This window comes from Marinobacter sp. 3-2 (assembly GCF_003751355.1).
GTDB lineage: Bacteria > Pseudomonadota > Gammaproteobacteria > Pseudomonadales > Oleiphilaceae > Marinobacter > Marinobacter adhaerens.
The window spans coordinates 1-55,286 of record NZ_RJUQ01000020.1 but is presented as its reverse complement, the minus strand read 5'-3'; the positions used below and the strand labels follow the sequence as shown (position 1 = coordinate 55,286).

61 protein-coding genes (1 of these 61 running past the window's edge) are annotated in these 55,286 nt (G+C 57.4%); 19 read left to right on the top strand and 42 right to left on the bottom strand.

Annotated features, from left to right (window positions below; translation table 11 throughout):
• The 12 genes from EDB94_RS19985 to EDB94_RS19930 form a co-directional block, all read right to left on the bottom strand.
• Positions 1-807, bottom strand: the 5' portion of a protein-coding gene (locus EDB94_RS19985; RefSeq protein WP_108019400.1) for a branched-chain amino acid ABC transporter permease. It extends 189 nt beyond the left edge of the window; the window shows 807 of its 996 coding nt (coding positions 1-807); its start codon is at positions 805-807; the stop codon falls past the left edge of the window.
• Positions 808-809: 2 nt separating this feature from the next.
• The gene (locus EDB94_RS19980) at positions 810-1,697 is read right to left on the bottom strand and encodes a branched-chain amino acid ABC transporter permease (protein ID WP_041645051.1); all 888 of its coding nucleotides are present in this window, start codon (positions 1,695-1,697) and stop codon (positions 810-812) included.
• A 106-nt stretch (positions 1,698-1,803) separates the two neighbouring features.
• The gene (locus EDB94_RS19975) at positions 1,804-3,015 is read right to left on the bottom strand and encodes an ABC transporter substrate-binding protein (protein WP_008175914.1); all 1,212 of its coding nucleotides are present in this window, start codon (positions 3,013-3,015) and stop codon (positions 1,804-1,806) included.
• 72 nt (positions 3,016-3,087) lie between these two features.
• On the bottom strand, positions 3,088-3,810 hold the full coding sequence (locus tag EDB94_RS19970) for an ABC transporter ATP-binding protein (protein ID WP_008175916.1): 723 nt from the start codon (positions 3,808-3,810) through the stop codon (positions 3,088-3,090).
• The gene (locus EDB94_RS19965) at positions 3,807-4,610 is read right to left on the bottom strand and encodes an ABC transporter ATP-binding protein (protein ID WP_008175919.1); all 804 of its coding nucleotides are present in this window, start codon (positions 4,608-4,610) and stop codon (positions 3,807-3,809) included. The genes EDB94_RS19970 and EDB94_RS19965 overlap by 4 nt, the downstream gene beginning before the upstream one ends.
• Before the next feature lie 78 nt (positions 4,611-4,688).
• On the bottom strand, positions 4,689-5,492 hold the full coding sequence (locus EDB94_RS19960; RefSeq protein WP_008175921.1) for an alpha/beta fold hydrolase: 804 nt from the start codon (positions 5,490-5,492) through the stop codon (positions 4,689-4,691).
• Between the two features lie 4 nt (positions 5,493-5,496).
• Complete coding sequence (locus tag EDB94_RS19955) at positions 5,497-5,913, bottom strand: PaaI family thioesterase (protein WP_008175922.1); 417 nt, start codon at positions 5,911-5,913, stop codon at positions 5,497-5,499.
• Positions 5,910-7,559: an AMP-binding protein gene (locus EDB94_RS19950; RefSeq protein WP_108019402.1), complete on the bottom strand. Its 1,650-nt coding sequence runs from the start codon at positions 7,557-7,559 to the stop codon at positions 5,910-5,912. Before EDB94_RS19950 ends, EDB94_RS19955 begins: the two co-directional genes overlap by 4 nt.
• A gap of 172 nt (positions 7,560-7,731) precedes the next feature.
• A complete protein-coding gene (locus EDB94_RS19945) occupies positions 7,732-8,793 on the bottom strand; it encodes a proline racemase family protein (RefSeq protein ID WP_108019404.1) in 1,062 nt (353 codons plus the stop codon).
• Positions 8,793-9,935, bottom strand: a complete 1,143-nt coding sequence (locus tag EDB94_RS19940; protein ID WP_108019406.1) for a zinc-binding dehydrogenase — start codon at positions 9,933-9,935, stop codon at positions 8,793-8,795. Before EDB94_RS19940 ends, EDB94_RS19945 begins: the two co-directional genes overlap by 1 nt.
• Before the next feature lie 100 nt (positions 9,936-10,035).
• Positions 10,036-11,139 (bottom strand): AI-2E family transporter, encoded by a 1,104-nt coding sequence (locus tag EDB94_RS19935; protein ID WP_108019408.1) that lies wholly within the window; start codon positions 11,137-11,139, stop codon positions 10,036-10,038.
• A gap of 142 nt (positions 11,140-11,281) precedes the next feature.
• Positions 11,282-11,980, bottom strand: coding sequence for a DUF3592 domain-containing protein (locus EDB94_RS19930; RefSeq protein ID WP_260312642.1), 699 nt, complete (start codon positions 11,978-11,980; stop codon positions 11,282-11,284).
• Between the two features lie 211 nt (positions 11,981-12,191).
• On the opposite strand from EDB94_RS19930, the gene EDB94_RS19925 reads away from it, so the two are divergent.
• Complete coding sequence (locus EDB94_RS19925; RefSeq protein ID WP_108019413.1) at positions 12,192-13,043, top strand: SUMF1/EgtB/PvdO family nonheme iron enzyme; 852 nt, start codon at positions 12,192-12,194, stop codon at positions 13,041-13,043.
• Here the strand turns inward: EDB94_RS19925 and EDB94_RS19920 are convergent.
• The 9 genes from EDB94_RS19920 to EDB94_RS19880 form a co-directional block, all read right to left on the bottom strand.
• On the bottom strand, positions 13,040-15,721 hold the full coding sequence (locus EDB94_RS19920; RefSeq protein WP_108019415.1) for a LysM domain-containing protein: 2,682 nt from the start codon (positions 15,719-15,721) through the stop codon (positions 13,040-13,042). The two genes, EDB94_RS19925 and EDB94_RS19920, sit on opposite strands and share 4 nt — an antisense overlap.
• Entirely contained in the window at positions 15,708-16,568 is an 861-nt protein-coding gene (locus tag EDB94_RS19915; protein WP_181259077.1) for a DUF4123 domain-containing protein, read from the bottom strand. Before EDB94_RS19915 ends, EDB94_RS19920 begins: the two co-directional genes overlap by 14 nt.
• Positions 16,537-18,651 carry a type VI secretion system Vgr family protein gene (locus tag EDB94_RS19910; RefSeq protein ID WP_181259078.1) on the bottom strand — a complete coding sequence of 705 codons (2,115 nt, stop codon included), beginning with the start codon at positions 18,649-18,651 and terminating at the stop codon, positions 16,537-16,539. The genes EDB94_RS19915 and EDB94_RS19910 overlap by 32 nt, the downstream gene beginning before the upstream one ends.
• Before the next feature lie 132 nt (positions 18,652-18,783).
• On the bottom strand, positions 18,784-19,101 hold the full coding sequence (locus EDB94_RS19905; RefSeq protein ID WP_062785395.1) for a hypothetical protein: 318 nt from the start codon (positions 19,099-19,101) through the stop codon (positions 18,784-18,786).
• 18 nt (positions 19,102-19,119) lie between these two features.
• A complete protein-coding gene (mmsB, locus tag EDB94_RS19900) occupies positions 19,120-20,007 on the bottom strand; it encodes a 3-hydroxyisobutyrate dehydrogenase (protein ID WP_053114702.1) in 888 nt (295 codons plus the stop codon).
• 27 nt (positions 20,008-20,034) lie between these two features.
• Positions 20,035-21,105 carry an enoyl-CoA hydratase/isomerase family protein gene (locus EDB94_RS19895; RefSeq protein ID WP_062785397.1) on the bottom strand — a complete coding sequence of 357 codons (1,071 nt, stop codon included), beginning with the start codon at positions 21,103-21,105 and terminating at the stop codon, positions 20,035-20,037.
• 33 nt (positions 21,106-21,138) lie between these two features.
• A complete protein-coding gene (locus EDB94_RS19890) occupies positions 21,139-21,918 on the bottom strand; it encodes an enoyl-CoA hydratase (RefSeq protein ID WP_008175944.1) in 780 nt (259 codons plus the stop codon).
• Positions 21,919-21,980: 62 nt separating this feature from the next.
• On the bottom strand, positions 21,981-23,147 hold the full coding sequence (locus EDB94_RS19885) for an acyl-CoA dehydrogenase family protein (RefSeq protein ID WP_014576391.1): 1,167 nt from the start codon (positions 23,145-23,147) through the stop codon (positions 21,981-21,983).
• A 93-nt stretch (positions 23,148-23,240) separates the two neighbouring features.
• On the bottom strand, positions 23,241-24,734 hold the full coding sequence (locus tag EDB94_RS19880) for a CoA-acylating methylmalonate-semialdehyde dehydrogenase (protein WP_008175948.1): 1,494 nt from the start codon (positions 24,732-24,734) through the stop codon (positions 23,241-23,243).
• Between the two features lie 162 nt (positions 24,735-24,896).
• On the opposite strand from EDB94_RS19880, the gene EDB94_RS19875 reads away from it, so the two are divergent.
• The 3 genes from EDB94_RS19875 to EDB94_RS19865 all read left to right on the top strand — a co-directional run bounded on the left by EDB94_RS19875 (position 24,897) and on the right by EDB94_RS19865 (position 27,252).
• Complete coding sequence (locus EDB94_RS19875; protein ID WP_008175950.1) at positions 24,897-25,772, top strand: AraC family transcriptional regulator; 876 nt, start codon at positions 24,897-24,899, stop codon at positions 25,770-25,772.
• Between the two features lie 103 nt (positions 25,773-25,875).
• Positions 25,876-26,304, top strand: a complete 429-nt coding sequence (locus EDB94_RS19870; RefSeq protein WP_008175952.1) for an SRPBCC family protein — start codon at positions 25,876-25,878, stop codon at positions 26,302-26,304.
• A gap of 147 nt (positions 26,305-26,451) precedes the next feature.
• Positions 26,452-27,252 carry an MBL fold metallo-hydrolase gene (locus EDB94_RS19865; protein ID WP_008175954.1) on the top strand — a complete coding sequence of 267 codons (801 nt, stop codon included), beginning with the start codon at positions 26,452-26,454 and terminating at the stop codon, positions 27,250-27,252.
• Between the two features lie 86 nt (positions 27,253-27,338).
• Here the strand turns inward: EDB94_RS19865 and EDB94_RS19860 are convergent, their stop codons facing one another.
• The gene (locus tag EDB94_RS19860) at positions 27,339-27,791 is read right to left on the bottom strand and encodes a hypothetical protein (protein ID WP_260312640.1); all 453 of its coding nucleotides are present in this window, start codon (positions 27,789-27,791) and stop codon (positions 27,339-27,341) included.
• A 173-nt stretch (positions 27,792-27,964) separates the two neighbouring features.
• Positions 27,965-28,582 carry a tetratricopeptide repeat protein gene (locus EDB94_RS19855; protein ID WP_260312637.1) on the bottom strand — a complete coding sequence of 206 codons (618 nt, stop codon included), beginning with the start codon at positions 28,580-28,582 and terminating at the stop codon, positions 27,965-27,967.
• A gap of 204 nt (positions 28,583-28,786) precedes the next feature.
• Between EDB94_RS19855 and EDB94_RS19850 the strand changes: the two genes are divergently transcribed.
• Together EDB94_RS19850 and EDB94_RS19845 are read left to right on the top strand one after the other, a co-directional pair.
• A complete protein-coding gene (locus EDB94_RS19850; RefSeq protein ID WP_008175958.1) occupies positions 28,787-29,512 on the top strand; it encodes a YebC/PmpR family DNA-binding transcriptional regulator in 726 nt (241 codons plus the stop codon).
• Between the two features lie 37 nt (positions 29,513-29,549).
• A complete protein-coding gene (locus EDB94_RS19845) occupies positions 29,550-30,296 on the top strand; it encodes a glutamine amidotransferase (RefSeq protein ID WP_088557836.1) in 747 nt (248 codons plus the stop codon).
• Between the two features lie 21 nt (positions 30,297-30,317).
• Here the strand turns inward: EDB94_RS19845 and EDB94_RS19840 are convergent, their stop codons facing one another.
• Genes EDB94_RS19840 through EDB94_RS19830 form a run of 3 tightly spaced genes read right to left on the bottom strand, consistent with a single transcriptional unit; the run spans position 30,318 to position 33,086 of the window.
• A complete protein-coding gene (locus EDB94_RS19840) occupies positions 30,318-30,668 on the bottom strand; it encodes an FHA domain-containing protein (RefSeq protein WP_008175962.1) in 351 nt (116 codons plus the stop codon).
• A 10-nt stretch (positions 30,669-30,678) separates the two neighbouring features.
• Positions 30,679-31,434: a protein phosphatase 2C domain-containing protein gene (locus EDB94_RS19835; protein ID WP_108019419.1), complete on the bottom strand. Its 756-nt coding sequence runs from the start codon at positions 31,432-31,434 to the stop codon at positions 30,679-30,681.
• Positions 31,434-33,086, bottom strand: a complete 1,653-nt coding sequence (locus EDB94_RS19830) for a serine/threonine-protein kinase (RefSeq protein WP_108019421.1) — start codon at positions 33,084-33,086, stop codon at positions 31,434-31,436. The genes EDB94_RS19835 and EDB94_RS19830 overlap by 1 nt, the downstream gene beginning before the upstream one ends.
• 159 nt (positions 33,087-33,245) lie before the next feature.
• On the opposite strand from EDB94_RS19830, the gene EDB94_RS19825 reads away from it, so the two are divergent.
• From EDB94_RS19825 to EDB94_RS19810, 4 genes are all read left to right on the top strand, one after another.
• Positions 33,246-34,694, top strand: a complete 1,449-nt coding sequence (locus tag EDB94_RS19825; protein ID WP_108019423.1) for a phospholipase D family protein — start codon at positions 33,246-33,248, stop codon at positions 34,692-34,694.
• 19 nt (positions 34,695-34,713) lie between these two features.
• Positions 34,714-35,778, top strand: a complete 1,065-nt coding sequence (locus EDB94_RS19820; protein ID WP_108019425.1) for a carboxysome shell carbonic anhydrase domain-containg protein — start codon at positions 34,714-34,716, stop codon at positions 35,776-35,778.
• 106 nt (positions 35,779-35,884) lie between these two features.
• Positions 35,885-36,286, top strand: a complete 402-nt coding sequence (locus tag EDB94_RS19815) for a PA2779 family protein (protein ID WP_041645035.1) — start codon at positions 35,885-35,887, stop codon at positions 36,284-36,286.
• 59 nt (positions 36,287-36,345) lie between these two features.
• Positions 36,346-37,296, top strand: coding sequence for a PA2778 family cysteine peptidase (locus tag EDB94_RS19810; protein ID WP_108019427.1), 951 nt, complete (start codon positions 36,346-36,348; stop codon positions 37,294-37,296).
• Here EDB94_RS19810 and EDB94_RS19805 read toward each other — a convergent pair.
• The 3 genes from EDB94_RS19805 to EDB94_RS19795 form a co-directional block, all read right to left on the bottom strand.
• A complete protein-coding gene (locus tag EDB94_RS19805; protein ID WP_260312646.1) occupies positions 37,293-37,832 on the bottom strand; it encodes a class I SAM-dependent methyltransferase in 540 nt (179 codons plus the stop codon). The two genes, EDB94_RS19810 and EDB94_RS19805, sit on opposite strands and share 4 nt — an antisense overlap.
• Positions 37,833-37,935: 103 nt before the next feature.
• On the bottom strand, positions 37,936-38,922 hold the full coding sequence (locus EDB94_RS19800; RefSeq protein ID WP_008175978.1) for a GTP-binding protein: 987 nt from the start codon (positions 38,920-38,922) through the stop codon (positions 37,936-37,938).
• Between the two features lie 48 nt (positions 38,923-38,970).
• Entirely contained in the window at positions 38,971-39,366 is a 396-nt protein-coding gene (locus tag EDB94_RS19795; RefSeq protein ID WP_014576375.1) for a hypothetical protein, read from the bottom strand.
• A 134-nt stretch (positions 39,367-39,500) separates the two neighbouring features.
• Between EDB94_RS19795 and rluF the strand changes: the two genes are divergently transcribed.
• Positions 39,501-40,439, top strand: a complete 939-nt coding sequence (gene rluF / locus EDB94_RS19790; RefSeq protein WP_108019431.1) for a 23S rRNA pseudouridine(2604) synthase RluF — start codon at positions 39,501-39,503, stop codon at positions 40,437-40,439.
• A 27-nt stretch (positions 40,440-40,466) separates the two neighbouring features.
• On the opposite strand, the gene EDB94_RS19785 is transcribed toward rluF, so the two are convergent.
• The 8 genes from EDB94_RS19785 to EDB94_RS19750 form a co-directional block, all read right to left on the bottom strand.
• Positions 40,467-40,811 (bottom strand): YdbL family protein, encoded by a 345-nt coding sequence (locus EDB94_RS19785; protein WP_108019433.1) that lies wholly within the window; start codon positions 40,809-40,811, stop codon positions 40,467-40,469.
• 29 nt (positions 40,812-40,840) lie between these two features.
• Positions 40,841-41,023, bottom strand: coding sequence for a YnbE family lipoprotein (locus tag EDB94_RS19780; RefSeq protein ID WP_108019467.1), 183 nt, complete (start codon positions 41,021-41,023; stop codon positions 40,841-40,843).
• A 38-nt stretch (positions 41,024-41,061) separates the two neighbouring features.
• On the bottom strand, positions 41,062-42,582 hold the full coding sequence (locus EDB94_RS19775) for a YdbH domain-containing protein (RefSeq protein WP_260312636.1): 1,521 nt from the start codon (positions 42,580-42,582) through the stop codon (positions 41,062-41,064).
• Positions 42,583-42,605: 23 nt separating this feature from the next.
• Positions 42,606-44,174 carry a bifunctional GNAT family N-acetyltransferase/carbon-nitrogen hydrolase family protein gene (locus tag EDB94_RS19770; protein ID WP_108019437.1) on the bottom strand — a complete coding sequence of 523 codons (1,569 nt, stop codon included), beginning with the start codon at positions 44,172-44,174 and terminating at the stop codon, positions 42,606-42,608.
• 72 nt (positions 44,175-44,246) lie between these two features.
• Positions 44,247-44,789 (bottom strand): RNA 2',3'-cyclic phosphodiesterase, encoded by a 543-nt coding sequence (thpR, locus tag EDB94_RS19765; protein ID WP_108019439.1) that lies wholly within the window; start codon positions 44,787-44,789, stop codon positions 44,247-44,249.
• 4 nt (positions 44,790-44,793) lie between these two features.
• Positions 44,794-45,552 (bottom strand): SDR family oxidoreductase, encoded by a 759-nt coding sequence (locus EDB94_RS19760; protein WP_108019442.1) that lies wholly within the window; start codon positions 45,550-45,552, stop codon positions 44,794-44,796.
• A gap of 29 nt (positions 45,553-45,581) precedes the next feature.
• On the bottom strand, positions 45,582-46,274 hold the full coding sequence (locus EDB94_RS19755) for an SDR family oxidoreductase (RefSeq protein WP_108019444.1): 693 nt from the start codon (positions 46,272-46,274) through the stop codon (positions 45,582-45,584).
• A gap of 66 nt (positions 46,275-46,340) precedes the next feature.
• On the bottom strand, positions 46,341-46,667 hold the full coding sequence (locus EDB94_RS19750; RefSeq protein WP_014576365.1) for a DUF2007 domain-containing protein: 327 nt from the start codon (positions 46,665-46,667) through the stop codon (positions 46,341-46,343).
• A 106-nt stretch (positions 46,668-46,773) separates the two neighbouring features.
• Between EDB94_RS19750 and EDB94_RS19745 the strand changes: the two genes are divergently transcribed.
• On the top strand, positions 46,774-47,844 hold the full coding sequence (locus tag EDB94_RS19745; RefSeq protein WP_104270217.1) for an alpha/beta hydrolase: 1,071 nt from the start codon (positions 46,774-46,776) through the stop codon (positions 47,842-47,844).
• On the opposite strand, the gene arfB is transcribed toward EDB94_RS19745, so the two are convergent.
• Positions 47,841-48,254, bottom strand: coding sequence for an alternative ribosome rescue aminoacyl-tRNA hydrolase ArfB (arfB, locus tag EDB94_RS19740; protein ID WP_108019446.1), 414 nt, complete (start codon positions 48,252-48,254; stop codon positions 47,841-47,843). The genes EDB94_RS19745 and arfB overlap by 4 nt on opposite strands.
• Positions 48,255-48,326: 72 nt before the next feature.
• On the opposite strand from arfB, the gene EDB94_RS19735 reads away from it, so the two are divergent.
• From EDB94_RS19735 to EDB94_RS19725, 3 genes are all read left to right on the top strand, one after another.
• Positions 48,327-48,995, top strand: coding sequence for an SOS response-associated peptidase (locus EDB94_RS19735; RefSeq protein WP_008175999.1), 669 nt, complete (start codon positions 48,327-48,329; stop codon positions 48,993-48,995).
• A gap of 86 nt (positions 48,996-49,081) precedes the next feature.
• Positions 49,082-49,651, top strand: a complete 570-nt coding sequence (locus tag EDB94_RS19730) for a DJ-1/PfpI family protein (RefSeq protein WP_108019448.1) — start codon at positions 49,082-49,084, stop codon at positions 49,649-49,651.
• 50 nt (positions 49,652-49,701) lie between these two features.
• A complete protein-coding gene (locus EDB94_RS19725; protein WP_108019469.1) occupies positions 49,702-50,082 on the top strand; it encodes a ribbon-helix-helix domain-containing protein in 381 nt (126 codons plus the stop codon).
• Between the two features lie 14 nt (positions 50,083-50,096).
• Here the strand turns inward: EDB94_RS19725 and EDB94_RS19720 are convergent, their stop codons facing one another.
• Complete coding sequence (locus EDB94_RS19720) at positions 50,097-51,125, bottom strand: Acg family FMN-binding oxidoreductase (protein ID WP_108019450.1); 1,029 nt, start codon at positions 51,123-51,125, stop codon at positions 50,097-50,099.
• Between the two features lie 174 nt (positions 51,126-51,299).
• Here EDB94_RS19720 and EDB94_RS19715 point away from each other — a divergent pair, with 174 nt between their 5' ends.
• Positions 51,300-51,800, top strand: a complete 501-nt coding sequence (locus EDB94_RS19715) for a C40 family peptidase (RefSeq protein ID WP_108019452.1) — start codon at positions 51,300-51,302, stop codon at positions 51,798-51,800.
• A gap of 20 nt (positions 51,801-51,820) precedes the next feature.
• On the opposite strand, the gene EDB94_RS19710 is transcribed toward EDB94_RS19715, so the two are convergent.
• Together EDB94_RS19710 and EDB94_RS19705 are read right to left on the bottom strand one after the other, a co-directional pair.
• Positions 51,821-52,294: a DUF4442 domain-containing protein gene (locus EDB94_RS19710; RefSeq protein WP_108019453.1), complete on the bottom strand. Its 474-nt coding sequence runs from the start codon at positions 52,292-52,294 to the stop codon at positions 51,821-51,823.
• A gap of 99 nt (positions 52,295-52,393) precedes the next feature.
• Positions 52,394-52,999, bottom strand: a complete 606-nt coding sequence (locus EDB94_RS19705; protein ID WP_108019455.1) for a LysE/ArgO family amino acid transporter — start codon at positions 52,997-52,999, stop codon at positions 52,394-52,396.
• 88 nt (positions 53,000-53,087) lie between these two features.
• Between EDB94_RS19705 and EDB94_RS19700 the strand changes: the two genes are divergently transcribed.
• From EDB94_RS19700 to EDB94_RS19690, 3 genes are read left to right on the top strand one after another with little or no spacing between them, the layout of a single operon-like run.
• The gene (locus tag EDB94_RS19700; protein WP_108019457.1) at positions 53,088-53,969 is read left to right on the top strand and encodes a LysR family transcriptional regulator ArgP; all 882 of its coding nucleotides are present in this window, start codon (positions 53,088-53,090) and stop codon (positions 53,967-53,969) included.
• A 21-nt stretch (positions 53,970-53,990) separates the two neighbouring features.
• On the top strand, positions 53,991-54,344 hold the full coding sequence (locus tag EDB94_RS19695; RefSeq protein WP_062785440.1) for a gamma-glutamylcyclotransferase: 354 nt from the start codon (positions 53,991-53,993) through the stop codon (positions 54,342-54,344).
• Between the two features lie 37 nt (positions 54,345-54,381).
• Positions 54,382-54,801, top strand: coding sequence for a DUF2721 domain-containing protein (locus EDB94_RS19690; RefSeq protein WP_008176008.1), 420 nt, complete (start codon positions 54,382-54,384; stop codon positions 54,799-54,801).
• On the opposite strand, the gene EDB94_RS19685 is transcribed toward EDB94_RS19690, so the two are convergent.
• Positions 54,792-55,286: CPBP family intramembrane glutamic endopeptidase (locus tag EDB94_RS19685; protein WP_260312635.1), on the bottom strand; the 495-nt coding region annotated here is incomplete at its 5' end. The genes EDB94_RS19690 and EDB94_RS19685 overlap by 10 nt on opposite strands.

The window sequence follows — 55,286 nt, the reverse complement described above, 5'->3', positions numbered from 1 at the left end:
ACCACCAACCAGAGTCATTAGGATGACCTCGCCCGACATATGCCAGTGGGCATCGTTGAGGGAGGCAAGCTGGAACACCACAGACTTCATGGAACCGGCCAGACCGGCCAGGGCCGCCGAGATAACGAACGCAAGCACCTTGTAGCGATCCACGTTGTAGCCCAGGGAGACGGCACGGGGTTCGTTCTGCTTGATCGCCTTCAGCACCTGGCCGAACGGACTACCGACGATACGCTGTACCAACAGGTAGCAGGCGATGAACACCGCCAGGACGAAGTAATACATGTTCAGGTTGTCTTCAAGATTGATGAAGCCCAACAACTCGCCACGGGGAATGCCGTGCATACCGTCTTCACCACCCGTGAATTCAGACTGGACGAAGAAGAAGAACACAAGCTGGGCAAGCGCGAGGGTTACCATCGCGAAATAGATACCCTGGCGACGAATCGACAGCAACGCAAAGCCAGTACCAAGCACTGTGGCCGCCAGCGTACCGGCGATGATGCCCATCTCGGTGCTTAGCCCGCTGTAATTACTGAGCAGGTAACCGGTGGTGTAGCCCCCTGTGGCCAGGAAGGCTGCGTGGCCAAATGACAACAGGCCGGTGAAGCCGAACAGAAGGTTGAACGCCACCGCAAACAGCGCGAAGCACAGGATCTTCATGAGGAAGACCGGATAGATCATGAACGGTGCCGCCAGCAGCAGGAGCAGCAGGACACCGTTCAGAATCATCTTTTTGCGATCCTGAGCGGCCTGTTCCTGAACGATAGCCTTGTGAATGTCGGCGGAATTGACTGGCTGATTCATGGTTATGCCTCCTTACCGAACAAGCCACTGGGCCGGAACATAAGAACCAGAACCATGACCAGGAAGATGATCGCCGAGGATGCCGGCGGGTAGAAGGTTTTGGTGAGCCCTTCAATCACGCCCATCAGAATACCGGTGATGATGGCGCCGCCGATGGAGCCCATACCGCCGATAACCACCACGGCGAAGACCGTAATCAGTGTGGCCGACCCCATGACCGGTGTCACCGAGTAGATGGGCGCGGCCAGAACACCTGCAAAGGCTGCCAGCGCAACACCAAACCCGTAGGTGAGGCTGATCAGAAGCGGCACGTTAATGCCAAAACCCTGCATCAATTGAGAGTCTTCCGTGCCGGCCCGCAGGTAGGCGCCCAGCTTGGTTTTCTCAATCACGAACCAGGTTGCAAAGCAGACGACCAGTGCCGCTACGATGACCCAGGCCCGGTAGTACGGCATGAACATGAAGCCGAGGTTTACGCCACCCTTGAACATGTCCGGCATGGTATAGCGAAGCCCGGAAACCCCGAACCAGTTCACCAGTACACCCGAGATGATCAGCGCGACGCCGAACGTCAGCAGCAGACTGTAGATGTGATCCTGCCCCGCAATGCGACGCAGCAGAAAATATTCAATGGCGACACCGAAGGCACCAACCAGAAGTGGCGCCAGCAATAAGGCGACCCAGTAATTCACGCCCAGATAGTCGAACATCAGGACGGTGGTCATGGCGCCGAGCATATACATGGCGCCATGGGCAAAATTGATGATCTTCAGCAGACCGAAGATGACCGCGAGCCCAAGGCTCAGAAGGGCGTAAAAGGCGCCGTTGATTATTCCGATCAGGAGCTGGCCGGATAGCACAGCTAAAGGGACGCCGAAAATCATGGACATTGGGCTAACTCCAGAAGCAGCACAGGGATTGTTTTTTGGCTTTATTCTTTTCCGTTTTCATGGGTTCGCCCTGCCCTGTTGCAGGACGAACCCATAACGGTCGCTTTTAGTTATTGACCAGCTTGCACTTGCTCTCGGAGAGCGGACGGTAGGACTCTTCGGCCGGGATGGTCCGCAGAATCTTGTACAGATCCCACTCGTTTTTGGACTCGGCCGGGGTCTTCACTTCCGCCAGGTACATATCGTGCACCATGCGGCCGTCAACGCGGATCTTGCCGTTCTTGGCAAACATGTCGTTGATCGGAGTGTCCATCATCTGCTTGCGCACAGTCTGGGCATCGTCAGAACCGGTGGCCTCTACGGCTTTCAGGTACTGCATGGCGCTGGAGTAGATGCCAGCGTGAACCATGGTCGGACGCACGCCGGTTTCTTCCATGAAGCGATCAGACCACTCACGGGTTTCATCGTTCATGTCCCAGTACCAACCGGTGGTGAGCTGGATACCCTGGGCCGTCTGAGCGCCAAGCGCATGCACGTCAGTCAGGAACAGCAGCAGTGCCGCCAGAGTCTGGCCGGACTGGGTTACGCCGAACTCACTGGCGGTGGTGATGGCGTTGGTGGTGTCGGCGCCGGCGTTTGCCAGACCGATAACATCAGCACCGGATGCCTGAGCCTGCAGGATGAACGATGAGAAGTCCTGAGTGGGGAACGGATGACGCACTGAACCGATGATTTCACCACCGTTGGCTTCGACCACGCGAGTCACGTCGCCTTCCAGGGCATGACCGAAAGCGTAATCGGCAGTCAGCATGTACCAGGTTTTGCCACCTTCTTTAACGACCGCACTGGCGGTGCCGTTGGCCAGCGGATAGGTGTCGTAAACGTAGTGGATGTGGTTCGGGGTACAGTGCTCGTTGGTGATACTGGAAGCCGCTGAACCGGAAATGATACCGAGGCGATCGTGCTCTTCCAGAATCTTGCTCACGGCGATGGAAACAGAGGAAGCCACCATACCGGCTACGAGATCGACATCCTCGTTCTCAACCCAGCGACGTACGGTGCTGGATGAGGTATCCGGGCTGTTACGGTCATCGGCGCTTACCACTTCAATCTTGGCGCCATTTACCTGGCCACCAAAATCGGCAATCGCCATTTCCAGGGCTTTCAGCCCGTTGGGGCCTGCCAGGTCACGGTAGGTGCCGGACATGTCCGCCAGATAACCGATCTTGACCGTGTCGTTGGAAATGGCCGCCTGGGCTCCGCCTACCATCATGGCTGATGCAACGGCTGATGTCAGAAGCTTTTTCATCATTGTCATTGTTGTATCTCCGCTACTGTCTTGCGTTGGTTCGGGTTGTTGTTACTTTTCTTGCTCTCGTCCTATCCGGGATCAGACCCCCAAATAGCCATCCAGCACCGACTGTTTTGCACTCAGTTCGTTGGCGCTGACTTCTTCCACAATCTGACCGTGCTCAACAACGTAATGACGGTCGGCTAACGGTGCTGCGAAGTGGAAATTCTGTTCAACCAGGACAATGGTCAGGCCCTTGTTTTTCAGGGCAATCAGGACCTCTCCCAGCTTTTCTACAATAACCGGGGCCAGGCCCTCTGTGATCTCGTCCAGCAACAGCATGTTGGCGCCGGTGCGCAGAATACGCGCCATGGCCAGCATCTGCTGTTCGCCGCCGGACAGCTTGGTGCCCTGGCTGAAGCGACGTTCATAAAGGTTGGGGAACATGTTGTAGATTTCTTCCAGGCTCATGCCGCCGCTACGCACAACTGGCGGTAGTGTCAGGTTTTCCTGGACACTGAGTGAGGAAAAAATGCCCCGATGTTCGGGGCAATACCCGACACCCAACCTGGCAATATGATGAGGTGCACAGGACATTGTCTCCTCACCATTGATCATAATGGAGCCGGTGCGCCGGCCAACCATATTCATGATGGCTTTGAGCGTTGTGCTACGGCCCGCGCCATTGCGACCCAACAAAGTCACCAGTTCCCCGCGGTTCACCACCATGTCGATGCCGTGGAGGATGTGAGATTCGCCGTAAAAGGCGTGCAATCCGGACAGTCGCAGCTGTTCGTACTCGCGGTCGGATTTCGTGGTCATTGCGCTGCCTCCGCCTGATCGTTGTCGGCGGTGGTGCCGCGCTCGCCGCTACCATCACTGCCCATATACACCTCGCGAACCCGTGGATCGCCGGAAACAGTCGCGTAATCGCCTTCGGTCAGAACAGCGCCCTGAGCCAGTACGGTGATGCGATCACAGAGTTTGCTGACCACGCTGAGGTTGTGCTCAACCATCAGGACAGTTCGTCCCTCGGCAGCCTTGCGTACCAGTTCCACAACGCGATCAACGTCTTCCGAACCCATGCCCTGGGTTGGCTCGTCCAGCAACAAAAGTTGGGGCTCCATGGCAAGCGTGGTGGCCAGTTCCAACGCCCGTTTGCGCCCGTACGCCAACTCAACCGTGGTGGTGTTGGCGAATTCAGCCAGGCCCACGGCGTCCAGGAGCTCCATGCAACGCTGATTGAGCTTGTGCAGGGAGTTACCGGATTTCCAGAAACTGAAGGAGGTGCCCTCGAACGTCTGCAAGGCTACCCGGATGTTCTCCAGCGCGGTCATGTGTGGGAATACGGCTGAGATCTGAAACGAGCGAACAATGCCCTGGCGGGCAATGGCGGCGGACTTCATGGTGGTGATGTCCTGATCCTTGAACAGGATCTGGCCCCGGGTCGGGATCAGGAATTTGGTGAGCAGATTGAAGACCGTGGTCTTGCCAGCACCATTGGGGCCGATCAGGGCGTGAATGTGGCCTTTCTGGACCTTCAGGTTCACGTCGTCGACCGCAACAAAGCCCTTGAATTCTTTGACAAGGTTACGGGTCTCCAGAACGTACTGTTCACTCATGAGCCAATCTACCTTTGTTATTGTTGTGCGTTTTATCTGACTACCAGATTAGATTGACGTATACGTAAACGTCAACACTTAATTGCAGTTTTTAAGTACACTCTCGCTACGCAAAAAGTCGTATAGGAGTTCTACTACCTGGTCCTGCTTTTCCAGGTGTGGCGAGTGCCCCGCATCCTCGAGAAGAACGCCGCGGGCCTTTGGTCCGATGCCGGCAACGATATCCGTGACCTGCTCCGGCACTCCGTATTCGTCGTTTTCTCCCTGAATGATAATAGCCGGACATTCAATTGCCGCCAGCCAGCGACTGAAATCCATCGCCGCCTGAAACCCTTCGTCACGCCAGACTGTCTGCCAGGCGTTGAAAAGATCGTCAGTCCGGTTGCCGTGATAGCGCGCCAAACGATCCCGGATATCCGTCTCCCGGTAACGTACGGCCATTTCCTCGATACCAGCGAGGGTCAGGTGATCGGCATAGATGTGCGCCGCCATGGTCGCCAGCGCCTTTACACGGCCCCCCATGGTGCCGGCAGTCACGAGGGCAATGGAACCACCGTCGCTGTGCCCTATCAGCACCACATCCCTGATTTCGAGCTTGTCCAGGAGACGGGGCAACCACTGTTCGCCAGCTGTCTCGAGGTAATCGTGTGGGCGCGGGAGCTCTTCATCGGAAGAATGGCCATAGCCCTGACGATTGTAGATCAGCGCGTCGCAGCCGGTTGCTTTCGCGAGCTTTTCCGGAAACTTACGCCACAAGGCGATGCTGCCCAGGGACTCGTGGAGAAAAACCAGCACCGGCCCTTTCGGTTCCGCGTGCTGGATTCGCCTGACTTCCAGCTCAATACCGTCGCCTATCGGCACCATCATGTCACGAATCTGCATGGGATTACCGGTTTGGCGGAATTGAATAGGTCATGGTGGAGTGAGCAACCGGCTCTTCGGCACCTTCCGAGTAAACGAACACTTCGCCCACGCCCATGGTACGGCCGACTTTCAGCATGGTGGCACGGGCCCAGATGGGCTGATGCGCCACCGGCTTGCGCAGAAAATTAATGTTCAGATTGGTGGTCACCGCCAGGGGAACCAGGCCAATCTTGCTCAACAGCGCCGCATAAAGGGTGACATCCGCCAGCCCCATCATGGCCGGCCCGGAGACGGTGCCCCCGGGCCTGAGATGCGCCTCATCCACTTCCAGTTTCATTTCTGCCCAGCCATCCCCGAGCTTCTGCAGGGTGCCGTAGGCCTCCCCCTGCGGAAACTGCTCGTCAAGGAAGGCCTGCAGCTCTTCGAACGTAATGATCATGCGCCGATTTCTTCCTTGGCCTGATTACGCAGGACAAACCGCTGGATCTTGCCGCTGGGAGTCTTCGGCAGCTCATCGACAAACTCAATCTCCCGGGGGAAGGCGTGGGTCGAGAGCCTGCGACGCACCAACTCCTGCAGTTCGTCTTTCAGGGCCTGTTCGTCTCCAAGAGCGTAATCGCCCTTGATCACCACATAAGCCTTGATGATGGAACCGCGCTTTTCGTCCGGCTTGCCGACAACGCCGGACTCCGCCACAGCGGCGTGCTCGAGCAGTGTGCTCTCGACGTCTGCCGGTCCCACCCGATAGCCGGCCGTGGTGATGATGTCATCATCCCGACCACTGAAAGAGAAGTTGCCATTGCCGTGGTTGATGACCATGTCGCCGGTGAGGTAGTAGCCGTTAACGAACGGGTCCTTTTCACCCCAGGTGTAACCGTCGAAATGGAAAAGCGGGGACGCTTTTACGTCAACCGCCAGCTGACCAACTTCACCCTCGCCTACAACCTCGTTTTTCTCGTTCAGCGCGACCACCTTGTGGCCAGGAGAGGCATAGCCCATGGAGCCTTCACGGACCGGATGCGCCAGACCGTGGAAGTTGCAGCAGGTCATGCCAGTCTCGGTCTGGCCGTAATGATCTTTAACCGGGCAGTAGTGACGGTTGCGAATCCAGTTCACCACTTCCGGGTTCAGAGGCTCGCCGGCACTGCTGGCAACCCGAAGGCCCAGGTTCTCGCCTTCCGGCAGCACGTGATCGTTTGCCTTGAGCAAACGGTAAGCCGTAGGCGCCGCAGCCAGGTTGGTGATCTTGTACTTGCGGATCATGTCGTAGGTGGATTCCGGGGTAAAACCACCCGGGTTGAAGTGCGTGGCGTGGCCCATCAGCAGCGGCCCAACCACGGCATAGTAAAGACCGTAGGCCCAACCGGGATCGGCCACGTTCCAGAACCTGTCACCATCCTGCAGATCAATGGCGTATTTCATGTAAACGTAGAACGCCAGCAGCGCTTTGGCCGGTACCGCAACCCCCTTGGACTTACCCACGGTGCCAGAAGTGAACATCTGCAGGAACGGATCGTCGCCCTTGATCATGACAGGCTCAAAATCGCTCGACTGGGCCGCCAGGGTCTCTTCGAAGCCAGGGATGTCCGCGCCAATCTCACTGGCGTTCACACCCACAACCGGCGGGCAGACTTTGACGTCGTTCAGCTTGGGATAGTTCTCCGGGTTGGTCACCACCAGCTTGGTGCTGGCCCGCTCAAACCGGTACTCAATGGCCCCGGAACCAAAGGCCGTGAACAGCGGCTGATACACGGCACCAGCACGCAGGGTTCCGGCGATAACGATCAGCAGCTCCGGAGTGCGCGGCAGGAGTGCAGCCACACGGTCGCCCTTTCCGATGCCCTGGGATTTCAGATAATTGGCAAAACGCGCAGAGGCCTCTTTCAGCTCGGCGAAAGTCAAAGTGCCGTCACCGCCATCTTCGGTTTCGTAGTAAAGCGCAACCCGACTCGGGTCATCTGCCCATTTGTCGCAGATTTCGTGACAGACATTGAGCCCGCTATCCAGACGTCCATCCAGGATGTCCGCTTCCAGAGCAGCAGGATCGAAGTTGTTGTAAACGTCGGTATATTCCGGAAGGCTCATTCTCAACTCCTGTTGTTTTTATCATTGAAAGCACGGGTCAAGGTTTAGCACAGGCTTCACTTTACGTAAAGGTAAACTTTAGACCAAAAAGGAAGAAATCTGTGTGGCTTTATGAGCAGGAAAAGCGGGTGCGACAGGCCTGCCGCACCCTTGAAGGGATCAAACACAAAAATCAGGATTTCGGCGTAATCTTCCCGGGATGGCGGCTTGAAAGTATGTGGTGCAGGGAGCCGCACTCCACCATGGGATCATCGCAATTGACCACGATGTCGGAGCGGGCAATGACATAACCCTTGCCGGTGATGCTGTTTTTGATCACTTGGTACTCACCCTCTTCCTCAACAGAAGTGAATTCACCGATAAAACCCGTCTCTCTGAGGGAAACGGTTTCCAGCTTGTCGCCCGGCTTGATACTGCCTTCGTAATTCATCAACGCCAGACGGGCGGAAGTGCCGGTGCCCGTTGTGCTCCGACAGATCACACCGGGATGCACATAGGTTGCCGAGCGGGACCGGTAATAGCCCTCTGCCACATGCTCCACAGGGCCCATGAAGTGCAGGAACGGCAGTGGCCCTACGTCGCCAAGCGTATAATGGGAAAAGCCCCGCTCTGCCTGAATCGCCTCGACAATGGCGTGGGCGGTTTCAGCGAGTTTGCGTTCTTCGTCCAGGGTCAGATCGAAGCCCATGCTGGCTGAATCCACCAGCGCATAAAAGCCGCCGCTGTATGCAACACTGTAGGTAATCTCGCCCAGCGAAGGCACGTCGATGGTGGCCTTGTAGGTGTGGATATAGCTGGGCAGACCTTCACAGGTGATGGCTTCTACCACTCCGTCGTGCACCGTCGCCTCAATCTGGACCAGTCCGGCGGGCGACTCCAGTATAAAACTCTGCTGGCCTTCCTGTTTGGGCACAATGCCCGCTTCCAGCACCGCAGTAGCCGTGCAGATAGTGTTGGAGCCCGAGTAGATAGGGTAGCCCATGACTTCCATGATGATGTAACCGGCGGCAGCTCGCGGATCCGTGGGCGGCACCAACAGATCCACAGACATTTCCGGTATCCCGTAGGGCTCTTCCAGCAAAAGCCGGCGTAGACCGTCGGCGTCATCCCGCAGGTACTCCATCTGCGCTCGCACGGTATCGCCGGGCAACAGATCAATACCACCGGTCACGATCCGGCTGACATCACCGCCGGCATGGGTATCCATCAACTGAATGGTCAGTTCCGGTTTCATCAAGCGCTCTCCAGTGACCAGGGTTGGCCGTGTTCTTCCCATTGTGAGTCGGGAACGATCACGATCTTGCCGAGATAATTACTACCCCGGTTCACAAAATATTCTTCTGCCCGGTGCAGATCAGAGAGCCGAAACGCACCGTGCAGAACCGGTTTCAGTTGCCCTCCCCGGATCCAGGCCATAAGTTGTTCCGCCTCTTCTCGGGTGCCATGAGATACCCCGAAAATCTGTACCTGATAGAGGTAGATCCGGGTCCACAGGATTTCGCTGATGTTGCCGCCACTGGCCCCGGCAATACTCAGGCGCGGGTAGGTGCTGCGGGCGTTCATATCGAAGATCATGGTGTCGATGAACACATCGGTCATCTCTCCGCCCACCAGGTCCATCACCGCATCAATGGGCTTGCCTCCGGTTTCCGCTTTCACCCGATCTACAAAGCTGTCCATATCGGAGCGATCCAGCACCGCCTCGGCGCCCAGTTCCAACAGCGCTGCCGCTTTGTCCTGTTTACTGAGAGCATAGGGAATAGCCCCCATAATTCGGCAAAGCTGGATCAGGGCCGTGCCAACGCCCCCGCTGGCGCCGGTCACCAGGACCCGCTCTCCGGCCTTGATGTTGGCCGAGGTAAGCATGTGCATGGCGGTCTGGTAGGAACACATGCCCATGGACGCCACTTCGGCATCCGCCAGTTCGGCATTGGGTATGTGATGGAACTGGTCAGCCGGCAGCGCTACGTATTCCGCGTAACCGCCGTCGGCACCGTGGCCGTAGTAATCGGGCGTGAGATTGATGTCTCGGCGGTCATTGGCGTAGATGTTGAAATCCAGAAGCCCCCGTTCTCCAATGCGGGACTCATCCACACCGTCACCAACAGCTACAACGCGCCCGGCGATGTCTGCCCCCTGAATCCGCGGAAAAACCAGCGTGGGCTTGCCGCCCATCTGGAAGGATGTCATTTCGCCTTTTTTGGTGGGATACAGCCCTTCCCGTGCCTTGCGGTCGGTGTTGTTCTTCGCCGTTGCCGTAACCTGAACAAGCACCTGACCGGCTCCGGGCGCAGGAACAGGCACGTCCTGGTACTCCAGTTTATCGACATCACCGTGACCGGTAAGAACCATGGCTTTCATGGTGTTCGGGATCATGGGCTGACGATCCTCCCTGTTTGCTGAATTTCGGGTATTCAAAGAGGATAGGTGAGTTTACCGGGCGTGTCAGTGCGTGTTGCGGGTATCCATTATCAGACTACCGGGCAATCACTTTATAGACAGGACGCAGCTTGGGAATCTGCTTGAGTACCACCTGGATGACCGTCATCAGAGGCACCGCCAGTAGCACGCCCACCGGCCCCCAGAGCCAGCCCCAGAAGAAGATCGAGACGAAGATGATCACCGGATTGATCGCCATCCGAAAGCCGTGAATCCAGGGTTCGATAAAGAACCCGACCAGCGTGGTCAAACCCAGGAAGCCCAGCGGCGCAATGGCCATCATCCAGAACTCATCAAGGCTAATGGCAGAGACAATCGTCAGCATGGAGATAGAGAGAATAACCCCCAGATAGGGAATGAACCGGGCAAGCCCGGCGACCAGTCCCCACACAGCCGGATCCGGCAGCCCGACGGCCCAGCAGATCAGGCCCGTTGTGGTGCCGACGGCCAGATTACTCAGGCCGAGAACGCCCAGGTACTGGGCAATCTGATGCTGAGAATCGTGGGTAATCCGAAGCACGGTTTTCCGCTGATCAATGGGCAACTGACGGACAAAGTTCTTGATCAGACGATCACCGCTCACCAACAGGAAATAGGTCAATGCCAGCGCCAAAGCCAGGCCAGCGATGCCGTTCCGGGCTTTGGCCATCAACTGGTTGCGCCATGAATCCGTCTGCAGAACAACCGTCGTTGGCTGTTGCCTTTCTGACTCCGAGAGCTCCTCAACGGACTTTTCAACCTGTTCCGCAGACTCGGAGACTCTGGCGATCTGGCGACTGATTTCGCTCTCGCCCACCAGCAGCCTCGATATCCCCTGGGGCACTTCCTCAACCCACTTGAGGGCAGGCGTCGCGACGGCCAGTGTAATGCCGACGATGCCGGCGAGCACCAGGAGCACAAACACCAGGGAGCTGATCATCCTGGGAACCCGCCACTTAACGTATGCCTTCTTGACCAGGGGCGAGAGCAACAGGCTCGTCATCACCGCAAGAATAATGGGCAGGACAATCTGATGAGCAACGTACAGGGTGTACAGGATTCCCAAGCCGAACAAGCCGTATATCGGCGTGGCAAGATCCGATGAAATCAGTAGGCGCTTGTTCTCACCCGGCGGTTCCTTATTTGTGGATTGGTCTTCCATGATGAAGCCTGTATACCGTGAAAAAAAGCTGGCCCGGTAAATCCAGGCCAGCGTTAAAAACGGTCAGTCTACCTTCACCATGGCGCGAGCGCACCCGGGAGAGGGTTACGCGGGGTTCACTTGAGTCGTATTCAGCGCCCGATCAGCTCGCCATCTTTGGCAAAAAGGAGGTGTCCACCCAATACCGCTTGGGGTTTGTGGGATTGATGTAAACGGGAATGGACTCGCTCTGGATATGGTCCGAAGGATCAAACCAGAGGTTGCCGCTCCTGAAGACATGGATATCGGAGGTGACCGGATTCTGCCACTGGCAAACGATCTGATAGGGGCTCTTACCGTTCATGACGATCATCTGGTTCTTTTCGACACCCTGGAAGATACCCTGAACCCGTTGCCCGGTTTTGCGAAGTTTGGCAGCCCCACTGTTCCTAATAGCCGGCACAACAAACATACCGGCTCCAACCATAAAGAAAACACCGCCCAAACCCCCTACGATCAGGGTTACTCCCCACAGCGAAAAGAATCCATCGATTCTTGCAGACTCAGCATTGCCGGGCATGAACAACACACGAACCGTCTCTCCGCGACTGTAACTCGGAGGGTTGCTGCCGCTGGATGAGAGGAACTCTGTGAGCCTGCCTTTTTCGTCTTCAAAACGGACGAGAGGATAGTAGGCATTGGAATCACTGGATCGTGATCGAATCAGGTCGGTTACAACGCCCGGCTTGGCTGTCGCGGTTTCAAGAAAGGTTGAAGTGCTCTGGAAAGAGAAAAAGACGCCGACAAGCATGCCGACACCCACGAGTGAAAAAATCACCCGCAGCGTATTGAAGGTTTTCATATCAGTTCCCTTGAAGATTGCTTCCTTGCCCGAAAACACCCTGTTTTCGGAGCTCGGAATTATACTCGATTCAACAAGGCTTGAAAGTCACAAGATGAGACGCGGTTCCTCCAATCCATACAAACTATCTCTATGGTAATTCTGTTGCTCCAAGCAAGTTGATAGAATATTCCCAACACATGGAGTGTTAACCCCATTGCACGGAGCAAGCATGCGTTACCTCGTTTTTTCTTCTCTTGTTGTCACTTCTGCCCTTTCCGGTTGTAGCCTTTATTACGAGTCCCAGGCAAAAGACATGATTCAGCGTCAGATGGACGCCATGGTTTTTGTGGAAGGTGGGGAGTTTATGATGGGGAATCCTGGGGGGTGGGACGGAAGCAAGGACAGCTGGCCGCCGCATAAAGTAGTTCTGGACGATTTCTATATTCAGAAGTATGAGGTCACTCAGGGGGACTTTGAGCTGTTTATGGCGGTGACGGGGTATGAACACTCGAACAGTTCCTACGAAAGCCTTAGAGATCATTCTCCGGATCGCTTTCAATCAAGCTTCCCGGCAGTAGTGTCATGGAAAGATGCGTCGGATTTTTGCGAATGGCTTGGATCTCAGACTGGCAAAGCCGTTGAACTCCCGACGGAAGCACAGTGGGAATATGCAGCCCGAAGCGGTGGCAAACCGTTTCGCTATGCTACTGAGAACGGAGACGCGAAAGAAGGTGTAACAATGGCAGCACGCCCATCACAGTACAGACGACAGAATAAATCACTTCCACAGCCGCCAGGGAGCTACCCTCCAAACCTGCTTGGCCTGTACGACATGTCAGGGAATGCTGCGGAATGGGTGAGAGATTATTATCACGCCGATTATTATGAGCGCTCCCCCGTAAATAACCCTAAGGGACCCGAGAGCCCAATCATAGAAAGCTGGAGCAACGAGCCCTTCAGGGTTCTTCGAGGTGGTGACTTCAAAGATTTTTCAGGCAACACAACCGTCACAAGGCGCAAAGCTATACAACGAGTAACCAATGAAACCACCGGTTTTCGTTGTTCTCTCGCCGATAATTAAACTATCGAATCAAGCCAATTCTCTGCTCTTTGCGCTTGAGACGATTGGAACAATCGTCGCGGGAAGAGTTTGTAATAGTTGCTCATTAAGTCTTGAAGCGATCCCTTTCCTGATTCATTCCCGATTCTTTTTAGGACTTCGATAAACTCTCGATGACTATGAATGGTCTCAAAGATCTCGATCATAGCTTGATTAGCGATTCCTTGATGGGGATCGCGTCCGCCCAATACGGGCCCGCTATCTTGATTCAACATCGTCAGTAACTGTGCTTTAGCAGAGGGTGTCAGTACCTCCAGACGATTATTTTCTAGCACGCCCTCAGCAATCTTTCGAACCTCTCCATCTGCTTGATAAAGCGACCGCCAGATTTCCGATAAGGTATCTGCCCCCTTGGCAACTATCGACGCAAAAGCTTCCTCACTGAAAGCAAACATACTCAATAGGCGAGATAAACTTTCGAAAGCTTCTACCGAAATCCAGTCCAAAAAACGAAAATCACTCACTTCTAAGGACCACCTAACGAACTTAACTAACTCCCAAATTTGTTCGCCATTCAGTTCTGCAGCAATACCACCGCCCCCGCCAGGTCCCAAGACCAGCCTTCCCTTTACAGTCATGTACAACTGGCGATCCGACAAGAACACTTTAAAGTCAAACCCCGCACCGATCCCAGTTGATATCGCGAATTCGGGTTTAACCTCCAACAAGGATCGATAACTTTGGTCGACGTCACGCTGGCTTGGGCTCAATTCTGTGGCTGGAATCTCCATTTCCTGATATGCAGCCCTCCACTTGACCCCAAAGCTGGCCTCATTCCTCAAGGTCGCTCCAGCAAAAGCTTCACCATTGGTCTCTCCAGAAATACTAACGTCCCCGGGTGCGCTGGATAACTTCGCGTTTGCTGCGAGAGACAGACAGGCACCCGCAAACCCCTGAATCCGGTATTCCGCGTCTGCCCTGAAGTATCCACAATGGAGCTTTATCGAGTTTCCCTGATGATTTTCGTACTCGAGGAGCACCTTTGCTCCGGTCTCATCCGGCAGCCTGGCGGCAAAGGTCGCCTCACCCTGCAGGAGACTGTACGTTCCTTGCATTTGGGTACCAATATAGGCTTGGCCCTTTTCGGGCTCGTAGTTGGCCTCCAGGCTGCACTGCGCGGCAAACCGGAACATCTGTGCTTCGGCACCTGCGGCGAAACGACCATCTTCGGTTGAAGCTTCTTTTTTAAATAATTCAATTTCCAACTGGTTAAAGAAGTTGTCCTCTTTGCTCTTCCACTCAGCAAACTTCACCTTGAGCGACCGGTCGTTCTTCAGGCCGTTTTTCGCCTCGTTCCAGGCCCGTTCAAAGTCGGCTGCACTCATAACTGCTCGAACATCCGAAGCCTTAAGCGGCTTCCAGTTACCGCGTAATTGATTCAGAACCTCCTGGCGGGCGTAGCGGTAACCCGCGCCACCGGTATGCTTTAGCTCAACCAACGGTCGAGACTTCATTGAGCCGATGTTCGGCTTGGCAAGAACATCGACCGCAGAAGGCGGACTGGTGTCCACCAAATGCCTCAGGGTTTTCTCTATATCGACGATAAGGTCCCGTCGCTCCTGCTGTTCCTGGCGGTGCTTTTCAACTTCATCATGGTGGATTACGTTCCAGAGCCGGACAGCCCAGGATACTTTCGCGGCATATTCGCTGACGTAATCCATGTAGGGAATCAGCTCATCATCGAGTTGGTTCAGTCGCTTCTTTTTGTCTACCAAAGACTGAATATCAGCCTCTGCAATGAAATCTGGCCAGCGGGTGTATTTCTTAAGTTCCTGGGTTTCATGCGCGAGCCGCTGCACTCGGTGGCTATCTGCGCCCTGATCAATCTGAACCATCCGATACTGAAGCTCAGCCTCCAAAGCCGCCCTGAGGAACCTGAGCCTCTCATCCATTTCATCAAAGTCTTGCTTGCTGGCTTCGGTTATCAGCTCGTGAGCCTCAACCTTTGCCTTCACGCCAGGCAGTGTCGCTTCCAGTTCGGCACAAAGCGTTGTGAAAACTTTTACTGAGAGCAGGTCTTTCCTGTCTGTAAGGTTGGCTTGACTCGCGGGAAACAGAATCTGGCTTCGGATCTGATTGATCTCATATTCAATCCGTTTTTCTCTACGACGCTGATGCTCGAGTCGTTGTCGCTCTCGTTTCCAGCGGGCCTCGTAGTCATTGAGCAGCTCCTTTGCTGTCGAACTTTGCTCAGTTTCGGGGAGTGCCCCCAACTCTCGAAGGCTGTCCCACGCCTTTTCGCGCGCAGCAGGTATATCCTCTACGGGCCCCGCTTCCGCTTCCTTTAGCTCAATCAAGGGCTCGTTGAGAGTCTCAATCTCACCAATCAGATCCTTCAGCTGAGTGCGACTAAGCGCATAGACAGTGTCTTCCTCACCAGTGACGTGGACAAGCGCTTCGCACTCAATTGAACACTGAGAGCATTCAAGATGATCTTTCGTATCATCATTAGCCGATTGCGCTGCCGGAAAAGCCTTTTGGTCTACGGAGTTTTCAGGGACAGTGAGATTCCATCCAGCTTCAATGTGATTCACATCCTTGATGATCGGATTCTCATTTTTGATCGCACTCAACGAAACCTGATACTTCGAAGCAATAGCTGAAAGCGTTTCCCCTGACTGAACTTTATGCTGTGGCATCCGTGCCCTCCAATATACGTTCCATCGCGTTCATACGGTCCGCCGGCGTCATCTCCGGGGCTTTCATAACTTTCTGAAAATCTGACGTCCCAACCAGATCAGAGCCAATGCGGATGCAAAGTCGCAACCAACGCTCTTGTAAAGAAGCGCTTTCAAAACCAAGTTTCGAAGCTCTCTGAAGCTGCTCCAAAACCCAGACTCTTCGGTCTCCGCTTTCAGGCAAATAATCCCGATAGACTTGCTCATAAGCCATTGCACGATCAGCCAATCTATAGGGCGGCAACGCGGATAGTTCAGACTGAACCAACGAGGGTTGTTCGGGGAGTTCTGTCTTTCCGGCTTTATCAGGCGACTGGTATGCTTGCCACTCCGACCCGCTATGCCAGTAGATTGTTACTCCGGCATTCACGATCGGTTTTGCTCGTCCTGTAAAAGCCGCCAGCAATGGACGAAAAGACCTTGGATCGTAAAATCGAAACAGTCGCTCATCTGACTTTGCAAGTGCTAGCAACCATCCCTGAGCCCAATTAAAAACGCACGTCGAGCTTTCCGGCGAATCAATGAGGACTCCCAGCGGCACAAAGCTCAATCGCTCTTTAAGCTTTCTATGAAATCGGGTGTCTCCATTGAGCGCCAGAAGTATGGGTCCTTGCTTCCATGAGGCCTGCCATCGGGTATTCTCCAGAAGACTCCACCACTGAACCGATCCATGCTGGTCAGCTTCGTAAAGAAATCTGATGAAGCTATCATCGACCGCGAGGTCAATGACGGCAAAGTCCGCGCTGGAGGGTTCCTGGGCCAACAAATCCAGGCTATCAAGCGTGCTGATGTAGTTTGCAGCGTCCATTCTCATCAAACTCACAATCGGAAACGACAGGCGCTCCCTGGTTGGCTGATTCCTTCAGCAATGTTGAGTGATCTGCCAAAACCTGCGGAGCACTCTTTCCGTTACCACGTTGGGTGGTTTCTTCAAGCTGCGAAACCTCCGAGCCTCCGGTTAAGCCAGCAATCACGGCAGGCAGCTCCGGGACTTTATATGCCACCCCACTCCCACTCGCAGGCCCACCGCCAGAGTTCATGCGCACCGAAGGCCCGGAGACCGTAACGCCACTGGGATCCAGCTTCAGAAAGCTACCACCTGCTTTGAGTGTGAGTTCGGCGCCAGCCTCGATTACGACTTTCATACCCGCTTTGTGGTGGATCTCGGTGCCAGCTTCAACGAGCTGGTTTTTGCCCTGTTTGCTGTGAAGACTGCCACCGATGGAGAGGCTGTAATCACTCCCGACCGACTCACGCTGTTCGCCATCGACAGTGCGGTGCTCATTGCCTTTGACGTGACTGAAATCGTTGTTTTCGACCGTGCGGTGACTGTCGTTCCGAATCACCTCCGTGCGGTTGTTCTCGGTGAGCAGGTCCAGGTCTTTCTGGGCGTGGACGTAGATCTGTTCCTGATCGGCCTCATCCTCAAACCGCAGTTCGTTGCTGCCCTCGCCCTTGTGGGTCTTGGTTTTCAGGGTGGTGCGGGTTTTGTGTTCCGGCAGCCCATAGGGTGGCGTGTTGGTGATGTGATGGGTTCGCCCGGTGATGATGGGCTGGTCCGGGTCGCCGTCCAGGAAGGAGACAATTACTTCGTGGCCGATTCGTGGCAAGGCCATGAAGCCATACTGGCCACCGGCCCAGCCCTGACTGACTCGGAGCCAGGCGCTGCTGTGTTCGTCGTTTTTCGAGTAGCGATCCCAAGGGAAACGGACTTTGACCCGGCCATGTTCATCGCAGTGGATCTCTTCGCCTTCCGGGCCTGTGACAATCGCAATTTGCGGGCCGTCCATCAGAGGACGATGGGGCGTTCGGGGACGCCAGGTCAGGTCTGCAGGTATGGCATTGAACCGGTTGTGATAGGTGGTGGGTTCGCTGCCGCCCTCCTCTTCCAGGGCCTGGGGCTGGGTCCCGGTGTGAGTGACTGCGGTCAGCAGCCATTCCCGATTCAGGGCGTCGCTGTCGTGCTCCTTCAGTTCAACCTTGGCGCCGGCGCTGAAGTCCGGGCGATTGCTCTTACCGGATGCGGTACTGGCATCATTGCGGAGGGATTGCAGTCTGGCTTCGGTAAACGGCTGGCCACTGGCATCGGCCTTGAAGCGGCCGGGGTAATCGTAGTGCTGGTAATCTTCCCGGTGCTTCAGGTCGCCGGAAGCATGCTGATGCATCAGAGCATAGGCGGGGTTCTTAAAGGTATAATCCTTCATGGCCACAGAGGCCACCCGCACCCGCTCTTCATATCGAAATCGGTACACGACCGGGCGCCTGCTGCTGCCGCCGGCTTTGGCGTTATATTCTGCCGGCTCCAGCTTCGGCGCATCGCCATGATGGTCGGCGATTACAAGCGCCGGCTGTGTGTCTGCGTCCACGCTCCCGTGTTCATACCTGTAATGCCAGCCCTCTTCAGCCGCGAGGCGTTCGAGGAAGGCCAGGTCGCTTTCTCGATGCTGAACACAATACTCCCGCTGCTCTGGAGTGCGTTTCAGATCGAAAACCGAGTCGATAATGCCGCGCTCTTCCAGCAAGGTACGCACGATGGTTTCGCTGCTTTGGGTCTGGAAAATCCGGCTGTTGTGCATCAGCCCCAGACGCCAGAGCGGCGACTGGATATTCAGTTCATAACGGGTGCGCCGGTGACCTGCATCGCCCCGAACAAATTCGTTGACCACACCGGTGAAGCGCCTTAGCGGCTCGCCATCCTGCCAGACCACAAGATCCACCGGTTGCTCAAGAATTTCCGCTGCCTGAATTGAGGGATCGGTACTGGCCAGCTCAAGCCGACCGTGAAACACCTCGGACAGGCATTCGGTCAGGGTAAAACCGACGAGTGAAAAAATATCAGAGGGGAGACCGCCAACGCGGACGGTGAACTGCAATCCATTTGCCTGGGGCATGTCTTCAATCCTTTGAAGTCATCAATCCGGATGATTCTGCTACAAAAACTGCACTATCCCTGGCAGTTCTTCCATCGTAGCGGGTGAAACATTAACAGCGTAGTAGCGGTTATTCAACGAAAAGACCGAACGTTACTCACTCGCCTCCTGGAGCGAACGATACCATTCGGCGTACGGCGTGTTCTCGATCTTGCACTGGGTATAGTCCGGTTCGTCATCAGACCACCAGACCGGCCCGCGCTCACCCAGGGCGCGCTTGGCGTGATCCACCTGTTGCCGGGCATCACGCTCTTGGCTCTCATCGCCGGACGCTTTCGCATCACGCACCATCCGGCGAGCAGCCATCAGGCGCTTGACCTGTTCCTGATACACCGATTCCGGGAGACTGGGATCCGAACAACGCCAAAGGCGCCCCTTGATCACAAGGTAGCGCTCGTCTGGCGTTTTCATCGTTTCCTTGGTCAACCTTTATTCAGGCTTGTAAAGCCGCTGAATGCTGGAGAAATCCAGGCCACCATTACCCTGCCCGGCGTGCAGCTGGAACAGGTTACGGGCGAGAGAGCCCATAGGAATGGAAGCCTGATTCTTCACGGCGTTGTCGAACGCCAGCCCCAGATCCTTTGTCATCAGATTGACCAGGAAGCCGCCCTCGTAGTTACGTGACGCGGGTACGCCCTCCATCACACCTGGCCAGGGGTTGTAGACGTTCAACGCCCAGTTGCCGCCAGAGCTCTGCTTCATGATTTCCGAGAGCACCGCCGGATCCAGACCGTTCTTCACGCCGAGCGCAAGTGCTTCGCTGGTGCCGGACATCAGGATAGCCAGCAGCATGTTGTTGCAGATCTTGGCCACCTGGCCGGACCCATGATCACCGGCATGGAAGATGTTCTTGCCCATGGCGTCAAGAATCGGCTTGGCCTTGTTGAAGGCCTCTTCCGAGCCGCCGCAAATGAAGGTCAAGGTGCCGGCCTTGGCACCGCCAACACCGCCGGAGACGGGCGCATCGAGGAACGGGATATCCTTGGCTCGTGCAACTTCGGCAACACCCCGGGCTGTTTCCGGAGCGATGGTGGAAGAATCAATCACCAGGGTGCCGGCCGGCAGTTTTGCCAGCAGACCATCGTCACCCAGGTATACCGCTTCTACATGCTGGCCGGCAGGCAGCATGGTGATGACACACTCCGCGCCACTGGCTGCTTCGTGGGCGGTGCCTGCTGTTTTCGCGCCTTCGGACACCAGGGCAGCAACAGCGTCTTTGGACAGGTCGAATACGGTGACCTCGTGGCCGGCTTTTACCAGGTTCCCGGCCATTGGGCCGCCCATGTTACCGAGACCGATAAAGGTAATCTTTGCCATGTCTTTTCTCCTTGTTCTTGTAATAGATCAGCTAAAAAAATCGTCGATCCAGGCGCTGTCCATTTCGGCAAGGGACGCATAGCGCCAGCGGGGCTGCTGGTCCTTGTCGATCAGAAGCGCGCGGATGCCTTCGGCAAACTCGCCCTTGGTCAGGCACTTGGTGGAAAGCACCAGTTCCTTGTCGAGCACCTCTTTCAGGCTGTCGTGTTTGCAGCCGTGCAGGTGCCGCCAGACCAAAGCCAGGGATGTGGGTGACGCACCAGCCAGGGAGCGGGTCGCTTTCGCCACCCAGCCGTCGCCACCAGACAGTTCCTTCAATTGGTTAACGGTCGCTTCCAGGGAGTCAGCATCGGTAACCCGATTGATCTCATCGAAATGAGTGCGAACCGGTGACTCCGGCATGGCGTCGGCGCTCTCACGCTCGTATTGACGCAACACACTACCGACCACTGCATGAGCATCTTCGCCCTGCCAGTTACGCTTGCACAGCTCGGCAACAACATCGGCCTTCAGATCATGCCGGATGAAGCGGTCGGCAAGGCCAGTGAAGATTGCGTCAGCGCCGTTCAGGCGAGCACCGGTCAGCCCCAGGAACAAGCCGGTGCGCCCGGGGGTGCGGTTCAGGAACCAGCCCGCCGCAACATCGGGGTAGAGGCCGATGGTGATCTCGGGCATGGCAAGCTTCGATCCTTCTGTCACCACCCGGTGAGACGCGCCCTCCATAATGCCCATACCGCCACCCATTACGATGCCGTGTCCCCAGCAAACGAGCGGTTTCGGGAAGGTATGGATCAGGTAATCCAGCTCATATTCCTCGGTGAAGAATGCCTCACCCTCACTGGCACCCTGTGGCTCGGTCATGCTGCGATACAGGGCAACGATGTCGCCACCGGCACAGAACGCCTTGTCGCCCTCGGATTCCAGCCAGACGGCCTGGATTACGGGGTCCTCCGCCCAACGCTTCAGTTGCGGAGTCAGCAACCGGATCATTTCCAGAGACAGCGAGTTCAGCGCTTTGGGCGTATTCAGCCGGGCCACGGCGATCAGCGCGCCATCGCCCGTCTTCCATTCTTCGAAGATAATGGGTTGATCACTCATAACAGGTCCTTGAGCCAGCCTTCAAAGCCGGCTTCAGCGGTTTTTCCATTCCGGCTTGCGCTTTTCGAGAAACGCGTTTACGCCTTCTTTCTGGTCTTCGGTAGAGAACAGCTCAACAAACAGTTCCCGCTCCATGCGCCAGCCGTCGTCGTGGCTGCGGCCATCGCGGGCGCTCATCACTAGGGTCTTGCAACGAGCCGTTGACGACGGGCTCTGCTGGCACGCCATTTCCGCCAGCTCCAGCGCCTTATCAAGGCTCTGTCCGCTCGGCACCACTTCCTCAACCAGGCCGATTCGCAGTGCCGTATCGGCCTTTACCCGCTCACCGCACAGAATCATCCGCTTGGCCCAGCCCTCACCCACCAGCCAGGGCAGGTTCTGGGTGCCGCCGGCACAGGGCAAAAGGCCAACGCCTGCTTCGGGCAGTGCCATCTGGGCATGCTCTTCGGCAATGCGGATGTCACAGGCCATGGCGCACTCCAGGCCGCCACCCATGGCGTAGCCGTTCACCGCCGCAATAGAAACACCGCGGAACCGCTGCAGCGTGGAGAAGGCCTCGCCAAAAAGCTGGCCCATCTCGTTCGCCCGGGCCTTGTCGCCATCGGCGAAGGTTTTCAGATCGGCGCCGGCGGAATAGAACTTCTCGCCCTGCCCGGTCATTACCAGGGCAAAGATGTCCCGGTCTTCGTTCAGTTCCTTGACGATGTTCGTCAGGGCAATGAGGGAATCCTTCGTCCAGGTGTTGGCCGGTGGATTGTTGATGGTCAGTACCGCTATATGTCCGCGTTTTTCGAGCTGAATCAGGTCACTCATTTTCTATTCCTCATACTGAAAATGGGGTCGGATGACGATTTCATCAGACCCCATTTCTATGCTTATTGAATTGCCTCAGCCACGCCGTCATCGAGCAGGCGACGGGCAACAATCAGACGCATGATTTCGTTGGTGCCTTCCAGGATCTGGTGCACACGCAGGTCACGCAGATAGCGCTCAAGCGGGTATTCACGAATGTAGCCGTAGCCGCCGTGAAGCTGCAGGGCCTCGTTGACCACTTCGAAACAGGCATCGGTGGCGAACCGTTTGGCCATGGCACAATGCAGTGTCGCTTCCGGATCGGCGTTATCAAGCTTGAACGCGCCCAGACGAACCATCTGCCTCGCGGCAACCAGGTTGGTGGCCATGTCAGCCAGCTTGAACTGCAGAGCCTGGAAAGCCGCCAGCGGCTTACCGAACTGTTCCCGCTCGTGCATGTAGTTACGGGCACGGAGAAGAGCCGCTTGGGCACCACCAAGGGAACAGGTGGCGATATTCAGACGCCCGCCATCGAGCCCCTTCATGGCGATGGCAAACCCGTCGCCCTCGTCACCAACTCGGTTGCTGGCCGGAATGCGGACATTCTCCAGGCTGATCATCCGGGTAGGCTGACTGTGCCAGCCCATTTTTTCTTCGTTCTTGCCGTAGGAAATGCCGTCGGCATCTGCGGGAATCACGAAGGTGGAAATACCTTTATAGCCGGAATCCGGCGCTCCGGTTCGGGCCATCAAGACCAGAATATCGGTGGCCCCAGCGCCGGAAATGAATACTTTACTGCCGTTGATTACGTAGCTGTCGCCATCGCGCACGGCCTTGGTGCGAAGACTGGCCGCGTCTGAGCCGGCACCCGGCTCGGTCAGGCAGTAGGAGGCGAGCCATTCGCCGCTGGCGAGTTTAGGCACGATTTCCTGCTTGAGATCATCCGACGCAAAGCTGGCGACCATCCAGGTAGCCATGTTGTGGATGGTGATAAACGCGGCGGTTGAAGGGCACGCAGCAGCGAGCTCTTCCACGATAACCGAGGTGTCCAGCCGGGACAGCCCCATACCGCCAAGCGCTTCGGGGGTGTACATACCCATGAAGCCCATTTCGCCGGCTTCCTTCATCATATCAACCGGGAAAATATGCTCGTTGTCCCACTTCGCAGCGTGGGGCGCCATGGATTTTTCCGCGAACGCCCGCGCGGCCTCGCGAAACGCCAGCTGATCTTCGGTGAGGTTAAAGTCCATCGTTACGCTCCAGATAGAGAGGGCTTGGCATTGGGCGGGGAAAACAAGGGGCCGGAAAAAGGTTCCGGCCCAAATACCCCACCTTCAACGCAATTAACGCAACTGGATAGAGAAGTTGGCTTCCGAGCTGGTCGCTTCACTGGAGAACCAGCGGGAGGTAACCGTTTTGGTTTCGGTGTAGAAGCGAACCGCCTGCTTGCCGTAGGCATGCTGGTCACCGTAGAAGGAACCCTTCCAGCCGGTGAACGAGAAGAACGGCAGGGGCACAGGAATGGGGATGTTCACGCCCACCTGGCCTACGTCGATCTCATGCTGGAAGCGACGCGCGGCACCACCGGAACTGGTAAAGATGGAGACGCCGTTGCCGTACGGGCTGTTATTTACCAGCTCGATGGCATCACCGAGGGTGTCGGTTTCCATGCAGGAGAGCACGGGACCGAAGATTTCCTCGTTGTAGATATCCATCTCGGTGGTAACACCGGAGAACAGAGTCGGGCCAACCCAGTTGCCATCGGGCAGTCCGTCTACGGTGCAGCCGCGACCATCCAGCAGAAGGTTAGCGCCCTGCGCTTCACCGGTCGCGATCAGGGACTCGATACGGTCTTTCGCTTTCGCGGAGATGATCGGGCCATAGCTGGCACCGGAATCGTTCCACGCGCCTGGACGAACTTTCGCCATGGCTTCTTTCAGCTCCGGAATCCACTGCTGGGCTTCGCCCACAAAGACCGCGACCGAAATTGCCATGCAGCGCTGGCCGGCAGCACCAACCGAGGCGCCAACCAGGGCATTGATCACTTGCTGTTTGTCAGCGTCCGGCAGGATGACCATGTGGTTCTTGGCACCGGCGAAACTCTGCACACGTTTCATGTTGCGGGTGCCGGTCTCGTAGATGTAACGGCCAACAGGCACAGAACCTACGAAAGAAACGGCCTTGATGGCGGGATCAGTCAGCAGTACGTCAACCTGCTCCTTGCCACCGTGAACCACCTGCAGAACGCCCTTGGGCGCACCGGCTTCTTCAAACAGCTCGGCAAGGCGCATGGGGGTCAACGGATCCTGCTCGGAAGGCTTGAGGATAAAGGTGTTACCGCAGGCAATCGCCATTGGGAACATCCACAGCGGAATCATGGCCGGGAAGTTGAACGGCGTAATACCGGCGCACACACCCAGCGGCTGGATCCAGGAGTGGGTATCCACTTCACGGGCAACGTTCTCAACCGTCTCGCCCATCATCAGAGAAGCGACGTTTCCAGCGTGCTCAACTACTTCAATACCGCGCCAGACGTCCCCTTTGGCGTCTTCAAACGTTTTGCCGGTTTCCTGCGAAAGGATTTCAGCAATCTCGTCATGATGTTTTTTCAGAAGTGCCTGATAGCGGAGCATAACCCGGGCGCGCTCGGAAACCGGCACTTCCTTCCAGGTCTTGAATACTTCACCGGCATACTTGATGGCCTGCTCCATTTCCGCATGAGTCGTGTTCGGAGCCTTGGCGATCACTTCGTTGGTGGCGGGGTTGGTAACTTCAATCCAGTCCTTGGTCTGGCTCTGGATGAATTCACCTGCAATATACAACGGTACATTTTTCATGTTGATGTCCCTGTTTGTTGTTGTACGGGAAGCCGGCCGGAACCTGAGGGTTCCTTGCCACGTTTACCCAAAGGCTAGCACGGGATTGACCAATGGGTGATTGACTAAATTTCGCCCGTAATGGACTATCTTTCGATAAAGCTCAAACAAACAAGACCAGAAATGACCCAAACCTCACAGTGGCCGGTGCCCAAAGACAGCATTCGCTACGTGGTGCCTGAGCCGATCATTCGACTGCTCGCGAGCCATCCACTTACCCGGGATCTCTATCCGCTGGCGTTCGGCCACTACCGGCGCGCCGTCGGCCATCACATGCATCGGGAACACCATCACGACAATCTTTTGATCTACTGCACGGAAGGCCGTGCGTTCCTGAACGTAGGCGGGGAGCCCTACACGGTGGAGGCTGGCGATCTGCTGCTTCTGCCGGCCGGTGCCAACCATCGGTATACCGCCGATCCGGACAACCCCTGGACCATTCACTGGGTGCACTACACCGGACCACTGGCAGCGGATTTTCAACACTACATGGGGTTCGACGGCCCGACCCGGATTCGTCATTTGGGCCGGCAACCCCGGCTTCTGGTTGACTTCAATGGCCTGCTATCGGTGCGACAGACCGGTTTCCGGGCCCGCGGCCTGATCCACGCGGCCAACCGGCTTCGGCAACTGTTGGCTGCGGTTCCGATCAACGCCGACGAAACCGGGCACGAGCGGCAGGCCGAACTGGAAACCATTCACAATTATATGCGGGAGCATCTGGATGAGCGTATCAGCCTGGAGCAACTGGCCGATCTCGCCGGCCTCTCACCGGCTCATTTTGCCACCCGCTATCGGGAACAGACCGGCACCTCCCCGATCCAGCACTTCCTGCACCTGAAGGTGGAACGCGCCTGCCAGATGCTGGACACCAGCAGCCTGAGCTTCGCAGACATAAGCCGACGCCTGGGCTATGACGATGCTTACTATTTTTCGCGGCTTTTCAAAAAGGTAATGGGTCAGTCACCCCGGGACTACCGGCATACCGCCCGACACTGAACGGTCAACCCGGGCCAGATTGAAACCTGCCGCCTTCTACGACTTTTGTTGTAGGAGCCAAGGGGTTAGGCTGGGGGCATCGAATGACAAAAAGAGTGAGCCCATGGCCATGTACACCATTGAAATTGATGAAACCTTTGACGTACCCCGACGACGGGTTTTCGCCCTGTTCGCCGACCATTACCGTTTCGGAAAACTGCTGGGAGCACCGGTCAAACGAATCAAGGACAGCGATCAGGCTGATCCCAACGGCATCGGCTCCGTTCGCAAAATCGGCATCGGGCCGGTCGGTCTGGAAGAAACGGTGACCAGCTTCGAGCCGGATTCACTGATCGAATACACCATCACCAGCATGAGCCCGATCCGCAACCATCTGGGAAGAATCCGTTTCGAGGACACACCGGAAGGTCACACCCGGGTGAACTACACCATCACCTTCGAAGACATCGTACCGTTCACCGGGAAGGTCGTCAGCAGCGCCCTTGAACAGGGTATTCGCCGCGGGATCAAACGGGTACCACAGCTGGCCTGAGAGCCGGCAACAACAAATCGTTACTTGAGGAATATCAGAGAATTGACCTGAGGCAAGAGTTGGCTTTTGTCAATTTTGTAATCTCCGCGCAGCTTGCAATATCCGGCCATTCCGGCCGGATCAAACTGTATTTTGCGGGAGACCGAAATGGCAGCCGAACCCATTGTCCTGTTCGATAACGGACACCACAAATGCCTGATGTTCGATTCCCTGGTAACCGGAGAGGGCGTCCAGTCCAACCAGTTCCTGATTGTCGACGGTAAACATGAAGCACTGATCGACCCGGGTGGTGACCTCACCTACACCCCGCTGTCGGTAGCAGCATCGCGCTACATGAACATCCGCGACATGGATTACGTGTTCGCCTCTCACCAGGACCCGGACATCATCGGCGCCATCGACCGCTGGATCGTTCACACCCGCGCGAAGATCGTAACTTCGAAACTCTGGGCCCGGTTCCTTCCGCACCTGGTTTCCAGCTACGTGACCAACCAGCTCAGCGGCAGCGTATACGACCGCATCGTTAGCGTTCCGGATGCCGGCGCCAATGTGAAGTTCGGGGAATCCTATCTGCAATGTCTGCCAGCCCACTTCATGCATTCGGTCGGCAACCTGCAGTTCTATGATCCGGTCTCGAAGATTCTGTTCTCGGGCGACCTGGGCGCCTCCATGGGTGGCGAGGACGATCACCTGCCAGTAAAGGACTTCGACAAGCACATACCGAGCATGATCGGCTTCCATCGGCGCTACATTGCCTCCCGGAAGGTTTGCCAACTCTGGGCGAATATGGTCCGCGACATGGATGTTTCGATGATTGTGCCCCAGCACGGCAAACGCTTCGAAGGACCGGTGATGGTTGATCGCTTCCTGAACTGGGTCAGCGATATGGAGTGTGGCATCGACCTGATGACCCAGGAAAACTACCGGCGCCCGGTCGATTACGTGTAGCTAGGAATAAAAGTGGCAGCCATAAGGCTGCCACTTTAAGAACGATGCCTTCAGTCAGGCAGTTACCAGTATCCGATTTTCTGGAACTACTGCTTGCCGCCTCCTCCGCCGTTCTTTTTCCATTCCTGCGACTTGTTCATTCCGCCGCCATTCATCATGCCTTTCTCGCCGTCATTCATCATGCCCGTGCCCTGGCCCTTTTTCTGGCCAGCAGCCGTCGGTGGCAGATTTTCCACATCAACACCACGGGCGCGCGCACGCTCGACCATCCTCTGATGATGCTCCTGGCGGAATGCCTGCCGCTGCTCGGGCGTCATTGAGCGCATTTGCTCCCGGAACTGCGCCCTTTCCTGCTCGGACATCATGCCGTAGCCGGAGATGGGGTAACCGTCACGATCCATTTCCTGGTCCTGCGTTTGGGTCTGCAGGCGATCCCTCGTCTGGTCCATATCCCGGTCCTGATCCTGCGCAAAGGAAGAGGACAGAGGTAGCATCAGGCACACTGCCAAAGATGCTGAGTACAAAGTTGTCAATTTCATGAGTGCACCTCCACTATCAGCCCGGAAATCCCCGGCTTCGGGAACTGCTGATCAAACCTGGGGTATCCGCCTCAGGGCGGAAGCTCCATAGTTTGAGAATACTCCCGGAGATACCGTCAGAAATCTGACCAAAATCAATTCCGGCCCTTCATGAACACAAATTCATCCTCTGTTCATTTCTCCACACAGGTGTCCGACTCACGCCGTCCTGGCGCCGCTGGTAAGCTGTCGGCAAGGCCGGCAAGAAACTGTTGCGCACTGGGTTGACCGCTCGTTGCAGCCATCCTGATCAAACATAGCCCCTCAGCGATCCTCCCCTGTTCATACAAGTTCTTCCCCAGCCGCCAGCGGGCATCACTGTTTCCCGCTTCCGCAGCTCGCCGATACCAACGGAGTGCTTCGTTTTTATCCAGGACCGTTCCCCTGCCCTCTTCATAGGCCATGGCCACTTCGACCATACTGATGGAATCACCGCTGTCGGCTGCACGCAGGTACCACTGGAAGGCTTTCTCCTGGTTTTGTTCAACGCCCTGCCCCTGGGCATACATGTTGGCCACATTGAGCATGCCCTGGCGGCTGCCCTCCTCTGCCAGCTCCAGATACTGCTCGAAGGCCGATTCATATTGCCCCATCTTGTAGACGACATAAGCGTTGAAAACCCGGATCATGTCCCGTGCCACCTGGTCCTGATCGCCGTTCTCGTTACCCCCGGCACTCGCCAACGAGCATGAAAAGACCAGGCACAGAAACAGCATCCGAACCATTGTCTGCGTTGCGCTTTGTCTTTGCATTCTGTTCCCCGACGCCTGCCAGTTGTCCTCTCACGCTAGCAGTGGCTTGCCGATAGGTCTGTGCATCAAAAGTGCTGTCCTGCTGGCACCTTGGTATTGGCGGATCGTGAAAACCATCCCGGAACAGGGGCCAAATAAGCCTGTCCCAAACCGGCAATGTTGAGTAAAATCCGGCCTTTTCCAGAGAACCAAGAGGCAGCGCAGATGGGCAGAGCCTACCAGAACCGCAAAGAATCCATGGCCAAGACGGCTGCGGCAAAAACCAAGGTCTACAGCAAGTACGGCCGCGAGATTTACATGAGCGCCAAGTCCGGAGGCCCCGATCCCCAGGCCAACCTGTCCCTGCGCGGACTGATCGAGCGGGCCAAGAAAGACCAGGTGCCTTCGCACGTCATCGAAAAGGCCATCGACAAGGCCAAGGGTGGCGCCGGCGAAGACTATGCTGCAGCTCGCTACGAAGGCTACGGACCGGGCAACTGCATGGTGATCGTGGACTGCCTGACCGATAACCCGAACCGCACCTTTGGCGACGTGCGCCTGGCCTTCACCAAGACCAAGTGCAAGATCGGCACGCCCGGAGCCGTGTCTCACATGTTCGACCACAGCGCTATTTTTGCGTTCAAGGGCGAGGATGAAGAGGCCGTACTCGAGGCGCTGATGGAAGCGGATGTCGATGTAACCGACATCGAGAACGAAGATGGCCTGATTACCGTGTTCACACCGAACACCGAATACGCCAAGGCTCGCCAGGCACTCGTGGACGCAATCGAAGACATCGATTTTGAAGTGGATGAAATCCAGTTCCTGCCCAAAACCACCACAATGGTGGAAGGCGACGACATCCCCATGTTCGAGAAATTCCTGGACATGCTGAACGAACTGGACGACGTGCAGAACGTGTTCCACAACGCCGAACTGCCAGAGCAGTAAACAACCCGGGCCGCCGGCCGCGCAGGAAGATAGCACCATGCAACAGAACGCTCCCACAAACCGCAAGGCGCGCGTGGTGGTCCTTAAAACAGGCACCACCTACCCGGACATTCGGGCAAGGTTTGGCGATTTTGACGAGTGGTTCCTGCGCGGGTTGTCAGACGAGCTGGATATCACCGTTGCCAATGCCGAGGCCGGTGAACTGCCGGGGAATCCTGAAGACTGGGACGGCATCGTGGTGACGGGCTCCCCTGCCATGGTGAGCGACCGGGCCGAGTGGAGCGAGAACGCGGGGCGTTGGCTGGTAAAAGCCGTCAGAAGCGAAGTGCCGGTGCTTGGTGTCTGCTATGGCCACCAGTTACTGGCCCACGCGCTGGGCGGGGAAGCTGGTTACCATCCGAATGGCCGGGAAACCGGCACCCACGAGGTTGAACTCCTTCCCGAGGCAGCTTCCGATATCCTGTTCCGGGAGCTACCGGAAAAATTTCCGGCCCAGCTGACACACCGGCAGTCCGTGCTGCGCCTGCCTGAAGGAGCGGTGTTGCTGGGACGCAACCAGTTCGAGCCTCATCAGGCTTTCAGAATTGGTCCCTGCGCCTGGGGCGTGCAGTTCCATCCGGAGTTCACGGACGCCATTATGAGCGCCTACCTGAAGGTCCAGGCGCCCGACCTGACACGGGAGGGGCTTGATGCGGAGGCCCTGATCGCCGGTGTAAAGCCAGCGCCGGATGCGTCCTCGCTGCTTTCCCGTTTCAGCAGATTTGTTCAGGATCGGATCCGGTAATTCGCGGGCCAACCGTTAGGGTCAGTCGAGGATATAGGCGGTTTTTTCCATTGCCTGCTCTTCTTCATCGATGAAACGGAACTCATTCCAGCCAATGCGCACCATGTCGTTACTGTTGAGACGCTGGCGGTCAGCAACCCGCAATTCGTTCACAAAAGTGCCATTGGTGCTGTTGCTGTCGGTAATGTAGTAATCCACCGTACCTTCCAGATAGGCATTGGGCACCGCTTCTATCAGGGCGTGCTGGCCGCTCACAGAAATTTCATCAATCTGGATATCGTTGTCCGGGCGCCGACCGATGCGCGTTTCCGGTTGCCCGAGTTCAAAGGTGTTAACAACAACGTTATCCACCAGTTGCGAAAGCGAAGCCATGTCAGTTTCCTCAATACTCCAACGTCAGTAATACCACAGACACATTGTCACCCGCCTCGTTTGCCAGGCCGGCATCAATCATTGCCTGAACCGTGCGCTCCATGCCGTCACTTTCCTTATGGATTTCAAGCCACCGGTATTCCGGAACCGAATCAGTTAACCCATCGGAACACAGCAGCAGCACATCTCCTTCATCAAGCGTTTCACGCCGATAACTGGGGGCCGCCTGCTCCGCCGTTCCCACGGCCCTGGTCAGGACATTCCGGAACGGCACATTGGGCACGTCGGCCCTGGTAATGCTGCCGTCTTCCAGCATGTTCTGGACCACGGTATCGTCCCGCGTGAGACACAGCGCCTGGCTGCCACGCAGGCTGTAGCACCGGGAATCGCCAATGTGAGCAATATGCGCCTGGTTGCCACTCAACCAGGCCACCACCAGTGTCGTGCCCATCTTTTCAAGTCTTGGATCCCCGGAACGGCGGCTCACTATGCGCTCATTGGCCAACCTGAAGGCCCGATCCAGTTTTTCCCGGATATCCGCATCTGTGGTGCGGCTCGAGGCATCGACGATTTCAGGCTCAAGGGATTCGATGATGGCATCAACCGCAAGGCGACTGGCAACCTCGCCTCCCTGGTGACCGCCCATACCGTCAGCAACCACCAACAACGCCTGGTCACCCGCATCATTGATCCGCCAGTCCACCACATCCTGGTTTGATTCCCGGACGGCCCCGCGATGAGTCTGGCCGGCAACGTGATATCGCATCAGGACGACACCTCCTGGCCAGCCTCACGAACGGCCAGACGACGCACGGCCTCGGCCATGGTGGCGGCACTGGCGAAGCGCTTGTCCGGCTCGCGCTGGATAGCCTTGTTGATCAAACGGACCACCCCGTTTGGCAGATCCGCGTTGAACTCGCGGACGCTGCGTGGGCGCTTGTTAAGAATCTGGTAGGTCAGGTTGGCCAGGGTATCGCCCTGATAGGGCGTTTCACCGCTCACCAGCTTATAAAGCGTTACGCCCAGGCTGTAGATATCGGATGCACCGGTTACCTTCTGACCCTTCAACTGCTCCGGCGACATATACAATGGGCTGCCCATTACCGCGCCGGTGCGGGTTCGCGAGTCATCGGAGATCTTGGCAATGCCGAAATCGGTGATCTTTATATCGCCATTGTCGGGATTGAAGATGATATTCCCGGGCTTGATGTCGCGGTGGACGATTTTCTGGCTGTGAGCGTAGGCCAGAGCGTCCGCCACGCGGGCAACGATATCCAGAACCCTGGGCAGGGGCAGTAACCGTCCGGTTCTGCCGAATTCACTGAGCGGACGTCCTTTCGCATAGTCCATGGCGATATAGGCGAGGTCTGCCTCCTCGCCAACGTCATACACGGTGACGATAGCCGGGTGGCTCAGGCGGCCAGCGGCTTCTGCCTCCCGGAAGAATCGCTCCTTGAGATCCTGAAGCTGTCCATCATCAAACGCCTGGTAGCTGAGAGTCTTGATGGCAACGGTACGGGCAATCTTCGGATCCTTGCCCAGATAAACCACACCCATGGCCCCTCGGCCAATCTCCCGCTCGATTTCGTACCTTCCGAGGGTCGGGCGACTAACGGTGGGCTCGGGCATCAACAGGGTGCGGGTATTGTCGAAACTCCCTCCCTGCATCAACGAGTTATCCGGTGCGAGTTTCTCCAGTGCCGACAGCCTCGCGGCGGTATCCCGAAAACCTTTCTTTCGCACCTGAATACTGCGGTAGGTGCTGACCGCCTTGTCGTACTGGCGCTTGCGCTCCTGCTGGATGGCAACGTCGTAGCGCAGCTCGATCTCGCTTTCACAGTCGGGGCAGCGATCCAGCGCTTCGAGGGCCCCGTCTGTATGACCTTGCTGCAGAAATACCTTGGCCAGCTTCAGCCGCGCATCCCGCACATTATCTGTCAGCGCACGGATGTGTTTGCGGGGCTGCAGCCAGAACAGCATCACCACGTAACCGACCACCAGCAACGTGAGCACCACGCCAAACGGCACCCAGGCGTTGCGGTAGAACATCAAAGCCGCCTGGATCACCACGAGCGAGCCACCAAGCAAAAGAGTGACCGGCAGGGAAACGGCCGCGCCCATCGCCGGAATTGCAAGCACCAGATACAGTGCCGCAATTGCCAGCCCGGCGGTCACCGCCATGTCGGACCAGAGTGGTTCCGAAAGCCCCCGATCAGCCATAGCCGGCCCGAATGCCTCCTGCGGGAGAATCGTGGCCGGGGTCGCGCCCTCTGGCACGCCGAGAATGCTGAATAGCGCACGGTCAGCCCAGCCAACGAGGGCAAGCTGGTCCCCCATGAGGGCAAACACAACAGCCAGAACGAGAATAACGGCCCGCAGACTGAACAGGCGCGGTATGAAAGAGAGTATGGCGTTCACAGGCAACTTTGTTATAAATGGTTGATCTGACTAGTTTAGAAAGCGTGGCGGAACTTCGATACAACGACCGGGGTGTTTTTTGTAAGTGTTTGTTTACCTGAGAGAGAGGTCACGTATAGTTATGCCGTCGTTTACCTCAGGGATGATGGAAATACACACATGACACTGAAGTTACTGATTCTCCTGCTGTTGCTCACCCTGGCCGGCATCGGCCTTTACCACACCCAAAAGCCACTGCCGCCAGGCATCAGCTATCGTGGAACCGCGGTGCCATTGGAGGAACCCGTCCTGCTGACAGACGTCACCCGTCACTATCAGGACGGCCGTGAGGAGCGAGACCATGAAATCTTCGACGAGGTGTTCCGGCTTGTGGGACAGGCCAACGAGTTCATTCTCATCGACATGTTTCTATTCAATAGCACCAAGCCGGAAGATGTAGCCCACCGGCCTCTGGCTCAACAGCTCACAGAAGCCCTGCTGGCGAGAAAAGCGGAGAAACCGGAGCTATCCATTACGGTTATCTCCGACCCCCTGAACACCATGTATGGCGGCACGACCTCACCCTGGTTTCAAGCCCTGCGCGATGGTGGCATTCCGGTTGTGGAGACGGCACTCCGGCCGCTACGGGACAGTAATCCCACCTGGTCTTCAATCTGGCGGCTGTGTTGTCAGTGGTTCGGCAACAACCCCGACGGAGGCTGGCTGGACAACGCCCTGGGCACCAGGCCTGTTACCCTTCGAAGCTATCTCGCCCTACTGAACTTCAAGGCCAACCATCGCAAGCTTATGGTCGCGGATGAGGCGGGCTCCCTGAGGGCCATCGTTACCTCGGCCAACCCCCACGACGGCAGCAGCCGGCATAGCAACCTGGGGCTTAGCTTCACGGGGCCGGCGGTCTTTGATCTGCTGAAAAGCGAGCGGGCGGTTCTCGCCATGTCGGGAGCGGACACCACGCCCATTGATGAGCGAATCAGCATGGCTCCCGACCTCACTGGAGAACCGCAGAAATCCGAAATCCCCCTGGTGGCAGTGCTGACCGAATCGGAAATCCGGGATCAGGCTCTGTCCATGATTCAAGAGGCCTCGGCCGGTGATCAGCTGGACATGGCCATGTTTTATCTCTCACATCGCGATATTGTCACAGCCCTGGTCGACGCCGCCAGACGGGGCGTTGCACTGCGAGTTCTGCTTGATGCCAACAACGAGGCCTTCGGCCACCAGAAGAGTGGCATTCCCAACAGGCAGGTCGCCATGGAACTGGTTCGCGCGGGCGTTCCGGTACGTTGGTGTAATACCCTGGGTGAGCAATGCCACACTAAACTGTTGATGTTGGCCAGAGAAAACGGCGCAACAGAACTGCTCCTGGGTTCGGCCAATTTTACCCGGCGCAATCTCGACGATCTGAATCTCGAGACCGATGTCTGGGTATCGGTGGTGGAGCAGTCACAGGTTGCGAGCGGAGCCCGGCGATTCTTTGACGAGCAATGGCAAAAAGGCCCTGGCGACGATCCGGTGATGAGCCTGCCCTACGAGCGTTGGGCCGACGAATCCAGACTTCGCTATTGGCGCTACCGGATTATGGAGGCGACCGGCCTGTCGACCTTCTGAACAGAACAGGACAAAAGCCATGACAACACCCGTGCATGCGCGCCCTATCGCAGAGCGTATCGACTGGCTGATGGAGCTCAGCCGGGCCCATTCGGCCAGCTTCTGTAGCCCGGAAAACCATCTGGCCAGGCAGCGCTACCTGGCAGAGCACAATACCCAGATCATTGCCATGAAGTGCATGGATGGCCGCATCCACCTGCCCTACGTGACCCAGACGCCTCTTGGTGTCATTCACCCGTTCCGGAACCTTGGCGGGATCTTTGAGCTGGGCTGGCCCTATCTTGGCGACATGCTGGCAGACACGGTCCAGCAAGCCGTAACCCAGGGACGACGGGTGCTGATCATCATTACCTACCACTATTCAAAAGGTTCACGGGAACGGGGCTGCGCCGGCTTTGACTGCGACCGTGAGGCCGCCATGCGCCATGCGTTCCAGATCCGAAGCCAGGTGGAAAAGCTGTTCGGAAACGGCCACCGAACGGTCTATCCCCTGGTATGTGGTTTCGAGAGCGACGAGGATGCACTGGTTCTGCACGGTAGCCAGGAGCGAACCCTGGATCTGTCTACCATTCCTGTAACGCGACTTGCCGATATGGCCTCCGAAATCGCCGCCCTTTGTCCGGATATGCCGGAACCGGTTCAGCGTGATCTGCTGCCCCTGGTTGAGGGCAATATCCGGCACGTGAACGAGATTCGGCGTTTTGACCGGGAACTGAACATAGAGCACCGGGAGTGGGTCATCTGCCTTGGCAGGGGGTTCGATTTCCTGCACGCACCCAACGTAGCCCTGATCATCGGCCCCTACAGCCCGGATCTGTCCCATCCCATCCGCCAGGCCGCCGGGATCATAAAGAGCAACATGGATAATGGCCGTGTTCCGGATGATGGTTTCCTGCTGCTCTGCTCCGCGCCCTACCAGGAACCGGGCACCCAGAAGGCCCGGGCAGAACTGAAATCGGCGTTCCTGGCAGAGTTCGGTGCCAACGTTATCCGCCAGGCGTACCCAGACCTCGCCAGCCGAATGGTCGCACGCTCGGCTATACTCCATTGGCCGGAGCGAAAGCTGCAGGTTTGTGAATCCTGAACGATTCGTATGTTGAGGGAACGCAACCGACTGTTTTATCGTCCGGTTAGTGCAAGATGACTAACAAACCGCTACACCGGAAGTAGCCAACGAACAGGAGTGACCCATGTCAGGCATTCGCAAGCACTTGAGGTACGTTTCCTTTTTTATGGCCATGATGATGGCCCTTGGTTCCGTCTGGTCGGCCACCGCTACCGCCGGCATGGTTGGAACCGGCGAAATGATCGGGCAACAACAGGTTCAGCTGGACCGGCAGGAGCTGATCAGCATGCTCGACAGACAGGATGTGCAGGCCAAGTTGGCAGACCTTGGGGTCAGCCAGGACCAGGTCAAGGAACGCATCCAGAACCTCACGCCCGCGGAACTGGCGGATTTTGAACGTCAGCTCGCCGAGGCCCCTGCAGGGCAGGATGTGGTCGGCATCATTGTGTTGTTCCTGCTGGTATTCATTATCACCGATATGCTCTGTGCTACGAATGTCTTCCCGTTCGTGAACTGCATTCGATAGCGGGATCAGTGGCTGTCATTTTTCCCTCTCTAGAAGCGACATCCAGCAGGCTGATCCTGATGTTACTGGTCAGCCTGCTGGCCGGTTGCGCCAGTGCTCCCAAATGGCCAGCGCCCGAAACTCACCAGGCCATGCTGCCCGACAAGGTTGTGCTGGACGACGTACCTTTCTACCCCCAGGAAAGGTATCAGTGCGGGCCTGCGTCGCTGGCAATGATGCTGAACAGCCAGGGCCTTTCATCCAATCCCGATATTCTCAAGGAGCTGGTTTATATTCCGGGCCGGGAAGGCTCCCTTCAGGTCGAAATGATCGCTGGCGCACGCGCCCATGGCATGTTGGTTTACCCGCTGGACGGTAGATTAGAAAGTGTCCTGACCGAGATCGCAGCAGGCAATCCAGTCCTGGTTATGCAAAATCTGAGGTTTGGCTGGTGGCCCCAATGGCACTTTGCGGTTGTCATCGGCTATGACGCCGGCGAGCGAGACCTGATACTCCACACCGATACCCGCAAGCGTGAAGCGATCGATCTGGAGGTTTTCACAAATACCTGGGGGCGGGCCGACAACTGGGCCGTCACTGTTCTGCCGCCGGATCGGGTTCCAGCTACCGCAGCACCGCTTCGTTTTCTGCAATCCGCCCATGACCTCGAAACAACCGGACGAACGACAGCCGCCGGCATTGCCTATAAGACAGCCGAGACGACCTGGCCGGACCAACCGACGGCCACTATGGCCAGAGGCAACCTTGCCTGGCAGTTGGGCCACCAAGGCGAAGCACAGGAGCATTTCTTGCGCGCGGTGAAACGTTTTCCGAAATTCGCCGAAGGCTGGAACAATCTTGCTTTCGCGCTGCAGGCGAGCGGCTGCACAAACATTGCGACCCAGGCGGCGAGATGCGCCGCCGCACTGACACCGGACCGCTTCGGTGAATCAGAATTGCTCAAACCAGAAGGCACCACATCCGCGGAACAGTGTCCTGCACTTCCCGAGTGCCCAAGGGAAGCCCCCTAGGCTGGCTTCCGGAACAGAGCCACATCCTTTCTCGGTATTTCCAGGTGCCAGCCAAACCGGTTGGCGAGCAGCTTGAAGGTGAATTCCCGGTAGAAGACCACATGGGTCGGGTCACGGCGATAATGCCAGTTGTCGAACCGGTCATCGTCGGTCTGGAAGCAGGTCATCACACCCAGCCAACCACCGGGCTTCAGCATCCGGTCGAGTTCCCTGAAGACGCCAGCGGGGGCGTAAAGATGCTCTACCACTTCGGTACAGGTTATGAAATCGTAGGTCTGATCGAGAGCCACTGCTAAGGGATAAAAATAGGGATCGTAGAGACTGACTGCCATGCCTTCCGCCTCAAGCATCTGCGCCAGTGCAGGGCCGGGGCCGCAGCCGAAATCCAGGCCGCTGGCGCCCGATGGCAGGCGCTCAAGCAGAGGTTCTGTCAGTTTCGAGAGAAATGTCCGGTACCCCGGATCAGACGGGTCATTATCATGCAGTTGGTAAATTTCCCGCTCCTGCTCAGGCGATAACCGGCAGGACGCATCCATCACCGTCGCCTCGCAGACATCACATCGAAGGTAACGCTGGGCCTTCACTACACGGAAATCCGAGAGACTGCCCTGCTCGCACACCGGACAATGACTCACGCCCTCACCTCGGATCAAGTCCCGCGGCCGCCCTCATGCGGGCATCGAGTTCCCGGGCGTCAATCTGATCGGACGCTATGATCTCTGCCCGGCTGTAGGCTTGCGGTTCACCCTGAATAACGGTCAGGGCTCCATCAACCACATTGATCGCCCGCCAGCCGTCCACGGTCTGAACGACAGCCTTGAAGCGCACAAAGGCTGAGTCCATGGCCATCACCAGCAATGCGTTCTCATCGAGTATCAGTTCCGGATGTATGCGCCAGCCAACACTGAAATGCCCCTGCCCCTGATTGGTAATCTGTTGCCAGGGCTCGTCATCAATAGCGGGGGCCGGCGATGCAGTCTTATGATGTTGGTGATGGTGAGCTTCCGGATCGGTCACCGGCAGAGCATCCGACTGGCCGTCCAGCCAGCCCGGTGCCAGATGCCCGAACCGCGTGTGGTGAATCGCCCGCTTGGCGGGTTCCAGTTGTGCGGCCCACTCATCAAAATGAGTCAGTTGCTCCGGCGTGCAAAGATCAGTCTTGTTGGCAACGAGAATATCCGCCGCAGCCACCTGGTCCCGGAACTGCACATTGCCGAGCACCTTCGGTTCTTCGAGCCTTCGGGGGTCCACCAGGCAGATTACAGGGCCCATGGCGAGCACATCCTGATAGTGCTCGCTGGTCAGGGTGTCCAGAATCTGAGAGGGGTGACCGAGCCCGGTCGGCTCAATCAACAGACGATCGGGCTTTGCCTTGTGAATCAGCTGGTTGAGCCCTATCTGCATCGGCAGGCCGGCAACACAGCACATGCATCCGCCGGGTATTTCCTTGATGAAGGCGCCTTCGGTCTTCAGCATGGCGCCATCGATGCCCACCTCGCCGAACTCGTTGACCAGAACCGCCCAGACCTCGTTTTCCGGTTTGCTTTTCAGAAGATCCAGAATGGCGGTGGTTTTACCGACACCCAGAAAACCAAGTATCAGGCTGGTAGGAATAGGTTGAGCCATGGCGCCGGAGGCACTCCTCTAGGAATCAAAATGTTATATTATAACAATTTATCCGCCAGAACGATCCTCTTTCAGGAACAGTCCGACGGCCTTGTCTGATAGCAGGGCATGAGCAAGTGCCGGATAGGGCAAATAGTGAACAAACAGGGTGGCGAGTGTGACTGCATCCATGCCGGCATCCAGGAACATCCAGGCCCCGAAGGCGACGAACAGGGCGCCCAGAAAACCGCCATAGATCCATAGCGCCCGTGAGCGCTCCTCCGGCATCGGCAAACGCTCAAGGGTCCGTGCGATTGAGAAGCTCATGTAGACGGCAATCAGGGCCGCAATGACCAATGAGGCCAGCAACCCGGTAAATCCGATCAGATACCGGAACAGGTAGTTGGTCAGGAAAAACAGGGCAATGCAGGTAACGGCAACAATGGTGATGCGTGTTTTTTCCATGGCGGCTCAGGGTTTGTTGGTTTTAAGGATAGGCGCAAAGAATGGCAGAGACGCCCGGAAAGAACCACCCCTGCTGCGACCGGGGTTCCAGACTGATATGATGCCCGTCATTCTCACTGGCAACCGGACACCCGATGACCACTGGCAATTCCACCCGGCTCAACAAATACATCAGCGAAAGCGGCATGTGCTCCCGCCGGGAGGCCGATCGCTATATCGAGCAAGGCAACGTCTACATCAACGGCAAACGAGCAACCGTGGGCGACCAGGTGCTTCCGGGTGACACGGTCAAGGTGAACGGCCAGGTGATCGAGCCACGGGCTGAAGAAGATCTCGTGTTCATTGCACTGAACAAGCCGGTAGGGATTGTCAGCACCACGGACAGCGCGGAGAAACACAATATCCAGCGCTTTGTGGGTCACAGCGAACGCATCTTCCCGATCGGACGCCTGGATAAGGACTCCCAGGGCCTCATCTTTATGACCAGCAACGGCGACCTGGTCAACAAGATACTGCGGGCGGGCAACAACCACGAAAAGGAATACCTGGTTACCGTCGACAAGCCGGTCACCCGGGAATTCGTGGAGGGTATGGCCAATGGTGTGCCGATCCTCGGAACCATGACGAAAAAGTGCAAGGTGTCGCGGGAGTCACGATTTGTCTTCCGGATCACCCTGGTTCAGGGCCTCAATCGCCAGATCCGTCGCATGTGCGAGTATTTTGGCTACGAGGTTACCAAACTGGAACGGATCCGGATCATGAACGTGAGCCTGAAAGGGCTTGCGGTGGGCCAGTGGCGGGACCTGAGCAAGAAAGAGCTGGCCGGGCTGTTCGATGCCATCCGGGATTCGTCTTCCGAAGCCCCGCCCGGCGCTGGCAAGCCAGCAAAAAAGAAGTCCGGAACGAAGGCCAAACCAAAGCCTGATCGCAAGCCTGGCTCTGCATCCGCACCAGGTAAGCCCGGTGGCGCCAGGCGCCCCGGCCCGAAAGGCAAGCCCGCACCTGGCAAAAAGCCGGCATCGGGCAAACGGCCAAAAGGCGGCAAGCCAAGGCAAAAGAGCGTTAAACGGTAAGCGGGGCTTGCACCTGGCCGCGCCGGGCTACTTTTTCACCCACTTACCGCCCATTTGCACATACTGGCCGGACGGAGTCTTCTCAATCGCCTTCTTGCCTGCAACCGTCTCCACCTGGGTTACCGGAATGTTGTGTTTTTCGGCAATGCGCTTGTACTCATCCCGACGGGCGCTGTTAATGGCTTCCACCACTTCCTTCGCCTGCCCTTCGGCGCGCACCACTTCCAGATAACCCGTCGGTGTTTCTCCAACCAGCCCCTGCTGCTTGACCGAGTCCAGTTTCTGTTTGGCTTCATCCAGCCCCATGGCAAGCACGGAGACGCTGATACCGAACGCCAGAACCAGCGCAAACATCTGTATCAATCGTTTCATCTTCAACCCCTCAAACTTTCCGGACACAGTCAGAACAAGCCCTGTTCGCTGAACAGGTCATCCACTTCCTTATCCACTTTCACGTAGATTTCGTGCTGGATTTTCACGTTCAGGTTGACCGTAATCGGCTCCTTTGGCGCCGCCATCTGCACTGTCGGCGTGCAGGCAGCCATCGCCAGAGGAAGCATCAGTATCGTCAGTGTTCTTGCCATGGGCGACCTTTCAGGCCACCAGGGCCGCACGGGTTTTATCATGGTGCTTTCTCCTCACCGGATTCCTGCAGCAATTTCCGGACGCGCCTGGTAACAGCTTCATTGACCCTGCCACTCAACTGCAGGCTGGTGAGCAGCGCGGGAATGTCTTCCTCAAGATTGACATTGAGTACCACCGGCTGCCCACCCCTCAGGTCCGGATTCTTACCTTCGAGGCGAAGGCCAAGGCTCAACTTACCCTGTTCATCGTAGTCTATCGTGCTGTTGAGGACTGAATAGTGAAAGTTTTGCAACGCCTGGACCACGATGTCCATGGCCTGGTTGCCACCGAGCATCGCCTGGAGCTTGTCCGCCGGCAACTGCAAACGGCCGCCAGGATCTATTGCGGAAATACTGCCTGCACTCACCTGCACCCCATCGCCACTGATGCCCAGAGGAACTCGCCCACGAAGCAACCCGCTTCCAGACAGTCCTTCGGCTGGATACACGGCCATCAGACGGCTGAGGGAGACGTCCTCAATCTCCACAGGGATGCGGCCAGACCCACCGCCCAAGTCGTACCTGGCAGGAGGCACTCTGAGGGTACCTTCGAGGAACCGGGCCCTGGCCTGCTGAACCTCCAGAGTGCCGGCCAGCAGCTCCGTGACCGGCGCGCTGTAACTCCCGGAAAAAAGAACCGAGGTGACGGCAATGCCGGCATTGATCTCGCCAACGGTCATGTCCCTGAAACGGGTCGTAATCCGGGAATTTTCCAGCGATCCCCGCACCTGGCCGGTGAGCCCTGATACCGCGGTCCGGTTGAATACCCCGCCAACACCCTGCAGCTCGGCACTGCCACTGGCGGCAACTTCACCACCCTGACCGGTCGAAACTTCCATCGACAACCGGGCATTGCCAGAATCCACTGTCAGCAGATCCGGCCATCCGACCAGGGTTTCTGCCAGGGCCCGAACACCCTGTTTACCGTCGATAACAGAGTCGATGGCGACGGATACGCCGCCTTCGGGATTGAGCTGGATATCGAGATCAGCCGTAAAGCCGGACTCGGAAGCCAAGGTGCCCTGCACCCTGAGATCTGCCAGGCGGCCCTTTGCCCTTCCCTGGAAGTTCCACTTTTGCGGCAGTAATTGCGGATGTTCGACGCGCGCGGCATCGACCCTGATGTCGCCATCAATGGAAATGCGCTGCGCCCAGGGGCCATTTGCGCCATAGTCCAGGGTTACCGTTGTATTGCTGAGATCCGTGCGCAGGTTGTTGAGCGTTAGCGGCTGGTCTGCACCGACAAACGTGAGATGTTCCGTCAGAACAAGAGACGAAGGGGCAAAATCGATGGTTGCGACATCACCGTTGGCGGTCACAGAAGGCCGGACATCTGCACGGCTGCCTGTTACTTCCCATCCGCCGGACCGTATATCCGGCAATGCCATACCCACCGAGCTCTGTTCAATGGCAAAGGACCAGCCTGCAACCGCCAGGGGCCAGGCCACCAGAGCCATCCCACCGGCCCAAAGAAGCCCGCGGCCGATGCGTTCAGGCTTTACAGACCCTCTACTGGGCAAAACGACGCTCCTGTCGGCTCGGTTTACTCACCACGCCAGGTCACGCTGTACAGATCGTGCCGGCGGTCCTGAAGGTTTTTAACGGTACCACTGTTGCGGGCAGTGATCAGTACTTCCGGGCGCAGATCCGCAAAGGCAACCGTCTCCACGTTGGGCTCGGTGTCAGCGGCGATGCCATCCCGGGCGAAGGGAAAGTCGCATGGCGTCAGGATGCAGCTCTGGCCGTACTGGATTTCCATGTTCGGGACATTCGGCAGGTTGCCGACGTTGCCGGACATCACCACGTAAACCTGATTCTCCACAGCTCTGGCCTGGCAACAATAGCGAACCCGCAGGTAGCTCTGCCGCTCATCGGTACAGAAAGGCACAAAGATGATATGCACGCCCTGGTCCACCAGGTGGCGGGTCAATTCCGGGAACTCCGCGTCGTAGCAGATCAGCACACCGATGGTGCCGCAGTCCGTCTCGATGGCGCTGACCCGGTTGCCGCCCTGAACGTTCCACCAGAACGCCTCGTTCGGCGTCGGATGAATCTTGGGCTGGCTGAACACCTGGCCATCCCTGAGAAACACGTACGCCATATTCCGGATGGTGCCGTCTTCCTCACGGACTGGCGTTGAGCCGGCGACAATATTGATGTTGTGGCGCAGAGCCAGATCCCGCATCAGTTCACGATAACGCTCTGCGTAGTGGGTGACTGCGGCAAAGGTCTCCGCGGGGCTGCCCTTGCGGGCTTCGATGGAAAGCAGTTGCAGGGTGAACAGCTCGGGGAACACCACGAAGTCGCCCTTGTAGGTGGAAACAACATCGACAAAATAGCGGACAATCTCGCTGAATTCGTCGAACGATCCCACCGGGCGTTGCTGGTACTGAACCGTGCCGATTCGCACGGTATCGCGCATGCGTTGACCGTAGCGCTTCCGACGGCCGTTGTTCTCCGACTGGGGTACTTTCGGGTTACGCCAGACCAGATGAATACCATAGCCCATGGAATCGTGGTCGGCATCGAGATAATGCGGAATAATTCCGTGCACTTCGAAGCCCTGATGAAGCTGGAAGGAAAGCACCGGATCCTTCTGTTCCTTGCTTCGAATGGCCTCCACATATTCCTCGACGCTCGTGAACTTCTTCAGCCGCTGGCGCAGGCTCGGCAAACGGCCGGCAAACACCACTCCCTGCAGGTTCAGGGCCTGGCATAACTGCTTGCGCTCGTTGTAGAGCCGCTCCCCAATGCGGTAACCCCGGCATTCCGGATCAACACAGACTTCCATCCCGTACAACCAGTCCCCCTCCGGGTCATGCCGCGAGGCATAACCGTTACCGGTGATGGAGGTCCAGTCGTGGGCAGCGAGTGCGATCTCTTCCGCGATCCGGAACGTGGCGCAGTAGCCGACCACGGTGTCTCCGAGCATGGCAACAAACTGGCCGTCGGGAAAGGTATTGATCTGCCCGGTCAACGGACCCTTGGTATAGCCATACATGCCCGTGCCTTCATAAACCCGGCGACTGAGCTGGATGATGCCTGGGATATCTGCAAGCGTGGCATTGCGGACGTACAGACGCTGATCAGGATCGGAAAACGGGGGGCACATAGACACCTCAGGAAAGGCGTTGATTTCCCCTCATCTTTGTTGGGACGACAGGGATTCGTCAAGACAAATCGGCTATCCGGCGTTGCGCAGGGAGAAGCGATCGACCACTGAATACACGGAACCGGCCGGGCCAGGTTTGCTTTCGAAAAGCACAAATTCAGTAACCTGGAACTGGCCAAATCCATTGTCACCATATTCAACCAACAACGGTTCAACAGAACCCGGCTGGCGTTTGAAACGGGCCAGCGTAATGTGCGGGCGAAATGCCCGACGTTCAGCCACAAAGCCCAGACTCTCCAGTCGCCGCCCGAGAGTCTGGTGCAGCGCAGCCACCGGTGCCGCCGGCTGAACACCGGCCCATAGATTCTTCGGCCTTTCGGGCTGGCCGAAACAATCAACGCCGGCAACCTCGAGCGGGAAGGATTCCGAATCTATCTCAAGGGCTGAACTGGCTACGGCTTCGAGACCTTCCCCGCTCACCTTCCCCAGAAACAGGAGGGTGATGTGCAATTGCTCAGCACTCTGCCATCTGGCGCCTGTCACCGGTGATCTGACCTTCAGCAACCGGGCCTTTATTTCAGCCGGAAGCTCCAGCCCGAAAAAAAGCCGTGGCAACGCTCTATTCCTCGTAGATCATCTTGCGCACCATGCCGCCATCGGCCACAAAATTCTGGCCAGTGATAAACGAGGCCTCGGGCGAAATGAGGTAGGCCACCAGGGAGGCAATATCCCCAGGCTGCCCTACCCTGCCCGCCGGGTGCTGGAGGTGGTCGTTTTCGGAAAGCGGTTCAACCGGCTCTGCGCCGCCCTGCCAGGCCCGGGTATCGATCCAGCCGGGACTGATGCAGTTAACGCGGACATCGGGCCCCAGGCTCACAGCAAGGGCATGAGTGAGTGCCACAATGCCACCCTTGGTAGCGGCGTATGCCTCGGTGTCCGGCTCGGACTGAAGCGCCCTTGTGGAGGCCATATTAACGATAGCGCCTTTCGTTTTTCGAAGGTGCGGCACCGCATGCTTGGTGACCAGGAACGGCCCGGTCAGGTTCACGTCCAGGCGGCGCTGCCACTGATCCAGGCTCAGTTCCTCAATCGGCCCCGTCTCGGGGTTGGCGATTCCGGCATTATTGATAACCGCGTCCAGACGGCCGCCCCAGCGAAGGGCTTCGGCAACGATGCGCTCCACATCGGTTTCCGAAGCCACATCGCCGGGCAGAAAGTGCAGTGCATGATCGGCACCGGCGGCCAATCGCTCACCGACGGCACAGTCGGTGTCACAGAACGCCACCTTCCAGCCAGCAGCGGCCAGGTGAAGCACAATGCCCCGGCCGATGCCTTTGGCGCCGCCGGTCACCAATGCGACGCGATCGGTTTGACTCAAAACAACCTCCGTTACGACCGCCCCACCGGTTACTGAACCTTGGGCGTGGGCCGGACAAGAATTTCATTTACATCGACATGTGCCGGCTGAGCCACGGCATACATGACCGCATTGGCAATGTCCTCCGGCTTCAATGCATGGCCAGGACGTTCATCAAAGAAGGGCGTGTCCACCATGCCCGGTTCGATCAGGGTAACGCGGATACCAGAGCCTCGAAGCTCCTCACGAACACCATAGCCAATGGCGGTTACCGCCCACTTGGTCGCACTGTACATGGAACCGGGAATGGTGGCACGGCCTGCCGCAGAGCCGGTTAACAGCAAGTGGCCCTTGCTCTCTTTGAGCGCCGGCATGCAATGCTGGAGGGTCAGGCCCACACCGTAGATATTGGTGAGGATCATATCCTTCCAGACGTCCGGGTCAGCACCGCTGAATCCACCCGGCTCACCACCGCGGCCGGCGTTGGCAAACACCGCATCAATGCGGCCAAAGGTTTTCAGGGCCTGGTCGACCATGTTTTTCTGGTCATCACCGCTCTGGACGTCGCACTGGACCGTCAACACCTTTTCCTCGCCACCCAGCTCCTGCTGCAGGCCTTTGAGTTTGTCTTCAGAGCGCGCGGCCAGAACCAGCCGATAGCCCTGTTTCGCGGCCGCTCGCGCTGTTTCCGCGCCGATGCCTGACGACGCGCCGGTAATCAGCATTACAGGTTGATCTGCCATAAGCTTTTTCTCCTGTTGCTTGGGAAGTGTGGGTAGGGCTACGCCCGGTGACCCCAGACCGATCAGTCAGTAGATCTGCAGCAGGATGAGAGCGACGATGGCCAGGGCCAACAGAAACCAGCGGGCGTAGTGGTCGGGGCGGTCCTCTTGGTCGCTGGCAGCCCGGCTGAGACTGCTGCCTGACGTCTGCTCATACTCGGACACCAGTTGCCGCGCCCGGTAGAGATCCTCATCATCGACATGCACGTTGCTGAAGCCCGCGGCACCAATATCACCCATGGCACCCTGAAGGTAATGGCCTCCGACATGGGCCTCAATACCGTTGGCTTCCAACAGACCAGCCACAATGTGGGCTTCGGTTATGTCTCTGGCCCGATAGGCTATTTGCAACACGCGACTCCTTCTGTGACCGTTCCGGGCAGAACCGGGACAAATCTGCGAGTATCATTTGAAGGATAGTTCGACCTGCCCGGTGGGGCCAATAACATACGGATCGACCATGCTCTGGATTATTCTCGCCATCATCGTGTTCATCGTTGCCGCAACCCTGCTTCTGTTCCGGCTTGAGGATCTGTCTCATCTGGATCGGGATGATTACCCGATCAAAGACGCAACACCCAGCGAAGCCAACCGGGAAGTGCTGGGACGCATCCGCGAGCTGGGGCAATCTTCAAAAGGCCTGCGCGGTAAGGCGCGGTTGATGGCACTCCGAAAACACATGGACGGGCTGAGTGAAGGCATCGAACTGGCCTCTGAGCTGCGCCATTGCGAGTCACCCCGTGGCGAATGGGTTCTCGCCCCGGGATGTGATACCCGCCGCCGCATCCTGTACATTCATGGTGGCGCCTGGGCCGCTGGCAGCCCCAGAAGCCATCGGGCCATTACCGACCGTTTATCGCAGATAACCAGAGCCGCAGTGTTCGCACTGGACTACCGTTTAATGCCGGAGAACCGGTTTATGGACGGTGTAAGGGATTGCCGCGAAGCCTATACATGGCTCCTGAAACACGGCCCTGATGGCGCCGAACCGGCTGATTTCATGGTGGTCGCCGGGGATTCTGCCGGCGGTAGCCATACTCTCGGGCTGATTGCGTGGATTCGTGACAATGGCCTGCGCCAGGCGGATGCCGCCATCGCGTTCTCACCATCCACCGATCTGACCCTGACCGCGCCGAGCAACCGCAACAACATCGGTACCGATCCACTGCTCGGGCCTGTGTTTGGTGGCCTGTCGAAAATCCCACTGCCGGTCATCTGGTGGGCCACACTGGCGGCATTCCGGGTCTCCCCGACCAGCCCTGTCGCCTCACCATTACGCGGGAATCTGAAGGACCTGCCCCCAACGCTGATACAGGCCAGCGACACCGAGATGCTGCTGGACAACGCGCGGCGTTACGCCGCGCGGGCAGAAGCAGCAGGTTCTCCGGTTACCCTTCATACCTGGCCGGGAATGGTGCACGTATGGCAGATCTTTGTGCCCTTACTTCCGGAAGCGGAGGAGGCTTTCGATGACATCAGGGCTTTCCTGGAGCAGCTGGAGTCCCGGGGTAGCGAACAGGCTTCGGCCTAAACCTGGACCTTGCCCCGCAGGGCCTTGGTTTTACCTTTTTTGGTTTTCTTGTCCACACGCTTGCGCTGTGAGGACCGGGTCGGTTTGGTGGGACGTCGGGCCTTGCGGGGTTTGACGGCCTCCTGGATCAGCTCTTTCAGCCGCTCCAGCGCATCCTCCTTGTTCAACTCCAGGGTTCGGAAAGATTGCGCCTTGATGATCAGCACACCTTCTTTGCTGATTCGCTGATCATTGAGCGACATCAGTCGCTCCTTGTAGAACGGTGGCAGAGAGGAGTGAAGAATATCGAAGCGCAGGTGCACCGCGGAGGCGACTTTATTCACGTTCTGGCCACCGGCACCCTGGGCCCGGATCTGGGTGATTTCGATTTCCCAGTCAGCAAGTTCAACAGCGTTGGATAGTTTCAGCATCTGCTAAGGTTAACAGAATCCAGAACCGTGGGCTTTCAGCACCGGGATTTGTGTGAGGAACAACCAGTTATCATGTGCGGACGATTCACCTTTTATACCCCACCCGACACCCTGATCCTCGAGTTTTTTCCCGAGGGCATGGAGGTGGACGGGCATTTTGACCCCGGCTACAACATCCCTCCCGGCACAGGTATTCCCATGATCCGGATGAGCATGAACGGCAGCCTGATCATGGCTCACTCCCACTGGGGCTTCCGGCCGGCCTGGGCGGATCAGAAAGCGCCGGCTCCGATCAATGCCCGTGCAGAAACAGCAGCCACATCAAAATACTTCCGGGACGCCTTTGCCCATCACCGTTGCCTGATACCGGCCAATGGCTGGTACGAATGGCAACAAACGGAACATGGGAAAGAACCTCACTACATAACGCCAGCGAATTCCGGGAAGTATCCGGCGATTTTCTTCGCCGGCCTCTGGACCCCGAGAGAAGGCGACGAGACCACCGCCTGCGCCATCATCACCGAACCGGCCAGCGAACACCTGAAGCATATCCATGAACGTCAGCCCGTGGTGCTTGATCCGGCCTGCCTGAGGGACTGGCTGAATCCGGAAATCACCGACCGGACACAATTGCGAGCAGTGACCCATCGCCTGGATCCTGAACAGCTGAAAGCCATTCCCGTTTCGCCGGAGGTGAATAATCCGAGGCATAACTCGCCAGACCTGATCCGGGAAGCCTGAGGCCTGTAGTAATCCTCTAATACCCGCTTCTTCACCGACGCTGATACTGTTTCCAGACTTGGCACGACAATCACAAGGAGACAGCCATGAGCGGGAAAAAGATTCTGATGATTACCGGTGACTTCACCGAAGATTACGAAACCATGGTGCCGTTCCAGGCACTGCAGGCCGTCGGGCACACGGTTCACGCTGTCTGCCCCGACAAGAAAGCCGGCGACACGGTTGCCACCGCCATCCATGATTTCGAGGGAGACCAGACCTACACCGAAAAACCGGGGCACCGGTTCGCCCTGAACGCGGATTTTGACGGGCTGGACCCCGCGAACTACGACGCATTGGTGGTGCCCGGCGGTCGCGCACCTGAGTACCTGCGGCTTAACCAGGATGTACAGAATCTGGTTCGCCATTTTTTCGAGACTGACAAGCCAGTGGCAGCGATTTGCCATGGTGCCCAGCTGTTGGCCGCAGCCGGGGTTCTGGAGGGGCGCAAATGCTCGGCCTATCCTGCCTGCCAGCCGGAGGTGGAACTGGCCGGCGGCAAGTTCGCCGGTATCGAGGTTGATCAGGCGGTCACCGATGCTAATCTGGTAACAGCGCCTGCGTGGCCCGCTCATCCGGCCTGGCTGGCGCAGTTTTTCAAGCTGCTGGATCAGTAATGCAAACGGGGCCGGCCCTCCGGCCCCGCCACGCTCTCAGGGAGGCCCGCATGTGCAAGCTCTTTATCAACGCCGATCCGGAGCTTTGGGTCAGCCGGACCCACTCCCTGCGAATCGATGGCATGGTGACCAGTGTGCGAATGGAAAACGCCTTCTGGCAGGTACTGGCCGAGCTGGCCGAACGAGATGGCATGAACCTGCCCCAGATGATCACACGGCTTTACCACGAATCCATTGATGCCGGCCACGACCTCGGTAACTTCACGTCCTTCCTTCGGGTGTGTGCGCTCCGCTATCTGGAGCTCCAGCTGAGCGGCGACGTTCCCCGGGATACCCGGGTTCCGATTGCCTCGCTGGATGCAGACCGCATTCTTGCCAGCAAATCCAGTGAGCCGGCAACACCGGAGGTGGTAACCAAGGCCAGGCACTGATCAGAGGAGACCAGTCAGCGCTGGCGTCCCCGACCCGCCTGTTTTGCCTTGATATCCCGGGTGTCTGCGGTTTCTACAACCTCCTGAAGATTCCGCCTCGGAGCCGCGGGCAAATCTGTCGCCGGGTAACCCAACCTGAGCAAAATCTGCGGGAAACCCGAACGCCCAAGGAGGTGCTGGAGTTTCGGGCGAAGCACGGCGACCTGAATTGGCTGGTTCAGATAGGAAGCCTGCAGCCCCTGCCCCAGGGACCGGAGCAAAACCCGCTCCAGCGCCTGCCCTGCCTTCAGCCAGTCTTCTACGCCATCCCCGGCCGTTCCCAACGCAGCAATCACGGGTGATTCATCCGCCAGTTGCCGGTCCTTGGCGCCAACGCCGTTGCCCATATCAAATGTGCGCACCACCAATTGGGCCACGGGCGCAACCATGCCGGGAACCGTCAAACCGTCACCCTTGCGGCGGGGATGCATCCAGGCAGCCAGCTCCCTTCGCCAGCTCGGGTTGGACCACTGGGCAGCGTCGCCCTCCGCCACAAGATCGGCCACCTGATGACGCGCATGCTCCGATTCCAGAACCTGGAACCATGCTCCTTCGGTCTCCGCCGACTCCTCAAGGATGCCCAGCACCTCGGAAGGCACCTGCTTTGACTCAAAACGCTTGCGATAGGTGCGTCGCCTGGCAATCGCCCGGAACAGTTCCGTTTGCCGGCCCTCCTCCCCGGATACCGGTGAAAACGAGACAGTCGCCAGCAGATCCTCGTCGCCCGGATCCGGCAAAAGCTGGCATTCGGTATTGAATCCTGCATGAGCAGCGGCAATCCGAAGATTAAACAGGGCACACCCGCAGCTGATGGTGAGTTCCCGGTCGTCGGGGTCGTTGACCGGCAATGCCCGTAACCGGTCCGCAAACAGGGAAATCCCGGTTTGGCCCAGTTCAAATCGCCAGGGCTGGGTGTTGTGGCTTGATGGCGCCAATGTTGCGCTCTCGAGGATGGCCGCCAGGGTGTCTCGCGGTATGGGGGTGTTGCGTGTTCCTTCGCTCATTGCAGCTCTCCCGAATGGTCTCGTGACAGACTATTCCTGCGTGAAAGGAAAAGATAGCCGGTGATGCCCGGCGACTTCGTTGAGCCGCATCAACAAAATCTCACGCTCCGTAACCTGACATTCCCGGGCGCGACAATTAAAGTGAAGACAGTGAAAACTTGCACAGGGTCTGAGATGCGTTATTCCTTCAGAAACATCTTATTTCTGGCATTCGTGGCGCTTGCGCTCGGCGGCTGCGCCAGTAGCGGAAAGCTGCAGTCGGGTTCTACGCCTGGACTACAGACCGTTCCTGTCGACGCATCCAGTTCGGAAAAGGCCCAAAAACTCTGGCAGGTGTTCGAGCGTTACCGGGGCACCCCCTATGAATACGGTGGCACCTCCGGCAACGGCTTCGATTGCTCAGGATTCATTCTTACCGCCTACCAGGAAGGTCTGGGCAAACAATTGCCCAGGACAACGACCCAAATGCTTGCCAGTGGTGACGTGGTTCATCCCGGCGAGATTCGACCTGGCGATGTGGTGTTCTTCCGGATTGGCGGAAAGGAACAACACGCCGGTATCTACATGGGCGGGGACCGCTTTATCCACGCATCAACATCGGCCGGCGTAATCCAGTCCTCGATCAGCGGCTACTACTGGAAAGGCCGCCTGACCGAAGCGAGACGCTTTGACTGAGCCAGGCTGAATAACCCGCTTCAACGCTTTTTCCGGCGCACATAGAGTACTTTGTGGACGCGCGCGACGAGCTCACCGGATTCATCAACAATATCCACGTCCCACTCTGGCAGCATTTTGTCTCCGTTTGCCGTTGTGGCGCGGATCTCTTCAACACGCTCATCGGTCAATTCAAAGCGTGCCATCACCTTGCCCTTGCCGGGACGGATAAAATCAATACTCGCCGATTTATCCCACACGATGTATTCATTGCCCAGCCGTCGCATCAGCAGCAGCATGTACATGGGATCAACCATGCTGTAGAGCGAACCGCCAAAGTGCGTGCCCACGTAATTGGTGTTGTACCAGTGCTGGCCCATCTCCACCCGGGCCGAGCTGAAATCCTCAGCAATGTGGGTCACCCGGATTCCAGCACCGATATAGGGAGCAAACGTGGAAAGAACACGGCGCATGGCCCCGGCACTGGCAAGCCAGCGACGTAGAGTGGCGTTCATCAAACATCCTCGATGGTATAAATGACTGCAAATTCAGTAGCACGCTATCTTCCAACCCGACGCGCGCCGATGCAAGAAATTCATACGACCGTTTGAATATTAAAGACCACTGAACGTGAGATGCAGGGCGATAGCGGCCATCATGATTCCAATGACACCATCAATAATCCGCCAGGCCAGCGGCCGGGAGAGAATGGGCGCCAGCGCCGAGCCGCCCCAGGCAAGCAGGCCGAACCAGAGAATCGAGGCACTGCTCGCACCGGCCACAAAGGTGGTCGCGTCCTCTTGCTGGGCTCCGATGGCAGGAATCAACAGCAGCGTATCCAGATAAACCTGAGGGTTGAGCAGAGTGACTGCCAGGGTCGTGAACACCACGGCTTTGAGGCTTCGTTTGGTTACCTCACCCGCTTCAAGAACCGCTCTGCCGCGGCTGGCGCGAACGAAGGACTGAATCGCAAGCCAGCCAAGGAAGGCCACACCCAGCCACCGGAGAATCTCCAGGGCCTCTGGCATGGCCATCAGGGCAGCACTGATGCCGAACATGCCCAGGGTAAACAGGGTGATATCGGCCACTATGCACAACCCGGCTGACCACCAATGATGTTCCCGGCGTATTGCCTGGCTCAGCAGGTAGGCGTTCTGCGCACCAATCGCCACGATAATGCCGCCACACACAATCAGACCGGTCAGGTAACTCTCAAGCACGTGAATCTCTCCTTAATGAATGGCGCAAGGTTACCGCTTCCCAGCTATACTTGAAATTCATACTCATAATGCTGCATCAGTTTTACTTATGATTGACTACAAATTGCTGGAAGCCCTGGCGACGGTCATTGAGTGCGGAGGGTTCGAACGTGCCGGCCTGGCGCTCGGGCTGAGCCAGTCGGCCATTTCCCAGCGAATTCGCACCCTTGAAATCCGGCTCGGACAGCCGGTTCTGGTGCGAAGCCCGGCACTCAAGGCCACACCGGCCGGACAGCGTCTGCTCAACCACGTTCAGCAGGTGCAATTGCTGGAGCGCGACCTGACCAAGTCCATCCCGGCACTCTCGGAACCCACAGCGAGACTGCGCATCGCGCTGAATGCCGACAGCCTGGCCACCTGGTGGGCGGCCGCGGTAGGCAACTTCTGCGCGGAGGAGACCCTGCTGCTGGATCTTGTGGTCGAGGACCAGGACATTGGCCTTCGCAGGATGCGCGAAGGGGATGTGGCTGCCTGCCTGTGCAGTAGCCCCCAGCCTGTTGCCGGTGCCCGCTGCGTGCCCATTGGCACCATGACCTACATGCCACTGGCAACTCCGGACTATGTGCACCGATACTTCGGGAAAGGCCTGAGCGAAACCAGCCTGAAGAATGCCCCGGCCATTGTTTTCGGGCCGAATGACCAGCTGCAACACCGGTTCCTGGCCCAGTGCGGGTATCACGGCACCTTCCCTCACCACCTTTGCCCATCCTCGGAAGGTTTTGTGAAACTGGCGCTGGCCGGCATGGGGTATGGCATGATTCCGGAAATGCAGGCCCGCCCGGAAATATCTGCCGGGCGCCTGGTGAGCATCGCGCCTGAACAAACCCTGGAAGTGCAGCTATACTGGCACTTCTGGCGCCATGGCGGCGGCGTGATGGACCGCCTGACCAACGCCTTGCGGTCTGCGGCCACGTTGAATTCAAACGTGTAAACAGGGGGAGCAACGATCAGAGTGAAGCACCTTGTGGCGGTTTACGGCACGTTGAAACGTGGCCGGAACAACAGCCATATTCTGCGGGGCGCCCGGTTTGTCGGGACAGACTGGATGCCCGAACTGAGCCTGTATCACCTGGGCCCCTACCCGGGTGCCATAGAGGAACCTTCCCCGGGCGTCCGCGTGGAAGTCTATGCGGTTACCGATACGATGCTGAAAGCACTGGACGAACTGGAAGACTTCTTTCCTGAACGCCCGCAAAGCAGCCTGTATATCCGCCAGACCATGGACACTCGCCACGGGTCTGCCTGGGTGTACATTTACAATCGGCCGGTTAAAACGATCCAGCGGCTGCGCTCCGGGAGCTGGTAGACCATAGCCCACACACCTTCACCATAAGGACACCAGATTGGACCTGACAACGCCTGCCCTGCTCTTCCCGGCGATTTCACTGCTGTTGCTGGCCTTCACCAACCGGTTTCTGGTGTTGGCGCAGCTGATCCGCCAACTCAAGCAGATGGACACCGAGGAAGACCACGCCCTGATTGCCCGACAGATCGGCATGCTGCGCAAACGGATTGTGCTGACCAAACGCATGCAGGCGTTCGGCGTACTCAGTTTCTTCCTGTGTACGGTTTCCATGTTCCTGCTTTTCCTGGGTGCCGATCTGCCAGGGGTGATCGCGTTTGGCGCCAGCCTGGTACTGCTGTCTTTCTCGCTGCTGTACTCGCTGTACGAAATCCAGATCTCAACCAATGCCATCAATGTCGAGCTGGCCAGCTTTGAGGCCCGCAAGAGTGCCGGCCGGGAAGATGTCGACTATTCGTGAGGCCTGTTTGCGCCGGAATTCACGACCCGGACACCAAACCAGCGCGGAAACCGGAGCAGACAAAACAGGGCAATCATGTCGTAAAGGGCGTGCCAGACCATGACCAGAGCAAGGCTTTCGGATAACAGGTAGGCCGCCCCCAGAACCATGCCAAGGCCGGTAGCCACCAGAAAATAGGTAAATGAGACATAGTGCACCAGACCGAACAACACCGATGCCGCAAGCACGGCCGTTACAGGGTCCGTCTTTGTCATCAGCCAGCCCTGGAGTGCGCCCCGGAATAACAGTTCCTCACCGACTCCGGCCAGGAGGGATAGCAGAATGAGTACAGCCGGGGAGTAGCTGGAGGCAAAGTCATACAAACCTTGCATCTGCCGCTCAAGGTTTTCCGGGTATACGGATTTAATGGTTGATGGGGCACCTTCACCCCACCAACCTGATACCACCCTCAGATGGTTGATAGATTGACCCCGTAGTTGAGTTCC

What these genes read in the sequence shown, in the direction of transcription:
- EDB94_RS19980 (WP_041645051.1), bottom strand. Translation starts at nt 1,697, where the DNA reads ATGTCCATGATTTTCGGCGTCCCTTTAGCTGTGCTATCCGGCCAGCTC.
- EDB94_RS19975 (WP_008175914.1), bottom strand. Translation starts at nt 3,015, where the DNA reads ATGACAATGATGAAAAAGCTTCTGACATCAGCCGTTGCATCAGCCATG.
- EDB94_RS19970 (WP_008175916.1), bottom strand. Translation starts at nt 3,810, where the DNA reads ATGACCACGAAATCCGACCGCGAGTACGAACAGCTGCGACTGTCCGGA.
- EDB94_RS19965 (WP_008175919.1), bottom strand. Translation starts at nt 4,610, where the DNA reads ATGAGTGAACAGTACGTTCTGGAGACCCGTAACCTTGTCAAAGAATTC.
- EDB94_RS19960 (WP_008175921.1), bottom strand. Translation starts at nt 5,492, where the DNA reads ATGCAGATTCGTGACATGATGGTGCCGATAGGCGACGGTATTGAGCTG.
- EDB94_RS19955 (WP_008175922.1), bottom strand. Translation starts at nt 5,913, where the DNA reads ATGATCATTACGTTCGAAGAGCTGCAGGCCTTCCTTGACGAGCAGTTT.
- EDB94_RS19950 (WP_108019402.1), bottom strand. Translation starts at nt 7,559, where the DNA reads ATGAGCCTTCCGGAATATACCGACGTTTACAACAACTTCGATCCTGCT.
- EDB94_RS19945 (WP_108019404.1), bottom strand. Translation starts at nt 8,793, where the DNA reads ATGAAACCGGAACTGACCATTCAGTTGATGGATACCCATGCCGGCGGT.
- EDB94_RS19940 (WP_108019406.1), bottom strand. Translation starts at nt 9,935, where the DNA reads ATGATCCCGAACACCATGAAAGCCATGGTTCTTACCGGTCACGGTGAT.
- EDB94_RS19935 (WP_108019408.1), bottom strand. Translation starts at nt 11,139, where the DNA reads ATGGAAGACCAATCCACAAATAAGGAACCGCCGGGTGAGAACAAGCGC.
- EDB94_RS19930 (WP_260312642.1), bottom strand. Translation starts at nt 11,980, where the DNA reads ATGAAAACCTTCAATACGCTGCGGGTGATTTTTTCACTCGTGGGTGTC.
- EDB94_RS19925 (WP_108019413.1), top strand. Translation starts at nt 12,192, where the DNA reads ATGCGTTACCTCGTTTTTTCTTCTCTTGTTGTCACTTCTGCCCTTTCC.
- EDB94_RS19920 (WP_108019415.1), bottom strand. Translation starts at nt 15,721, where the DNA reads ATGCCACAGCATAAAGTTCAGTCAGGGGAAACGCTTTCAGCTATTGCT.
- EDB94_RS19915 (WP_181259077.1), bottom strand. Translation starts at nt 16,568, where the DNA reads ATGGACGCTGCAAACTACATCAGCACGCTTGATAGCCTGGATTTGTTG.
- EDB94_RS19910 (WP_181259078.1), bottom strand. Translation starts at nt 18,651, where the DNA reads ATGCCCCAGGCAAATGGATTGCAGTTCACCGTCCGCGTTGGCGGTCTC.
- EDB94_RS19905 (WP_062785395.1), bottom strand. Translation starts at nt 19,101, where the DNA reads ATGAAAACGCCAGACGAGCGCTACCTTGTGATCAAGGGGCGCCTTTGG.
- mmsB (WP_053114702.1), bottom strand. Translation starts at nt 20,007, where the DNA reads ATGGCAAAGATTACCTTTATCGGTCTCGGTAACATGGGCGGCCCAATG.
- EDB94_RS19895 (WP_062785397.1), bottom strand. Translation starts at nt 21,105, where the DNA reads ATGAGTGATCAACCCATTATCTTCGAAGAATGGAAGACGGGCGATGGC.
- EDB94_RS19890 (WP_008175944.1), bottom strand. Translation starts at nt 21,918, where the DNA reads ATGAGTGACCTGATTCAGCTCGAAAAACGCGGACATATAGCGGTACTG.
- EDB94_RS19885 (WP_014576391.1), bottom strand. Translation starts at nt 23,147, where the DNA reads ATGGACTTTAACCTCACCGAAGATCAGCTGGCGTTTCGCGAGGCCGCG.
- EDB94_RS19880 (WP_008175948.1), bottom strand. Translation starts at nt 24,734, where the DNA reads ATGAAAAATGTACCGTTGTATATTGCAGGTGAATTCATCCAGAGCCAG.
- EDB94_RS19875 (WP_008175950.1), top strand. Translation starts at nt 24,897, where the DNA reads ATGACCCAAACCTCACAGTGGCCGGTGCCCAAAGACAGCATTCGCTAC.
- EDB94_RS19870 (WP_008175952.1), top strand. Translation starts at nt 25,876, where the DNA reads ATGGCCATGTACACCATTGAAATTGATGAAACCTTTGACGTACCCCGA.
- EDB94_RS19865 (WP_008175954.1), top strand. Translation starts at nt 26,452, where the DNA reads ATGGCAGCCGAACCCATTGTCCTGTTCGATAACGGACACCACAAATGC.
- EDB94_RS19860 (WP_260312640.1), bottom strand. Translation starts at nt 27,791, where the DNA reads ATGAAATTGACAACTTTGTACTCAGCATCTTTGGCAGTGTGCCTGATG.
- EDB94_RS19855 (WP_260312637.1), bottom strand. Translation starts at nt 28,582, where the DNA reads ATGCAAAGACAAAGCGCAACGCAGACAATGGTTCGGATGCTGTTTCTG.
- EDB94_RS19850 (WP_008175958.1), top strand. Translation starts at nt 28,787, where the DNA reads ATGGGCAGAGCCTACCAGAACCGCAAAGAATCCATGGCCAAGACGGCT.
- EDB94_RS19845 (WP_088557836.1), top strand. Translation starts at nt 29,550, where the DNA reads ATGCAACAGAACGCTCCCACAAACCGCAAGGCGCGCGTGGTGGTCCTT.
- EDB94_RS19840 (WP_008175962.1), bottom strand. Translation starts at nt 30,668, where the DNA reads ATGGCTTCGCTTTCGCAACTGGTGGATAACGTTGTTGTTAACACCTTT.
- EDB94_RS19835 (WP_108019419.1), bottom strand. Translation starts at nt 31,434, where the DNA reads ATGCGATATCACGTTGCCGGCCAGACTCATCGCGGGGCCGTCCGGGAA.
- EDB94_RS19825 (WP_108019423.1), top strand. Translation starts at nt 33,246, where the DNA reads ATGACACTGAAGTTACTGATTCTCCTGCTGTTGCTCACCCTGGCCGGC.
- EDB94_RS19820 (WP_108019425.1), top strand. Translation starts at nt 34,714, where the DNA reads ATGACAACACCCGTGCATGCGCGCCCTATCGCAGAGCGTATCGACTGG.
- EDB94_RS19815 (WP_041645035.1), top strand. Translation starts at nt 35,885, where the DNA reads ATGTCAGGCATTCGCAAGCACTTGAGGTACGTTTCCTTTTTTATGGCC.
- EDB94_RS19810 (WP_108019427.1), top strand. Translation starts at nt 36,346, where the DNA reads ATGTTACTGGTCAGCCTGCTGGCCGGTTGCGCCAGTGCTCCCAAATGG.
- EDB94_RS19805 (WP_260312646.1), bottom strand. Translation starts at nt 37,832, where the DNA reads ATGGATGCGTCCTGCCGGTTATCGCCTGAGCAGGAGCGGGAAATTTAC.
- EDB94_RS19800 (WP_008175978.1), bottom strand. Translation starts at nt 38,922, where the DNA reads ATGGCTCAACCTATTCCTACCAGCCTGATACTTGGTTTTCTGGGTGTC.
- EDB94_RS19795 (WP_014576375.1), bottom strand. Translation starts at nt 39,366, where the DNA reads ATGGAAAAAACACGCATCACCATTGTTGCCGTTACCTGCATTGCCCTG.
- rluF (WP_108019431.1), top strand. Translation starts at nt 39,501, where the DNA reads ATGACCACTGGCAATTCCACCCGGCTCAACAAATACATCAGCGAAAGC.
- EDB94_RS19785 (WP_108019433.1), bottom strand. Translation starts at nt 40,811, where the DNA reads ATGAAACGATTGATACAGATGTTTGCGCTGGTTCTGGCGTTCGGTATC.
- EDB94_RS19780 (WP_108019467.1), bottom strand. Translation starts at nt 41,023, where the DNA reads ATGGCAAGAACACTGACGATACTGATGCTTCCTCTGGCGATGGCTGCC.
- EDB94_RS19770 (WP_108019437.1), bottom strand. Translation starts at nt 44,174, where the DNA reads ATGTGCCCCCCGTTTTCCGATCCTGATCAGCGTCTGTACGTCCGCAAT.
- EDB94_RS19755 (WP_108019444.1), bottom strand. Translation starts at nt 46,274, where the DNA reads ATGGCAGATCAACCTGTAATGCTGATTACCGGCGCGTCGTCAGGCATC.
- EDB94_RS19745 (WP_104270217.1), top strand. Translation starts at nt 46,774, where the DNA reads ATGCTCTGGATTATTCTCGCCATCATCGTGTTCATCGTTGCCGCAACC.
- arfB (WP_108019446.1), bottom strand. Translation starts at nt 48,254, where the DNA reads ATGCTGAAACTATCCAACGCTGTTGAACTTGCTGACTGGGAAATCGAA.
- EDB94_RS19735 (WP_008175999.1), top strand. Translation starts at nt 48,327, where the DNA reads ATGTGCGGACGATTCACCTTTTATACCCCACCCGACACCCTGATCCTC.
- EDB94_RS19730 (WP_108019448.1), top strand. Translation starts at nt 49,082, where the DNA reads ATGAGCGGGAAAAAGATTCTGATGATTACCGGTGACTTCACCGAAGAT.
- EDB94_RS19725 (WP_108019469.1), top strand. Translation starts at nt 49,702, where the DNA reads ATGTGCAAGCTCTTTATCAACGCCGATCCGGAGCTTTGGGTCAGCCGG.
- EDB94_RS19720 (WP_108019450.1), bottom strand. Translation starts at nt 51,125, where the DNA reads ATGAGCGAAGGAACACGCAACACCCCCATACCGCGAGACACCCTGGCG.
- EDB94_RS19715 (WP_108019452.1), top strand. Translation starts at nt 51,300, where the DNA reads ATGCGTTATTCCTTCAGAAACATCTTATTTCTGGCATTCGTGGCGCTT.
- EDB94_RS19710 (WP_108019453.1), bottom strand. Translation starts at nt 52,294, where the DNA reads ATGAACGCCACTCTACGTCGCTGGCTTGCCAGTGCCGGGGCCATGCGC.
- EDB94_RS19700 (WP_108019457.1), top strand. Translation starts at nt 53,088, where the DNA reads ATGATTGACTACAAATTGCTGGAAGCCCTGGCGACGGTCATTGAGTGC.